The sequence below is a fragment of the Paenibacillus sp. Soil766 genome, from assembly GCF_001428105.1.
Lineage (GTDB): Bacteria > Bacillota > Bacilli > Paenibacillales > NBRC-103111 > Paenibacillus_E.
Map to the genome: position 1 here is coordinate 1 of NZ_LMSJ01000009.1, position 57,671 is coordinate 57,671.

A 57,671-nucleotide genomic window follows, 5' to 3' on the forward strand; every position below is an offset into this window, starting at 1 on the left:
CTTTTGATTGTAACGTTGGCGGAATTCACTCATCTCGGACACCTCGTAATTTGGATAGGTCTATTATCTAACTCCCCAATTCGTTGTGTCCACTACTAAGTCTAAATTCATATGGCTCGCCGCGCGAGGTTACACCTGGACTTTAGCGCCCTAAATAGGCGCTAAAGTTCCCGATGAAGCGAAATCCGCGAGCCTTCGGTCGCCATAAGGCCCCAAAAGGGCCTTATAGCTCGCCGCGCGAGGTTACACCTGGACTTTAGCGCCCTAAATAGGCGCTAAAGTTCCCGAAGAAGCGAAATCCGCGAGCCTTCGGTCGCAATAAGGCCCCAAAAGGGCCTTATGGCTCGCTGCGCGAGGTAGCACGTGAACTTTAGCGCCCAAAACAGGCGCTAAAGTACCCGATGAAGCGAAATCCGCGAGCCTTCGGTCGCAATAAGGCCCCAAAAGGGCCTTATTGCTCGCTGCGCGGGGTTGCACGTGGACTTTAGCGCCAAACCCGAATCGCAATCATTCCAAGAATCGTAAGTAATCTTCGCTCTCACTGACCTCCGATAATCGGAACGCAAGGGGGGATAGTCCCACCATTTTATGGAATACCTTCCCGAAATAGCTCAAACTGGTATAGCCGCATAGAGTTGCAACGTTTGTAATGGACAAGCCATGATCGCGAAGCAGCTCAGCTGCTTTCTCGATTCGTCGGTTCCGGACATATTCCATCGGCGTAATGCGGAAGTAGTGGGGGAACATTTTGCATAAATAATATTTATCCAGCTGTGCAACCTCTGCTAACCGTTCCAGGGTTAGGTCATCAGCCAAATGGTCTTGGATGTAAGCGGCGACTCGCCTGTAGGCGGACGGAATTTCTAAACTTGTTGGCGTGTTTCCATCCAATAAACAACGTTGAAGCGAAAGCATCCATTCATAAATGCGAAGCGATAGATCAAATCGATCATTCAATTGGTTCTCCGCTGTATCAGAGTACAGTTGCCAAAGAAGCTGAATTGGCTCGGTATCAGGATGGAGTTCAAAAACAGGTCCATACGTTTGAAGTAGATCTTGTCGCAACCATTCCTCTTTAAACCCCTCGATACGTATCCAAATAAACTCCCATTGATCGCACAAAGTCGCATCAAATGCGTACTCATGATCGGAAGGGATAGTCACCACGAACGCATGGCCCTTCGGGACGGTGAAATGTTCTTTCCCAATGCGAAGTTTACCTGCCCCTTGTATGGACCATTGAAAGATGACCCCTTGCCCGCCGCGCTTAAGTCCGTTCCATTGGTAGTTCTCGTCAGTAACCGAGCTGTGCCCAATCGATAGTAGCTTAAGTAGATGTCGATTCTCACTGTCCGTGTATCTAAAACCATAAGATTTATGCACAATATTTTACCACCATTCTTCAAAATGTTACTATTTTATCTAATCTTCCAAGGATATATAATGTGCGTAATAAATAATATATTACCATATTGGAGGTTGCGGAAGATATGCTGCATAAAGAATGGTTGGATTGTTATGTGCGTGTTGAAGGGACTTCGCTTCGAGTGGGGAATGCCAAGATTGAAAGGTGCTGGTCTTTCGCGAGCGGCCGTGCAGTTAATGTCTCAATTTTGGATAAAAATAAAGGTGAGGAATGGCTCGCGCAGGAATCTAACTCCCCGATGTTTCAACTACCAGGATTGTCTGATGACCAGCAGCCACATGCCATATTCATTTCGGCACTCGTGGAAAATGATTACGGCATTTCTCGGCCCTATTTACAAACGAATATAGACATGCACCTTGAAGCGATCTCTACTATGTATCGATTGACATTGAAGATCTATCCAGATGCACCATTCATTCGACATGAGATAACCGTGATGCCAGTTAGTCATTTCAGAAGTAAGGATAGCCTGACTGACAAAGAGCCAAACCTCGCATGGACCAAAGCTGATTTCAAAGCGAATAGAACGCTTTCCACTACAGCACTACAATTAGATACGAATAATAAGCAACATAACGTTGAATCGTCTGATTATTGTGAACATATGACACTTCGGGATCTGCATTCCCGATGGACATCTGTTCAATTCCTTGATCAGACGGATACAAACAATAACCTCGTGAGTCAAGAGACAGGTTTGTTATATGTAAGGGAAAAGCGAAATTTGCGAGGAAATCTCCTGTTTCTTACAAAAACACTTCATGAGTGCGGTTTATTGATTATCAAAGAAGGTCCAACTGAACTAGGGATATTTGGTAAATCAGGAGTGGAATTTCAATTTCATGGGAAGAGTTTGAGTCTGCTGGGGACGGGGATCAGCGAAGGGGATCTGCGCCATAACGAAGAAATTACTTCATATGGCGTAACCGTCGGTGTTTATGATGGGACTTCACTTGGTGGTTATCACTTGCTACAGACATATCATCGTAGTCTTCGTGCGCACGTTGCGGTTAGGGATAGCTTCATCATGAGCAACACATGGGGGGATCGGTCCAAAGATGGTGCCATAAGCGGGGCGTTTCTACGCAAAGAATTGTACGCAGCAGCAGCGCTCGGGTTGAGCATCATGCAAATCGACGATGGCTGGCAGAAGGGGGCAACGGTCAATTCCGTTCATGCAGCGACGAAGTCGAATGGAGGACTGTGGAGCGATTATTACAGTGGGGATGGCGATTTCTGGGAGGTACATCCGGACAGGTTTCCAGGCGGGCTCACTCCTATCGTTTCGCTTGCTGCTGAACTTGGGGTTGCCTTAGGTTTGTGGTTCTCGCCAGACTCTGTTCGTGACTATATCAACTGGGAAAAGGACATTGCTACCTTAATACATCTTCATCGATATTACAATATTCGTGCATTTAAATTAGATGGGATTGAAATACATTCGAAGCTCGGGGAGATTCGGTTGTTGAATATGATGCGATATGTTCAGAAAGCGACCAACGGACAAGTTGATTTCAATATCGATACGACTGCTCAGAAGAGACTAGGCTACTTTGGGCAAACCCAATATGGCAGCATCTTCCTTGAAAATCGTTACACCGATTGGACAAATTATTATCCGCATTGGACGCTTCGCAATCTTTGGATGCTAGCTCCTTATTTACCTTCTTCAAGACTGCAAATGGAATTCTTGAATGTAAATCGCAACAAGGATAACTATGCGGAAGATCCTTTGGCCCCTAACTCATGCGGGCAAGTCTATGCTTTCGCAGCAACGGCTTTCTCGAATCCATTAGCATGGATGGAGTTAACGAAATTGACGGATCAACAAATGAATGGATTGACTACAGTTATTCAGGCGTTTAAGCCTTACCATGCTGAAATCTTAGCTGGACGAGTGTTACCTATAGGTGAAGAACCGACGGGTGCTAGCTGGACAGGTATGCAAAGTATTTGCAGCCCAACGCATGGGTATGTCCTGATCTTCCGCGAGTTGCACGAATCTAACACCGCAGCTATGAAACTTTGGGGCGTGAATGGTGAAATAAACGTGACTGAGATACTGAGAATGGATGTAAAAGATGAAGTAATAATTCCTCAAGCGCCGCTTCAAATGATTTGGGACGCAACACCGCAAGGCGAATATGTAGTCACCAGGCCAGAGCCATTTACTTTCATTATGTATAGGTATGACATTTCATCGATTTCCTAATCATTTGATTATAGGACGAACAACAAAGAAGAGGTTGGCCCATTGTCTTCAACGACATAGGGCCAATCTCTTTTGTTAACTTAGTTACACGAGTGCTTTTTCATATAGATATACATGGAAACCATCAATGGTAGCTGGTCCTTTTTGTTGGTATCCATTTTTCACAAATAACTTTTGAGCACCGAGTTGATTGGAAAGTGTATCAAGTATTAGATGGTTGATACCGAGCTCTCTAGCTTTTTCTTCTAATTGCGAGAGGATCTGTTGACCATAACCCTTCTTCTGGTGACTGGGATGAACACGAAGACGCTTAATTTCGGCTTTGCCTTCCTGCAGCAGCTTTAAGCCGCCCATGGCTAACACATTACCATCTGCTCCAGTGCCTACCAGAAATTCACCGCCATCTTTCAAATACTGTTCAGGTATATGCAAAATATCATGGTAATGCTGATGAGTAGGTTCTACTTTTGCCTCCGAAATGACTAATAAATGAATCCTCCATAAATCATCGGTATCCAACGTTGAGTATCGCCGCGTTTTGATCATAAAGTGTTCCTCCTCTTTCCATAAATCTCATATTAGGTATATATGTAATATAAACTAACGTAAATCTGAGTACAAATAATCTTTTCTTATAGAATATCATAATTATTCAAATAATTCCTTTGAATTTTGTATTAAAGCTAACATGAAATTGCAGTTGTTTGTGATTTTTAACGAAATAAATGCAAAGCTGTTTAGGTGATGTATAAAGATTAGAGTGAATTTGGTGCAGGGTTGGATGGATGAACAATGATGATGAATGATTCATTCGTAAATTTTGTTAAGTAACATAACATGGTTATGAGTTATAAGTTAAATTTATATATGTTTAAATAGTGGATGAGATGGAGTGAAAGCGGAATCATTTAATAATTAGCGTACGAAAAACAGGATTTTATATGATAATGTTCGCGTTTTTAAGGTGTCATGTACAAAATTACAACGAATTGGCAAATTTTTGTTGAAAAATACGATGGAACAGCGTATATTAATAACAAGAAACAAATGTTAGATTATTTTACATTAAAAATTGATTATCTTTCTTATAACTCAATGGAGATATAACATTACTCATTATGTTAGTTTATTTTAAATGGGAGCGTGACATAGGATGAAGAAAAAAATTGTTTTAGTTGGAAATGGTATGGCTGGTGTTAATTGTATAGAGCAATTGCTAAAACTTGCACCTAACTCATACGAAATCACGATCTTTGGGAAAGAACCACATCCAAACTATAACCGTATCCTGCTCTCATCTGTTTTGGCTGGAGATGCGGATATGAAGGATATCGTCATTAATGATTGGTCTTGGTACTCGGACAACAATATTACCTTGCACACGGGTCATACCGTTAACAAGATAGATACAGAACGTAAGCTTGTTAGTACAGATCTTGGAATCACGGTTGCCTATGATGAATTGATTCTGGCAACTGGATCATTACCGTTCATGCTTCCGCTTCCGGGTGCAGACAAAGAAGGTGTGATTGCTTTTCGAGATATTGGGGATTGCAAGACGATGATGGATGCGGCCAAAAATTATAAAAAAGCGGTTGTTATCGGAGGCGGTCTACTCGGGCTAGAAGCTGCACGCGGTTTATTAAACCTCAATATGGAAGTTTCCGTCGTGCACATCAATGAATACTTAATGAATCTTCAACTCGACAGAACGGCATCCTTGATGCTTCAACAAGAATTAGAGCAACAAGGAATGAAGTTCCTACTCAAGAAAAATAGTGAAACGATTCTAGGCAAGAAACGGGTAACGGGACTTCGTTTTACGGATGGTTCAGAGGTAGAGGCTGATCTTATCGTGATGGCTGTTGGGATTAGACCTAATATGGCACTTGCGAAGAACAGTGGAATTGACATCAATCGAGGTATTGTGGTCAATGATTACCTAGAAACAAGTGTTCCCAATATTTACTCCATTGGTGAATGTACAGAGCATCGCGGTGTTGCTTACGGTCTAGTGGCACCGCTATATGAGCAAGGAGCGGTACTTGCGAAGCGATTAGCAGGTGTTGGTACGGATGGCTATCAGGGTTCCGTTGTATCCACGAAACTCAAAGTATCTGGTGTTGATGTGTTCTCAGCAGGCGAATATGCAGATAAACCAGGTACTCGCGCTGTTCGTGTACAAGATGATTTCGAAGGCATTTATAAGAAGGTTGTCATTCAACAAGGGAAAGTTATTGGGGCCGTCTTGTTCGGTGACATCAGCGATGGCTCCAGATTGTTCGCGATGATCCGCAATGGCGAAGATGTAACAGGCAAAGAAAAGACCGTCCTCCTTGGCGATGGTGGCGGCAAGACGAAGTCTGGTGTTGATTTAGTAGCTGGCATGAGCGCAGATGAAATCGTATGTGGCTGTAATGGTGTTTCCAAAGGGGCCATCGTCCACGCGATTCAAGAGAAGGGCTGCTCCAGCGTTAATGATATCAAAGCATGTACCAAAGCATCCGCTTCTTGCGGAGGGTGTAAGCCGCTTGTAGCTGATGTTCTCACGTATGTCCTTGGGGCAGACGGAGTGAAAACAGTCAAAGAAGGTATTTGCGGTTGTACAACACTCGGGCGTGACGAAGTTGTTGAAGCGATTCGCACGATGCAACTTACGACTACGAAAGAAGTTATGAATGTTCTCGAATGGTCTAATACAGAAGGGTGCTCCAAGTGTCGTCCAGCTTTGAATTACTATTTGGGTATGGTGTGGCCAGAAGAGCATGAGGACGAAAGAGAGTCTCGTTTCGTGAACGAACGGAATCATGCGAACATTCAAAAGGATGGCACATACTCAGTCGTTCCGCGTATGTACGGTGGCGTAACGACACCGAAGGACTTGAAGAAAATTGCTGAGATCGCTGAGAAATATGAAGTGCCCCTTGTGAAAGTGACAGGCGGACAACGTATCGATTTGCTTGGTGTGAAGAAAGAAGACCTGCCAGGGATGTGGGCTGATTTAGATATGCCTTCAGGTTATGCGTACGGTAAATCACTTCGGACGGTAAAGACATGCGTAGGCTCCACGTTCTGCCGCTTTGGTACACAAGATGCTATTGGCATGGGGATTCAGCTTGAGAAGAAGTTCGAGCGCCTATATACACCGGCAAAAGTGAAAATGGCTGTCTCGGGTTGCCCGCGAAACTGTGCGGAAGCGACTATCAAAGATTTTGGCGTTGTTGCCATTGATGGCGGTTGGGAGCTCCATGTTGGCGGTAACGGAGGAACGAAACTGCGTGGAACGGATCTTTTATGCAAAGTGAAGACGGAAGAGGAAGTACTCGAATGGTCTGGCGCATACTTGCAGTACTATCGGGAAACCGGTAAGTACAATGAACGCACATCGGAGTGGTTGGAGCGTGTAGGTCTAGAGACAATTAAAGAGACATTGGCGTCAAGTGAAGATCGCGCTGCCTTTAATGACCGCATTAATAAAGCATTATCACTGATGAAAGATCCGTGGAAAGAAATTATTGAACAAAAGGCATTGCGCCAAACATTTTCACCTATTGAAGAACAATCGGCAGCGTCGATTTTGAAATAGAAGGGATGATGCATATGAAACGGTTACACATTGGCCATATTTCGGAAATTGCAGTAAAAAGATCGCGAGTTGTACGTATCGGTGACTTAGAAATTGCTGTGTTCAAGCTCTCAGACGGAGTCATTAAAGCTATTGAAAATCGCTGCCCGCACAAAGCGGGTAAGCTTTCTGAAGGTATTGTGTGTGATCATCATGTATTTTGTCCCTTGCATGATTGGAAGATAGATCTGCACAACGGACTTGTTCAGGCACCGGATGATGGTTGTGTTACCAAGTTCGAAGTTGAGATTGAGGACAATACCGGAGAGATGTATTTGCATATTTCAGAGGAAAGTATCTTAGCATCCTAGCAGGGGGAGTACAGAATCATGCGACATAATGGATCAGCACTTGCTTTAGGATTATCCACGTTAGCCATGATGGCATCCTTCGTGATCTGGAGCGTTTTTGCACCGATTGCTGGGCAAATTCAAGAATTGTTTCAGTTAAGCACGATTCAAAAAAGTCTGCTAATCGCAACACCCGTACTGCTCGGTTCGATACTGCGAATCCCGATGGGGATTTATACCGATCGGTTCGGTGGTAAACGCGTATTTGCAATCACGATGCTTTTTCTAACAATTCCGCTTCTGATCGCTGGATACGTGCATACGTACTGGATGTTGCTGCTTTGCGCGTTGTTTATTGGGATGGCAGGGACGACCTTTGCCATTTCCCTTACTTATGTATCGAGATGGTTTCCAGCTGAGAGACAGGGTCTTGTTCTTGGGTTAGCTGGACTTGGTAATCTAGGCGGTGCTGCAGCGAGCTTCTCATTGCCCTTCGTCTTTAATCAGTATGGTTTCCAATGGGTGTTCTGGAGTTTAGCCATCATGATCGTGATTGTTACAGCTATCTTTTGGATCGGAACCAAGGATTTACCTTCACCAGCTCAAAAGAAGACTTTCAAGCAATCGATGATTGTGCTGAAGGATCAATCAACCTGGTATTTATCGTTTTTTTACTTTTTAACTTTCGGTGGTTTTGTTGCATTCAGCGTATACTTACCAACATTTCTGAAAGATTTATTTCAATTATCTGCAACAGATGCAGGACTGAAAACTGCAGGATTTGTTCTGATTGCTACGCTCATTCGTCCATTAGGCGGTTATTTGGCCGATCGCATAGGGTCTCGGCGTGTGCTCGTGGTTGTATTCACAGGCATGATTATCACGTCGATCGCCTTGTCAGCGTCGTTACACCAATTCATATCCTTTAGCGTGTGTTGTCTGGTGGCCGCTGCTTTGTTAGGCGTTGGAAACGGAGCCGTATTCAAAATGGTTCCAGAAGTTTCCTCTGGAAATACGGGTGCAGTCACGGGAATCGTAGGTGCAGCAGGCGGTTTAGGCGGTTTTTTTCCACCTATCGTATTAGGCATTGTGAAAGATTTGTCAGGTGCATATACGTTGGGCTTCGTCTTGCTTATGGTATTCGCCTGCACTTGTCTGTGGATGAATTTAACTTCGAGACGCATGGTAATTAACAAACAAAGCACAATGGCATAAATCAGCGAGGCGTGTGACGAATACGAACAACGGAACACTTCAGCATGGGAATGTGGAGGTAAATCAGTTATGGGGAAACAAAAACTCGTCTTAATAGGAAACGGAATGGCAGGCGTTCGCTGTGTGGAAGAAATTCTTGCACTTGCGCCAGATCGGTTTGAAATCACAATATTCGGCAGTGAACCGCATCCCAATTATAATCGCATTATGTTATCGAAGGTGCTTCAGGGAAGTACAACAGTGAACGATATTACCATAAATGATTGGCAATGGTATCAAGATAAAGGAATTACACTCTATACGGGGGACTCCGTGATCAGCATCGATACCGCTAAACGCAAAGTAGTGAGTGAAAAAGGGCGGACCGTGGAGTACGACCAATTGATCCTTGCCACGGGTTCGTTGCCATTCATGCTGCCTTTGCCGGGAGCAGATAAACCAGGCGTGACAGCTTTTCGCGACATTAACGATTGCAATACAATGCTGGAGGCTTCCAAATCTTATAAGAAAGCTGTTGTTATTGGCGGCGGTTTACTTGGCTTAGAAGCGGCTCGCGGTTTGCTTAATCTAGGGATGGACGTCCATGTCGTTCATATTTTCAACTATTTGATGGAGCGCCAGCTCACGCCAACTTCAGCAGGAATGCTGCGTAAAGAGTTGGAGAATCAAGGGATGAAATTTCTACTCGAAAAGCAAACTGAGAAAATTTATGGTAAAAAGCGAGTAGAAGGACTTCTATTTAAAGATGGAAGCAAAGTAGAAGCAGATCTGATCGTCATCGCAGTCGGTGTACGCCCAAACATTAAGTTAGCGGCGGATAGCGGCATCGAGACGAATCGAGCTATCATGGTCAATGATTATTTGGAAACGAACGTGCCAGGGGTCTATGCGGTCGGAGAGTGTGCCGAGCATCGCAATATGGTTTACGGTCTTGTAGCACCTCTCTATGAGCAAGGTAAAGTGCTGGCGAAGAAGATTTGCGGTGTAGAGACTGAAGGCTATCCTGGATCAATTCTGTATTCGCAATTAAAAGTATCTGGTGTAGAAGTATTCTCGGCGGGAGAAATTCGTGATTCCGAAATTAATACTTCACTGAAAGTGATTGATGGTGTCAAAAACACGTATAAGAAGATCGCTATCCGTAATAACAAAATCGTAGGAGCCGTCCTCTATGGAGATAGCAGCGAGGGTAATAAGCTGCTCGGCTATATTAAACAACAAGCGGATGTGTCCGTGTTGGAGGAAGCGTCGGCGGTAGGTGGCGGCGCAGATGAAGCCTATGCGGCATCGCTGTCACCAACGGCAACCGTATGCTCTTGCAACGGTGTAACGAAGGGCGGCATTCTCGATGCGGTACGTGACAACGGATGCGCGACTGTCGAAGATATTCGCGCTTGCACACGGGCATCGAGCACTTGCGGTGGCTGCAAGCCGCTCGTTTCGGCGATGCTGCAGCTGGCGCTGCAGAGCCAGGACGCACCGGCTGCGCCAAAGGAAACGGTGTGCGCATGCACATCGCACAGCCACGACGAGCTGCGCGTTGCTGTGCGCAGCGCAGGCTTCGAGACCGCGCATGAAGCTATGCATGCGCTTGGTTGGAACAAGGCGGACGGGTGCCCGATATGCCGTCCAGCTGTGCAGTACTATATCGGCCAGACACGTGGAGCTGCTGCCGATAAGCCGGAATCGTTGTCGCTGGATTCAGCAGCGAGCTTGCTCGCCGATGGCACGTATGCCATCACGCCGCGTATGTATGGCGGCGTCACGAACGCTGAGCAATTGAGGCTTCTTGCCGACATAATCGAGAAGTATGACGTGCCGTTAGTGAAGTTGACAGGCGGTGCCCATCTGGATCTACTCGGTATCACAGAGGATCAAGTCAACGCCATCGGTGCTGAAATTGGTCACCAGGCATCCACGGCTCCATCCTATGGTAGTAGCATCACATCTGTTGCAACATGCTCAGGGAAAGATTACGACCGAAGTGCCCTTCAAGATTCCATAAGAATGGGCATCCTTCTTGAACATCGCTTGGAGGGCTTGCAAATGCCAACAGGAGTAAGTGTTGCGGTTTCTGCTAGTCCTTTGCACAGAGCAGGTACACTATCCAAGGATCTAGGACTTGTAGGTGTCCCAGGAGGCTGGGAAATTTATGTTGGAGGCAGCGGAGGTACGAAGCTTCGTCAAGCCGAGTTGTTCTGTATGGAAGCAAGCGAGGAGACAGTGCTAGATCTAGCTATTGCTTATTTCCAATGGTACCGGGAAGAAGCGAGTTTCGGAGAAACGACGGGGCAATGGGTTGAACGTATAGGGATTACACAACTTCGCGAACGATTATTCAATCACTCCATACGTATGGAGTTAATAAGTAGATGGCAGTTAGAATGTAAGTTGATGGAACAACAGCAAGTAAATTCGCAGCTGACAGCTGCAGTGGCAAGGTGAGCTTATGAGTCTATTCGCCCAGCAAGAACAAGTCGTTTCTGACCCTTTACATGTGATGGATACGCAGTGCCCATTTTGCAGTGTGCAGTGCAAAATGCAAGTGATTGAAGATCGCAGCGCCTCTGATGGACAGTCCATTTATTCTATTGTGCCAAAGCCAAATCAAGCATCGGAAGGTCGTCTATGCATCAAAGGAATGAATGCTTATCAGCATGTGCTTACTGGAGAACGACTGTTATACCCGATGGTGAAGCGGAATGGTCGTTTCGAGCAAATTTCTTGGAATGATGCTTATGAGTTAATCGCAAGTAAATTTACCCAGCTCCGCGAAACGTATGGCAACCACACGGTAGGTTTATATGGGGGTGGTTCGCTCACGAATGAATCTTCCTATTTATTAGGGAAATTCGCGCGTGTTGCGCTGCAAACGAAGTATATTGATTATAACGGCAGGTTTTGTATGTCGGCCGCGGCATCAGCAGGTGTGAAAGTGTTCGGGATTGACCGTGGGATAACGAACCAACTATCGGACATTGAATTAGCCGAGTGTATCATATTGGCGGGAACGAACATTGCGGAATGTCAACCGACGTTGATGCCTTATTTCACAAGAGCCAAAGAGAAAGGTGCCATCATCATAGCCATCGATCCGCGTGAAACCGGTACAACGCGAATCGCCGATATTCATTTACGTGTGAAGCCTGGCATGGATGCTACTTTGGCCAATGGGATGCTCAAAATTCTCTTTGAGGAAGGTTGCTTGGATGAAGAGTTCGTAGCTAATCGGACTACTGGCTTTACGGAACTGAAAGCGCATCTCGATTCGCTTGAAATGGAAGAGATCGCCAACCTAACTGGAGTGCCGAAGCAGTTGATTCGTAAAGCTGCATTGAGTTACGGCAACGCACAGACTGGCATGGTGTTTACAGCAAGAGGTGTGGAACAACAAACAGATGGTCACATGGCGGTTCGAAACTTCCTGAATCTCGTGCTTCTTACTGGGAAAATTGGCAAACCTGGCTGCGGCTATGGCGCTGTCACAGGTCAAGGGAACGGTCAGGGCGGAAGAGAGCATGGTCAAAAGGCAGATCAGCTCCCTGGCTATCGCCTTATTGAAAATCCAGAAGATCGCGCTTATATCGCGGATGTGTGGGGCATTGAACCGAGTGAGCTTCCTGGCAAGGGAGTTTCAGCTTATGAAATGATGGAGAAGGTTCATGAACAGGAGATTCGGGCTTTATTCGTGATGGGCTCGAATCCACTCGTCTCCAACCCAAACGCGAATTTCGTAGAAGAAGGGTTGAAGAAGCTTGATTTCCTTGTCGTTGCGGACTTCCTTATCTCCGAAACAGCTCAGCTTGCTGATCTAATTTTACCCGTAACGGCCTATTTAGAGAATGCCGGGACGTTAACTAACCTGGAGGGACGCGTGCTTCTGAGAGAAGCTGGTCGTCCAGCACCAGGTGAAGCTAAGCATGATTGGCAGGTTCTTAGTGAGCTTGCCGAGAAGCTTGGGAGAGGTCAATTCTTTCAATTTGGCCAGGTGGAAGATGTATTTAACGAGCTTCGACTAGCAAGTCGCGGTGGAACTGCAGACTATTATGGCATTACCTATGAGCGATTGCGGAAGGAAGAAGGCATCTATTGGCCTTGTCCGGAAGAGGGGCATCCAGGTGCCAAACGCTTATTCGAATCCTCGTTCCCACTTCCAGCGGGAAGAGCACTTCTCACTACCGTGGAGAATCATCTGCCCAAGGAGCAGACCAGTGAGGATTTCCCGCTGTATTTGACCACTGGCCGAGTTCTCGTACATTATCTAACAGGTGTGCAAACCCGCAAAAGTCCATCATTAGCCGCGAGAGATGTGGAGTCTTTCATGGAAATCCATCCCCGAACGGCGAAAAAGCACCATATCGAAGATGGGACACTTGTGAAGCTGATGTCCAAACGCGGTGAAATATACGTGCGTAGTCGCTTTAGTGATGCGATTCGCGAAGACACCGTATTCGTACCTATGCATTGGGGCGATACGCAAAACGTCAACAAGTTGACGAATGATGCGCTCGATCCAACCTGCAAAATGCCAGGTTTTAAAGTATGTGCGGTACAAGTGAGTCCGCTAGTATCGGAATATGCGTAAAATGAAAAGACCGAACTCATCGATCTCGCAGCGATGAGTTCGGTCTTTTCATTTTTGAGTAAGATAATAAGCATATTCCATAGGTCTACGATACAGATCCTTATGTTTAAAATCCTTAAGATCTTCGTATATATTTTTTTGGGGCTTTCCATTAAGTTCAATAATCCATAATTTACTTTGTTTGTCCAAAACAAAATCCACACTCAGTTCTCCCAAAGATCCCATAAGAGTTTCTGCTTCTTGAGCGGCCATTACACTTACTTGGTTCAGAGACTGTAGGATTTCAGTTGCTTTTTCAGGCGAAAGTATTCGTTTGAGAATTTCTGCTGCATCATAAACGTGGTCACACATACTTGTGTTAAAGTAACGCTCGTATGCCACTCTACAAGTGATGTTGTATATCATCCACTGACCAACATACCCCTTTTGAACAAGAACACGGATGTCAAAATATTGACGATCGAGTTGACTCATTTGAATCCCTTGTTGGACCAAGTAGTTCTTTCGTCCGAGGAGAACATCTAACTTTTCCTGAATGCTTTCATTTTTCCTACAAATAACTCTTGGAGCTAGACTGTGTAAGGAAATATGAATATCGTCATTATTCGTACGTTCAATTCGATAGACAGATGCCCCTTTAGATCCATAAATTGGTTTTATAAAGAGTAGATTATTTTTGTCTAATAGTTCTGTTATGTTCACTTCATTATATTGAAATGTGTCGGGTACATATTGCGATAGACTCGATTGATGTAGCTGGTTATAGAGGTCCCATTTATTGAATTGATTGATCGTATTGAAACACTTAAACTTACCTATTACTTTCTCTAGGAGTTGAATGGTCATTGAGTCTTTGTTATAACAGCGGTTATAGACGACGAGAGGGAAAGGGAACATACGTTGTGTCCATTTGCCATTTTTCAGGCTAAGTCCAATAATACGTCGCTTATTCCACCGTATATCTGCTGGAGTGAAAGCATAAATTCTCAGGTTTTGATTTTGATATCCGCGGCAGAGATCCAAAATTCTTTTTCTTCTATTTCGGTTAGCAACCATAATACCTATTAATGGGCGCTTGTCCAATCTTATCACTCCCTAGCTTGAACCATCATAATTAAATAATGCTAGCGCGGTCACTTTGGTATGGGACAAACACATAAATGTACTGATATTTATTAATAGATTAGATTTTATTTTCCATTTCACAAATTTGGTAGGCATTTACTGTGTCTATCTTTTTAGGCTTTTAATATGATGATATACGTTTGAAAATAAGGAGATGAGATTAGTATGGGGAAAAGTAATTGTCCCCCAGGACCTCCAGGGCCAGAAGGGCCACGTGGGCCCCAAGGAGCTACGGGGACATCAGGGGCAGCAGGTCCAGCGGGATCAATAGGACCAGCAGGAACAACCGGAGCAACGGGACCAGAGGGACCGAGAGGTGACAAAGGGAAAGAAGGGCCAGAAGGGCCTCGAGGACACAAAGGGCCAGAGGGACCAGCAGGACCACGAGGTCTCCAAGGCCCAGAAGGCCCAGAAGGACCCGCCGGACTAGCAGGGGCGACGGGTCCTATGGGACCAATGGGGCCAGCAGGGCCGACAGGAACAGCGGGTGCAGCGGGAGCAATGGGACCAATGGGGCCAGCAGGGCCAACGGGAACAGCGGGTGCAGCGGGACCAATGGGGCCAGCAGGGCCAACAGGAACAGCTGGTGCAGTGGGATCAATGGGACCTGTGGGACCTATGGGACCAACGGGAACAGCGGGATCAGTGGGTGCAACAGGGGCTACCGGAGCATCAGGAGCTCCGGGGGCAACAGGACCAGCCGGAGCAGTGGGTGCAACAGGAGCTACAGGTGTAGGAAGTACGGGGGCTGTAGGAGCTACGGGAGCAACAGGACCAGCAGGACCAGCGGGTGGTCCACCGGGGCCAACAGGAGCAACGGGAGCAGCTGGGCCAACAGGATCAGCAGGAGCAGTGGGTGCAACAGGAGCTACAGGTGCAGGAGCTACGGGAGCTGTAGGAGCTACGGGGCCAACAGGACCAGCGGGTGGTCCACCGGGACCAACAGGAGCAGCAGGGCCAACAGGAGCACAGGGGGCTGCGGGAGAAATAGGGCCAACCGGAGCAACGGGTACAGCAGGTGCAGTAGGGCCAACTGGATCACCGGGGACAGCGGGAGCAGCAGGTGCAACCGGAGCAACGGGTACAGCAGGTGCAGTAGGGCCAACTGGATCACCGGGGACAGCAGGAGCAGCAGGGCCAACCGGAGCTACAGGCCCAGCAGGACCAGCAAGTGCTGGAGGATTAATTCCATTTTCAACAGGTATCATCCTCAGTGGCGCTACAGTTGTTTCAGCTGCACCAATTTTAATGGGTTTTGGTAATCGTGCAGTTGAAGTTATTAACGGTGCAGGAGAATCAACTATGCCACCAGAAGCAGGTGGTTTTGCCTTCCCAATTCCCTTTAATGGGACCGTTCGAAACTTGCAAATAAGCGCAGATTTGTTGGTTGCTTCAGTGGCTTCTATTAATGTGACACCTCTTATATATGATTTTACAGTTTTCAGAGCACCTTCAGCCCCTAATAATGGGATTAGTCATAATTCTTCACTTTACTTGACAACTCCGCTGACTAGCTCGCTTACTTTTGGAGGTCCTGGTAATACAGTTATTGCTGGTACTTTCTATACAGCAACCAATATTAATCTAGGAACATTAAATGTCGTAGCTGGAGATCGTATTGGTATTCGTATAAGAACGAATGTAGCGTCTAATCCCTCAGCAGCTGATATTACCCAACTTTCATTTAGCGCTAGTCTATCTTATACTCCTAGTTAAAAACAACGTAGCCGAAATCACGTTAGATTCTGTTAGGTTTATGAACAACCTTAGTGGTTTTGGGGTAAGGGAATCTTACCCCTTATTTTTATTTTATGGCGATTGGGCTTGTATTTGTACTGGCTACCGCAGTTGTATTAGGACTTCCTGTAGCTGTTGGAAGTGAATGAAAGCGTAGAGAGTTATCGCATGTGAGAAAAATGAAAATTTAAGATGATTGAAATAGTTATAGATGCTAGTAAATAGGGGATCATAAGTTTTCTTGCTTTTATATTTGTTGACAAATAAACCCAAAATTTGGGGCGCCTAATTAACGTGAAGGAAATGATCGTTAAACAATCATTTTGAGAAAAGTGGGGGAGTTCGATTTGTTGTCCCACGGACATGCCAGAGACTAGGAGGAAGCTATGGGTATACCTGACTATGGTCGATGCATTCCCTTTGTTTGGTTATGATTTGAAAGACTATGAAGTACTTTTTGAAGAAAAACTGGAATTATTATTAAAACTAAGAGACTCGGAAAAGGTAACCTGGAAAGGTGGACATAGACCAGCCTTTACGAATCTTGGCGTGTATCCGCGTCCGGTTCAGGACCCATTACCGGTATGGCTTGGCAGTGGGGGGAATTCCGAATCGGTCATAAGAGCTGGGGTGCTTGGGCTACCTCTTGTTTTGGCAATTATCGGCGGGAGTTCACTGCAATTTGCTCCACTTGTACCCCTCTATAAGAAAGCAGCAACACATGCAGGACATGATTCTTCTAAATTAAAGATAGCCGTACACTCCCTAGGGTTCGTTGCGGAAAGTACATTACTTGCTGTAGACAAGTATTTCCCTCCTACACAAGCATCGTTTAATTATTTTGGGAAAGAGCGGGGTTGGGGACATTACAGCCGGGCAAACTTCGATGCTGCAATCAGCTTAGAAGGGGCATTATACGTAGGTGATCCTGAAACGGTAGCCAACAAAATCATTCAAATGTATAAGCATTTAGGCTTCTCACGATTTTTTCTTCATTTGCCTGTCGGCACCATGCCGCACGAAGATGTTATGAAAGCCATTGAACTCTTGGGAACGGAAGTCGCACCTCGAGTTCGGGAAGAAGTTGCGAGGTTAGATGCTGAAGAAAGAAATATCATAAACACGTAACAGTTGACAATACTTGATCGGTTAGGGAAGGGGCTATTTCAAAAGTCTATATAGACTTTTGGAGAAGGCCTCTTTTCGGTTAATGACCAATGAGTAATAAATATGCTTCTCGCAATCGGCACTGGGACAGCCCCTTTGTACTAGTCATTGATTCAGATCCCGAATAATAATGAGGTGAAATTAACCAGAACCTTTTTGTCACACTTAGAGGACGCCAATTGTCTTATACATGTCAAACAAATTGAGGTACTCAATTACACATCGCTAGCCCATATAAAGGGCTATAAACTAGGAGGAATTCATATGAAAATTGTAGTTATTGGTGGTAGTGGACTTATTGGATCTAAAGTTGTGCAGAACCTTCGTGAGCTTGGGCATGAAGTTGTCCCGGCATCACCTTCCTTAGGCGTTAATACGATTACTGGTGAAGGGCTAGCTGATGCACTACACGGTGCACAGATTGTCGTAGACGTGACGAACTCGCCTTCGTTTGAAGACGAGGCTGTTATGGCGTTCTTCGTGACGTCGAACAAGAATCTTCTAGCTGCTGAAGCAGCGGCAGGTGTGAGTCATCACGTTGCACTGTCGGTTGTAGGTACTGAACGTCTTCTCCAAAGTGGCTATTTCAAGGCGAAAATGGCCCAAGAAGAGCTGATCAAGGCTTCTCCAATTCCTTATACCATTGTCCGCGCAACGCAGTTCTTCGAATTCATCGGGAGCATCGCCTATGTGGCTACGGAAGGGGATACGGTACGGTTGCCTTCCGCTCTTACGCAGCCTATTGTATCGGATGATGTCGCGGCTGTGGTGGCTGAGTTCACCCTTGGTGCACCTGTGAATGGCATTGTTGATGTGGCTGGTCCTGATCAAATTGGCCTTGACGAACTTGTTCGACAATTCTTGGCTGCCAATCAAGATGCACGTCAAGTGATCACAGATGACAATGCAACCTACTTCGGTTCAGTGGAAGTGAATGATCAATCTCTCGTTCCGAATGATAGTAGTTCACGAATCACTACAATCACTACAACTCGGTTCCATGATTGGCTCAATCGGACTGTAAACCAAGTATAATTAGGCAACATGTTCCGATGGTGTCACTACCAACATTGCAAACACCAAACCACTCTGTGATCTCACAGGGTGGTTTTATTTATCTCGAAGTAGTTTAAAGGAATGGAATGGGAGAATGTTCTTGTCATTGATGTTTCTTGATTTGGGATAATAGCAGTGATTGTGTCAAACCAGGAGGATCTTTCATGAGATGGTTTATACAAGGGGAATCCCAAAAAAAACGATAATCTTCATACGATGAAAACCATAAGCCTGGAAGAAGAAGAGAATAACCATGTGTTTTCAACGGATATGGATCACAATGAAAAGTTGATTAAAGAAGCGTTCCAGGATTGTTTCGATCTGGTATACCGCAAAATAGAAGTTAAGCATAACACGAAATGGCTCATTGTTTATATTGATAACTTAATTGATACGAATATGCTTGAAGAGCAAGTCATTAAACCTCTGCTAACAAGTGCAACAAGGGATAGGGTTTCGACGAATTCAGGAGATCTTAAAGATGTGTTGGTCTCCATAGGTGCCACAACCAGTTCTGACAAAGTATCAGATGTTATTCAAAACGTCCTCGAGGGGCATGCGGCTATTCTCATGACAGGCAGAAGTAATGTAATGACAGTATCTATTCCGGGCACATCCAAAAGAAGTATTGATGAAGCATCATCCGAGCCTGTCATTCGCGGCCCAAGAGACGGCTTCATCGAGCAGATTTCTACAAACATTAGTTTGATACGATCCAGACTCAAAACTTCGAAATTAAAAGTAGCGTATGTCACGTTAGGCGAGCATACCTAACCTTGTGCTGAGTATTGCAGCCTCAAGAGAAGCTGTTCCCTTTCCTGCGATGTTTGAAGCTTTAATCATGGAAATCATATTTGAAGCCCTGCGGGAAGCTGGTATTCGACTGCCGAAACAGATTGCCGCTTTTACGATTGCTCGATATAGCTTTGCAAATGGCATCCGTTTAGGTTTCCCATGTTGTTCTTAGCAGGGAGCTTAGGCCTCTACGGTATTGTTTTAGGATTTCTCGGCATTATGTTACATGTGACCTCACTTCGATCATTTGGGGTGCTCTACTTTTCTCCAATCGCTCCATTCAAGCTTGCGGCATGGAAGGATGTTTTGACTCGAATACCGGTTTGGGCGAAACGTTCGTGGGGGAACAATTGAAAACGCTTAAATATATCATGCTTCTCCTCGTAATTGTCCTCATTAGCGGGTGTTGGGATCGTACGGAAATTTTCCGAAGAGTTTTCCTAGTATTTGGGAACTGTATTGGATGTTGGAGAGCCCTGGACAGCGGTTCGATAAAACGATCATAATCCATAATTGTAAGGCTCCGATCAGAAAAGCAGGGAAAATCGTCATCCACGCATCTTGATGGGATATTTTCTCCATAAGCGAAGGTACTACAAGAATGAGTGTGGGAGCTATAAAGGAAAAAACTAATAAACATAACTGATTCCCCGATATTTTTTCAGTGGACTCCATTCATGTTCTCCTTCTGATTAGATTCTCTCCAAGTATTCCCTCCATGACATCATGTATGCAGTTAGAAGACATCTGGGCAGATCCGCAGGACTCAGCGAACTTTGGTTTCTTTACCGAATAATAGAAGTATCCCTGTACCTAACAAAATAACAATTGCAAACATCCCGAATATGGATGCGTATCCAATGTCCTTTTGTGCCATTGCGCCTACTAAAAATGGTGCAATTACACTGCCTATTCTGCCAAAGCTAGCCGCAAATCCTGTACCCACTCCTCTGATTGCTGTCGGGTAATTCTCAGGCGTGTACGCGTACAGCGCTCCCCAGGCACCTAAATTAAAGAAGGAAAGTAACGAGCCAAACCATACAAGCATGGACATACTTTGGCTTAATCCGAAACCCATTGCCATTACCCCGGATAGCACTAGGAAAAGAGATAAAGTCGGTTTACGGCCCCATTTCTCAACTAAGTAAGCCGCTGCAAAGTAACCGGGAAGTTGGGCTAATGTCATTAGCAGTACATAACGAAAGCTTTGAATCATGGAGAACCCTTTATCGACCAAAACAGAAGGCAGCCAAAGAAACATCCCATAATAGGAAAAGGCTATGGCAAACCACACTGCCCATAGGGCAATGGTCTCTCTTTTATAAGCAGTGAACAACTGCCTAAATTTAATCGGTTGTCCACGATGAATACTGAACTGTGGAGACTCCTGGATCGCTCGCCGGACCCAGAAAGCAAACAAAACGGGGATTGCGCCAACGATTACAGCTGTTCGCCATCCGAATGGAGGGATGACAAAGTAAGCGAGGGCAGCAGCTATAATCCAGCCTGCTGCCCAGAAACTTTCCAACAGCACAACAATTCGTCCTTTTTTATCAGGCGGTGCGAATTCATTCACAAGTGTAGAAGCTACAGGAAGCTCAGCACCGAGTCCGAGTCCCATGAAGAAGCGCAGTATGAGCATACTACCTAATCCGCTCGCAAATCCGCTGCCAAAACTGAATACACCAAAACAGACTAGCGTCAATAAAAATATGGGACGACGTCCAAACTTATCCGCAAGATATCCGCCGAAAGCTGCTCCAATCGCCATGCCAATCAGATTGACCGAACCGAGAAGCCCCGCCTCTTGGGCCGTGAGCGCCCACTCTTTACGAAGTGCAACAAGGATAAAAGATAACAAACCGACATCCATGGCATCAAATAACCAGCCAAACCCAGCAGCCCAAAAAACGTGACGAAAGACGAGTTTGGGATCTTTATTGTCGCTTACTTTGGTTATATAGCTTCCTCCTTACGTGCAAGTCGAGTTTACCTTTACATCAATTCGTATATATTTTCCATCTCATGCCTAGAAGATACAGTACGGTTATAAGCTGTTTTTGTTTGAATCGGTTATAATAGGAATGAATTGTAAGCGACAGCATGTTTAGTTGTGTGAGGAGCGCGATAAGGATGAAACGAATAACGATATTAATCGCAGATGATGAGGCGGAGATCGCTGATTTGGTAGCGTTACATTTGGAAAAAGAGGGCTATCATCTCATTAAAGTATCTGATGGGAAAGAGGCTATTCAAGCGATTGAGACACATGCCATCGATCTAGCGATTCTAGATATTATGATGCCTAAGATGGATGGCTATGAAGTGACGCGGCAAATACGTGAGAAATATCCCTTACCGATCATATTTTTAAGTGCCAAATCTTCTGATTTGGATAAAATTACGGGGTTAGTGATGGGTGCGGTCGATTATATGACGAAACCTTTCAACCCCATGGAGTTGGTGGCTCGGGTGAATGCTCAGTTGCGGCGAACGATTCAGTTGAGTCAACCGACAGCAGCGAACAGCCCTGTATTGGACGTGGGAGGCGTGACGATCGATGCGGATCAAAGGTCCGTTCTTCTCTATGGGGAGAAAGTTGAGCTTACGCCGAAAGAATTTGATATTCTGTATTTGTTAGCGAGTCACCCGAAGAAAGTGTTTAGTGCCGAACATATTTTTGGACATGTATGGGGGGAAACTTATTATGAAAGTGGTAACACAGTCATGGTACATATTCGAACATTGCGTAAAAAACTTGGTGAAGATATCAACAAAAATAAAATAATCAAAACCGTATGGGGTGTGGGTTATACATTCAATGGCTAATCTATTGCGCAGTTTTCGATCCAAAATGATCGGTTTATTAGGACTCAGTATGCTGATGTCAGGTACTTTTACCTTTATTCTTTATCGCGTATTGAAGCTTTATTACTCAGGCGTACGAAGGGAAGATCCTGTAGCTAAATTACGTCATTTTGTTAACACGATTGGGGATTTAAACTTTTTCTTGATGGTGTTTGTACCGCTTTCTATTTTGTGTTTCTTCTTCCTAACGAAGCGCTATGCTACCTATTTTAATGAGATCTCGACGGGTATTCATCTCCTTGCTGGAGGCGACTTTCATAGCCGCATTCATATTGATTCGAATGACGAATTCAAAGATATCGCGGAAGATATTAATATGGCCAGTGAGAAACTGCGACAAGCAGTTGAACGAGGGGATTTTGCAGAAAACAGTAAGGATCAGCTCGTGTTGAACTTAGCTCATGATTTACGTACGCCGCTTACTTCTGTGATAGGTTATTTGGATTTTATTCTCCAGGACGAGCAGCTATCCAGAGAGCAAATGATCCATTATACCACTATTGCTTTTAACAAATCGCAACGTTTAGAGAAGCTTATTGATGAACTTTTTGAAATTACGCGGATGAAATATGGCATGTTGACCATTGAAAAGAAGCAAATTAATTTAAGTGAGCTGCTCATTCAACTCAATGAGGAATTGTACCCCGTTTTTGAAAAAAGTAAGTTAATAAGCAGGTTGGATGTTTCTCCACATTTGGAAATCTCGGGGGATGGGGAGCTGCTTGCACGCGTGTTTGAGAATCTACTGACGAATGCTAATCGGTATGGGAAAGATGGTCAATTTGTGGATATTAACGGTCATCAAGAAGGGGAAGAAGCAGTTGTTCAAGTCATCAATTATGGCAATTGTATATCCCCTGATGAACTTCCTCATCTCTTTGAAATGTTTTATACAGGTGACCAAGCAAGATCCCATCAAGGGGGAAGCACGGGACTCGGTTTATTCATAGCGAAGAATATTGTAGAGCAACACAAAGGGATGATTACGGTCCAAAGTAATGTGATTCGTACACTTTTCGAGGTAAGATTGCCACTTTCCTGATTGGATTTAAGAAAAATTTTATATTTGTCCCACTTCTAATTTAAACAGTTTTCTTTATTCTAAATGCAAGCAAGGTTTAGGAGGGAAACGAGTTATGAAGAAGTGGGTTTTTTGGTTTGTCATCGTCGTACTGCTTGGTTATGAGGCCATACAGCAGCATTCAGCAACTGGTAAAAAAGTTAACCAATTAGAGGTAGAGGAAAGTGCTTATGTGGTGTCTTCCCCTGGCAAGGAGAATCTTACGACGATAAAAGTGACGAAAGATCAGATATATCAAGGAAATCTTGTTTTAATTAATCAAGATTATCCAGTGCATCAAATAGGCATGCAGACGGATATTCTAAACCTTTTTCAGCATAAAGAGCTTGTTAAAGGATTTGGTTTATTAGATAACACGATTCGGCTATCTCAAAGCGTCATCCAAGCTTTTACAACGATGATCAGTGCTGCTGACAAAGACGGGATACGCCATTTCCTGATTAACAGTGGCTACAGAGATAATAAAGAACAAAGTCAATTGTACAAGGATATGGGGGCTATGTATGCTTTACCAGCGGGACATAGTGAACATAACTTAGGTTTAGCTCTTGATATTGGGTCTACACAAGCTGACATGAATCAGGCGCCAGAGGGTGAATGGTTGATCCGAAATGCCGCAGACTATGGGTTTATTTTACGGTATCCCAAGGACAAAACAGCCATCACGGGCATCCAATATGAACCATGGCATTTTCGCTATGTTGGTTTACCTCACAGTAAAGTTATGCAGCAGATGAACTTGTCGCTGGAAGAATATTTGGCGTATTTGAAACAACAAAAGAACATCACAACGAAGGTAAAAGGGAAGATTTACGAGATTTCTTATCATCCGATTACCCGGAATAGTACGATTCAAGTACCAAATAATCGTTCCTATACCCTTTCGGGCAACAATATGGATGGCATCATCGTAACTGTGCTTCCATAAGGTGTAACTAATTAATTGAGGAGAGTGAGTATGCGGTATGAAACAAATGAAAGTATGGAATGAAATGCTGCTGTCGGCTTTATTCGCCTTCTATATGTATGTCCTGTTCAAGGTCATTCTATTTAAATTCAGTTCCATTGACTTACCTTTTCTGTGGCAACTTCTTCAGCGGAATATAGAGAATCCTGAGCATATCCAAAATCGATTGGAATTTGCGAACTTCAAGCCTTTCGTTTCGATAACGAATAATATTCAAAGCTTATCTCAGCATGATCTCGTAAATTTATTTGGGAATATCGCGATATTCCTGCCGTACGGCATGTTTCTAGTCCTGATTTCGCGGCATAAAAAAATGTCACTGTTCGGAGCGCTCCTGCGATCTGTGGGGTTAAGTTTATGTTTAGAAGGTTTACAACTTGTGCTTTCTATGGGGAGTTTTGATGTGGATGATCTCATTCTAAATGGGCTGGGTGGTATTGTCGGGTATTCTGTTATTAAGCTGTCCATTGCAGGTAAGACAAGTTTGTTACGTATGATTGAATCTCAACACATGACGTTTTCAAAGAAAGGAAACATAACCTAAGGTGATGAAATACGAGAATAGGCCGTCCTTCAAGTGAATAATCGACTTGAGGACAGCCTATTTGCATTCAGCACCTATTATTTTTCAATATGGCCTGTATCCATAACCTCAAAATCACTCCCTTTGAGCTTAGCCAGCTTGTGCAAGTCATTATCGTTCCATTTCGGATCAGGTGCTCCGCTCACATAGAGATCACTGCCGTTGTCGGCAACGATAATCCCGAAAATAAACGTCTATACCAATTGAATCGGCCGCAGCGTAGGAGAGCCCTGAGAAAAACAAGGCGCCACACACGAATCCAACGGTTCCTGATTTCCATTTACCCACTTGTTACCACGCTCCATTGTCTCTAGTTGGCATTCTTCGAAATTTGTCCTATCATAAAGATGTTCGTAGGTAATAGTGGGATTTATGTCCTGAGCGACGAAAGATGTTCTTTCATATGTTTATTTATGATAAATATACAATTACGGAGGTCTTACAATGAGTCAACGCTATCGGATTACGAGGGCTTTTCAGCAACATGAAGGAACCGACCCAACCATTTCATTAGAAGAGTGTAAACAATACTTTTCCACACAACCGGATTTCACTTATACATCCGTATTTACAGTGACTGGTGCCACCAGCATGTCCATCGAGGGGGATTTCTTCATGTGGAGCTATGGCGAAATCAAGATTCCTTTCCGGCATTATCAAGGGGATATTTATGTTTCGGGCACGAATGAAGCCGTCATTCCAAGGATGTTAGAAATTGCAAGTGAATTAGGAGCAGACGTGGCAGAGGGTTAAATTCGTGAAATGTTCAAACTGATTCAACATACTCTCTACATACTTTTCCTATATTGTAGTAGTTGAACTAAGCCAAGTAGCTATAGTATATTCTAGATTAGCATTCGAGCGAATTCGTGATTCTCGGGTGTTTAGGAGGGTTCAACTTTGCATACACATCCATTCATTCACATATTAAAAACGGAACTCGTTGTCGCGCTTGGCTGTACGGAGCCGGTTGCGATCGCATTGGCTGCCGCCAAAGCAAGAAGCTATGTGAAAGGTCCTATTGAGAAAGTAACCGTTCATGCCAGCGCTGGGATCATCAAGAATGCTCTGGCCGTTGGGATTCCAGGTACGAATTTAACCGGGATCGACTTTGTCGCGGCTTTAGGAGCTATTGCAGGGAATGCGGACAAGCAACTAGAAGTGCTTGCTGATATTCAGCCTAGTGATGTTACAATGGCGCAGGGCATGGTAGAGCAGGGCTTATCGGTGGTTCATCTAGCTGATACGACTAGAAAATTGTATATTGAGGTCGTCGTTCACACAGAGCAAAGTTATGCAAAGGTTGTCATTACGGATAATCATACGAATATCACATTAGTTGAGGTAAATGGAAAGGTCGTTGAATCGGGAGGCTGTGCCAACGCGAGCTTCAAGAGCTCTAAAGAGGAGCGTGGCGAGCTTTCGATCGATGGTATTGTAGATTTCGTAAATACAGTTGATCTAGCAGAGCTCCAATTGGTCAAGCAAAGCATTGAGTTGAACCGCAAAGCTGGATTAGACGGATTAGCGAATGACTATGGTCTCCAAGTCGGAAAGACGATCAAAGAAAATGTGCAGAGAGGCATTTTGTCTAATGATCTCATCTCACATGCGATGGCCTTGCTTCCGCGGGGTCAGATGGTCGTATGGCTGGATCAAGCATGCCTGTAATGGCGAATTCGGGCAGCGGGAATCAAGGGATTGCTGCGACGAATCCTGTTATTGCGGCAGCAGAGAAACTTGGCTCATCGGAAGAACAACTTATTCGTGCTGTGACTTTAAGTCATTTAGTGACGATTCATATCAAATCCAAATTTGGTCGGTTGTCCGCTTTATGCGGTGTCACTGTATCTGGGACAGGTGCTAGCTGCGGGATTACCTATCTGCTCGGCGGTGGGAAGAACGAGATTAAAGCCGCGATTCAAAACATGCTCGGTAATGTAACGGGGATGATGTGTGATGGCGCCAAAGGCGGCTGTGCGATGAAAGTTGCCACCTGTACGAGTGCGGCGGTTCAATCTGCGCTTCTCGCTTCGAAGGGGATGACCATATCCTCGACGAATGGTTTTATTGAAAATAACGCGGAGAAAACGATCGACAATTTCTGTCGGATCGGCAATGAAGCTACTTCGGATATTGACAAGCTAGTCCTCGAAATGATGTTAAATAAAATTAAATAATGCATTTTCCAAAATTTATTGTTTACGTAACTCCCGTAATTTGATAATATTATCGCAATAACAAATGCGTTGAAGAGATGAGTAAATAAATGCAATCTTTTACAGAGAGCTCCGTCCGCTGAAAAGGAGTAAAGAGAACTTTATTGAACAAAGCCTCAGAGCAGCACATCGGAACTCATCGTGGGGGATGGTGTGACAGGAGCTCCTGTTATAGAGCTAAAGTATACGCAAGGCTTCGGCCTGTCGTACTTGAAGAGGCTGATATGGCGACATATTAGTGAAACTGGGTGGTACCACGAGGATATTAATCTCGTCCCTAAGACTGGCAATAGTCTTGGGGGTGGGATTTTTTTGTTATTGCGTAAGAAATATTGCACACTTACTATAATAATAAGCACACAGTAACAGGCAGTTTGAATTTACTATTGAGATGCTTATCATCAGTATCATACGAATGTGAAAGGATTTGAATATAGAATGTCGAGAAAATTAAAAGCAGGTATTGTCGGAGGAACTGGCATGGTTGGCCAGAGATTCGTTGAATTGCTGGATCAACACCCATGGTTTGAAGTGACTGCCATTGCAGCAAGCAGCAGCTCAGCAGGTAAAACGTATGAAGAATCTGTTCAAAGCAGATGGAAATTAGCTACACCGATCCCTGAAAATGTGAAACAGATTATCGTGCAAGATGCATCGAAAGTGGAGGAAGTTGCCTCTGGGGTTGATTTTATTTTCTGTGCAGTGGATATGAAAAAGGATGAAATTAAAGCGTTAGAGGAAGCCTACGCCAAAACAGGTACTCCTGTTATCTCTAATAACTCAGCTCACCGCTGGACGCCAGATATTCCGATGGTCATCCCAGAAGTAAATCCAGGTCATATCGAGATTATTGCTGCGCAAAGAAAACGTCTTGGTACATCAACTGGCTTTATCGCAGTAAAACCGAATTGCTCGATCCAAAGCTACGTGCCAGCCCTGAACGCTTTGTTAGATTTTAAACCAACGAATGTGGTTGCTTCGACATATCAAGCGATCTCAGGCGCAGGTAAAAACTTCACAGATTGGCCAGAGATGCTGGATAACGTTATTCCTTACATCGGCGGGGAAGAAGAGAAAAGTGAGCAAGAGCCGCTGCGTATCTGGGGCAATATCGTTAATAATGAAATCGTAAAAGCAAGTTCTCCTCTTATTACGACGCAATGTATCCGCGTTCCAGTAACAGACGGACATTTGGCAACGGTGTTTGCATCTTTCGAGAATAAACCTTCGAAAGAAGAAATTCTTGCTCGTTGGTTGAACTACAAAGGTCGTCCGCAAGAGTTGAATCTGCCAAGTGCGCCGAAACAGTTCATTACTTACTTCGAAGAAGAAAATAGACCGCAAACGAAGCTGGATCGTGAGATTGAGCGCGGTATGGGCGTTTCCGTTGGACGTTTGCGTGAGGATTCCATGTTCCAATATAAATTCGTTGGATTGTCGCATAACACATTGCGCGGTGCAGCAGGTGGTGCGGTTCTAATCGCTGAGTTATTGAAAGCGGAAGGTTATATTCAAGTGAAATAACAGGTAAACAGCAAGCATCTGGGATGCTTGCTGTTTTTTATTTTTATTGACTCGGGTAGCGTTCCTGCAGGAATGTGACGGATTGGCTGATTAGAGCTTTTAAAATATCAACGTTGATATCTCCTACTTTATTGATATAGACACACGCTTTGGCAGCCTCATGCTTACCAAGCTGATTTAATAACTCCTCTCGATCGGTATCGCCGGTTGCAAAATACAAGCTGATTTTGGCTTTACGCGGTGAGAAACCAACTAAAGGGGCATCGCCTTCATGACCGGAGGCATATTTGTAATGATAAGTGCCAAAACCAATAATGCTTGGACCCCACATTTTGGGTTCATAACCGGTCACTTTTGTGAAAATATCTAATAATTGATAAGCGTCCTCACGCTTTTTAGCACTTTCCACATTTTCGATAAACTCAAGGACACTGCTATCTGTTTCTTTCGTTTTGGCTTCGTATGCCATAGAAAACACTCCTTATGAATGATACCGATGTGATGGCGAGTCAAGCTCATTTTACCAAAGTATGGCTTGAAATAGAAACATTTATCAGAGAACGATCGTCTAATACAAACGACTGGAATTGCGTATTATCACGTGGAAGAGGGGTGGGGATTATTACATGTGGACAAAAGCATATTGGTACTCAATCGCTCTATGTACGATTCTTATTGTTGTCCTGATGACGGGTTGCGGTGATCGCAAGAAAGTAGAAGCGCAAGTCGAAGTAAATGGGAAAATCACGGCAATCAATGAAAAAGGTAGTTTTCTGGTCGTTTCAACTGATAAATTCATTGATCAAGATAAGAAAATGCCAGATGCAGCTTGGTATAGCATATCAGACCATGCAGTTATAAAGTTTAAAGGGGAAAAGCTGCAATTGAATGAGGTTCAGATTGGATCTACAGTCAAAGTATGGACGGACGGTATGATGCTGACGAGTTACCCTGGTCAAGCTGCAGGGTTAGGTTTTGAAATCATAGCACTGGATAATGGTGCCGGTGATGCAAGCGGTATAGTTACAGGATTAGTCTCAACTGGTGAAGGTGTTAATGTGGAACGTTTCATTGAAATCGATGGTGTGAAACATAGACTTCTTCCGTTTGCGCAACTAAGAAATGGAAGCGAACCAGCACAATTCTCCGATATAATTGTTGGTAAGCAGGTGAAAATTTGGTTTGCTGGCTATGATTTTGGAACCGAGAAGTTTGTGACTAAAGTCGTCATAGCTCGTTAAGATGCAGGGACATCAATTTCGTTGAGTGGTTAGAGAGTAGAGTAGAGTTGGAAAGAGAGTAGAAATTGATTAGCTGGAGAAACTCCATCTATTTTGTCACATTGGAATGAAATTTAGAGAATAGATGGAAAAATTACGTCTAATTCTCCCGACTTTGTTGATTTCGGCGGTTTAGGTTAAAAATAGCTGTACTTTTTACAGTTATTTCTAGTATTGCTTAGAATGACATCATATTAGCTGTATATTTTCCATCTATTCAAAAGGAGGTGTGCGAATGAGCCAATCGAAAGAGTTAGAAATTGACTTAAACCTCGTGGAACAACTGGTCCGTTCCCAATTCCCTCAGTGGGCAGAGCTGCGTCTCCGACCTGTAGATTCAGCTGGAACTGACAATGTCATCTATCGGCTTGGTGATGATATGGCGGTTCGGCTGCCTCGAGCGGAATGGGCCATAGGACAAGTTGAAAAAGAGCAGCGTTGGTTACCCAAGCTAGCCGCGATGATCCCGCTATCCATTCCAGTACCCTTAGCACAGGGCGTTCCAACGGATGATTACCCATGGTTCTGGTCTGTGTACCGCTGGTTAGATGGCGAGAATGCGACAGTTGGTCAACTGGACAGTTACAACCAGGCGGCAACAGCTCTTGCGCAATTCATCAACACCATTCAGACAATCGAACCAACTGATGGTCCTGGTCCAGGTACACACAATTCTGGCAGGGGTGAACCTTTGGCCAGGCGAGATGCGGCTGTTCGAGAAGCCGTCGCAAACTTGAACACCATTATTGACACGGATGTGGCTTTGGCTGTATGGGATTCAGCACTTCAAGCACCTGTATGGCAGGGACAAGGCGTTTGGATCCATGGAGATTTACATCCGGGGAACCTTCTCATTGCACAGGGACAACTTAGTGCCGTGATCGATTTCGGTACGTTAGGTGTAGGGGATCCTGCTTGCGACCTCATGGTTGCATGGACGTTTCTCACGATAGAGAGCCGAGAGGAATTCCGCTCTTTGCTTACAGTCGATGAAGCAACATGGTTGCGAGGACGCGGGTGGGCGCTTTCGTTCGGATTAATTGCTTATGCTTACTACATAGACAAGAACCCAGGATTAGCCGCTATATCCCGACGAACGATTGATGAGGTTCTTCATGAACACGTGAATATGTGAAGCGTTGAGAATAAAGAGATTTATGTTTACGATGATTTGTAGATAGGAGAAATACATCATGCTTACTGCCATCTTCCAAGGAATTCTTTTATCAGCAGGTCTGATCTTGCCGTTAGGTGTTCAAAATGTATTTGTTTTTAATCAGGGTGTGACACAACCGCGTTTAGCAAAGGCATTACCTGTCGTTCTTACAGCATCTCTGTGTGATACGGCACTCATTACTCTAGCTATTCTAGGCATATCCGTCGTTATAGTCACTATACCTGCTATTAAGCTCGTACTATTCATACTCGGTATACTGTTCCTAATTTATATGGGGATTGTTACTTGGACAAGTAAACCTGCCACCATGTCATCTAATGAGAAAGCATTATCACCTAAAAAGCAGATCGCATTTGCCGCATCGGTTTCACTTTTAAATCCTCATGCTATATTGGATACGATTGGAGTCATTGGCACCAGTTCTATCCACTATGTTGGATCAGAAAAATGGGTATTTGCAATCGCTTGTATACTGGTCTCTTGGATTTGGTTTTTTGCTCTTGCCGTCGTGGGAAGACAGGTTGGGAAATTAGATAAATCTAACACATTTATGATGGTTCTCAATAAAGTTTCGGCATTCATCATGTGGGTGACTGCGGCATTGTTATTGAAGCAATTATTCTAAAAGTAAGGAAGGGAAATTTTCGGATTTTCACTTGATTTCCACTGATTTTCCCGACTATAATAAAGGTGATATTTGGTATGTGTAACTGGCGAAACGTAGATCACTACGGGGGAGCACATATTCCATAACAGCCGTTCGCCTGGGCAAAGTATTTGATCAATTGATCAAATACTTTTTTTAATTCGAGGAGGAGAAGGCAATGGAACGAGCTAGAAATGTGGCGGTCCTCGTGTATGAAAAGGTAGATCTATTGGATATTGCAGGCGCATTTGATGTGTTTGCGGTATCGGGTAACTGGGGCAAAGATTTCAAAGTTTACACGGTAGGCGATAATCAAAGACCTGTGAATACAGTCAGTGGACTTACGATTCAACCCAAATACAGCTTAGAGAATTGCCCATTGCCAGACATTTTAATCGTACCCGGTGGTCTAGGTTCACGCACTGAAATGAACAACGCAACGACTACACATTGGATTAACCAAACTGCTGCTCGTGCTGAAATCGTATTGTCAGTGTGCACAGGTGCGCTCTTGTTGGCGAAAGCAAACTTACTAGATGGATTACGAGTAACAACTAATCGCAATGCATTTGATTTATTACGCGAAATTGCACCACCTAGTGCTACGATTGTCGAAGATGTAAGGTATGTTGATAACGGTAAGATTGTGATGTCCGCAGGGGTTACCGCGGGATTCGATGCTGCGCTTTACGTCATTGCTAGACTATTTGGCGAAGAGAGAGCTCTCGCTACCGCGTCTAAGATTGAGTATCATTGGCACAAAGATGTGACAACGGCTGCGCTGCAGCAGAACGATGTATTTCTCATAAGGAAAGCACTAATAGAAGATTAGACACTGAATGACTATGATCGGAGCCTTGGATTCATTCATCGTGGGAGGTATGATGGCCTTGGCTGGAGTGCTCATTTATATGAACGTGAAATTGAATAACGAATGTAATCGCAAATCTCATATAGCTGTCCGACAAGTAGAGTTATCTATTTGAGGGCAGCTTTTGTATGTTAAATAGCTTAAATGAATCGAATCGATATTTTTGGAGAAAAATCAATAAATCGTTCTATGAAGTAGCGGATTTTGTTTCTTGTAGGGGTGTAGGGAAGTTCTTAGAATGAGAGGGGGCTTCCACCGGTTTGTTCTCATCCCAGAGCTCTTTATGATAGACTAAGAAAATATTTGACAATGAACAGCTGAAGCGAGGGATATTCACGTGCCATTACTAAACTGGTTTTCATCGTTAACCTTAAAATATCGCCTTTTTCTGGCTTTCATCGTACTTATTCTTCTGCCATTCTCCGTCTTGGATATTTATAATTTTCAAAAGGTGAAGCTCAACTTACAACGAAAAACGAGTGAACAAAGCCTTGTGCAAATGAACAAAATGAATGAATCACTTGAAAGTCTGCTCGCTACGACGTTCAAGACAATTACGATGTTCGAGCAGGATTCATCCGTCATTACGGTGTTAAAACAGCCGGAAGCCGTCGATCAAATCATGAATCAGCGTAAAATCGAAGAACGATTTCGCTCAGTAACGAACAGTCTGTTCATCTCCAGCCCACCCGTTTTCTATACAATTGTTGATTTACTCGGTAATGTGTATACCTCTTTCCCGCCAGCAAAGCGATTAGATTATGAAGCGTTACAGGCAAAACCATGGTTCCAAACTGCTTTAACGGCCTCAGCACCGTACCAATGGCAATTGGAAAGCAATGAAGTGCTGTTTGATGTAAACAAAAGCCCGCAGCTTGTTGCTATTTCAACACCCTTAAGGGATGCAGACAGCACCATTCGAGCGATCATCCACATAGCAGTGGACTATGAGAGTTGGTTTAAATCAGCTACTAACGGTAGTCCAACATCGGATAAGTACTATTTGATTGATCAAAAAGGAAACGAGATTGTACATGAGGGGACAGATAAATCGCCTATGCCACTTGCGGCACCAATCATCGATCGCTTGCTTAGAGGCGGCTCAAGTAACGGCTTTTTCACACAAGAAAGTACGTTTATTAACTATACAATCGTCCCATCCTTTCATGCGTATTTAATCAAAACCGTACCATCCAACGTACTCTTTGCAGAGCTACGATCGATTCAGAACGCCTATATGGGCACACTTATTTTTTTCACAATAGCCTTCATGATTATCACGTTTCTTATCTCATCCGCGGTCACGCGACCACTTCGACTCATTCAAGCTAAGATGCTCGATGTCGTTCGTAAAGAGCTGAAAGTACGACTCCCTGATCAAAAGTATGGCGGGGACATCCAGCCGATTGTACAAGCGTTCAATCAAATGATTGTCGATATGAACGGTCTCGTACAGCGCTTAAAAGTAGAGGAACGGCAGAAGGAAGCCAGTCGATTTCAAATGCTGCTTTCGCAGATGAACCCTCATTTCTTGCTGAATACATTGAACACAATTCGCTGGTTGGCATTGGAAAAAGGGGACAACGCGATTCCAAAGATTTGTGTGTCGCTTGGAAGATTGACAGAGGCAGGACTTAAGCTCGATGTAGATCTCATCCATTTGGAACAAGAGCTAGAACTTGTCCGAGGATATGTCTATATCCAACAATTCCGATATGATCAACAATTTCAAGTTGACTATGTGTATGCCGATGACTTGAAATATGCACTCGTTCCGAAACTTAGTCTTCAACCGATTGTTGAAAATGCCATTTATCACGGAATATCGCAGATCCAAGAGAAAGGACACATTTCGATTCATGTATATCCGGAAGATACTCACCTTATCCTGGAGGTGGTCGATAATGGTGTCGGTCTCGCACACAGTGAAGGTTTGTCCAAAGAGGATCATAATGGCATTGCCTTACAAAATTTGAGGGAGCGTTTAGCCCTTCTGTTCAAGAAAGAAGCGAGCTTTGAATTCATGCCTGTTTCACACGGTTGCAAGGTTCGTATCCAGCTACCGCTCTTAATGTCCACACCCTATCAGAAAGGAAATGATTCTCATGTGGACCGTACTACTCGTTGAGGATGAGGTTTTCGTTCGAAGAAAAGTGAAAGAAACGATGCCTTGGAAGGAAATGGGCTTCACCATCATTGGAGAAGCAGGTAATGGCTTAGAGGCGATGGGGAAAATCCGGGAATGCCAACCTGACGTTGTCATCACAGATATTGTGATGCCGCTGATGAATGGTGTGGACTTATTGAAACAAGCTCGAAGGGAAGGCTTCACAAGCCGTTTTGTCATGTTGACTGTTATGAGTGATTTCGAGAATGTTCAGCAAGCGCTGGAGTTCGGAGCAACTAGTTATATGCTCAAGCTCTACATGGACCATGTGACTTTAGCGGAGACGATGAGTAAGGTAGAGAAAGAGCTTATTGAACGTAGAAATTCTGAAATGCGAGAAGCTGATAGGGTGTATCATAAATTATGGAAATTAATGATAGGTGGAGCTGAATCCACGGATGGAATGGGAAGCGAGATTGTTGTTCCTGGTGTTCATGGACGTGAATTGCGCATCATCGCGGTACAACACGGACGTTCAGCATACACACTTGACGATTTCTTGGGACATAACTTGATGGGAACAGATATGGCATCTGCAGCTGTCTGGCATATGTTGACCATCGAAGGTGTTAGCTACTTATTCATGTGGCTGCCAGCTTCTTTTCAATTCAGTATGCTTACGGAGTATACCTTACCCTATAGCGTGATCTATACCGAATTAACCCCAGCTGTAAAGCTTATAGAAGCTTGGCAGAGCGTCCTTGTAGCATTAAATATAGAGTGGTACAATCCTGCTTTCCGTGCGAAACTATGCACTGCTATAGGCTCTCCTTTGCATGAAACTGCGGATACATGGGGGTTGGAGCATGAAATCTGGCACAACGTAGAGCAGCTAAGATGGGATGCCGTTGTTGGAGCTGTGAATGAACTGTGGGAGAAATTCGAAGTTCAGCATGCTCCGCAGCAGCAAGTGAAGCAGGCAGCCGCGAGAATTGTCCATTTGTGCGCGAGAATATCTCAACTTCCTACTTCTGACGAAGAGGTGCTGCTCGCACCCGACCATTTACGTCTTAAATCAGCGTTCTTGGCTCGGTTGGAAGCCCATTTCAAACATTTGAGCGCTTCGCGTATTCCTATATCTGATCATCCGGAGATTAACAAGATCATCTCCTATTTGCATGAACATTATGCAGAAGAGATTACTTTAGACACATTGGCAAAGTTAGTTTGCATGGATGATAAATATGTTAGCAGTTTATTTAAGAAGAAGTTGGGACTTAGCATTATTCACTATTTGCATCAGATTCGAATTGAGCTTGCCCAAAGATTGCTGCGCGAAACGGATCGAACGATTAGTGAAATAGGTGAACGAGTCGGGTTCGCGAATGATAATTATTTCATTAAGATTTTTAAACGTTCCACTGGCGTGACGCCTGCTAGCTTCAGAAACCGGACGTAACCCATTTCGCGATTTTTCGACAATGTGACTTTTGTTCTATAGATTCAAGGATTCTGTTTCTTATTCGCATTCGCAATGGGTGATAAAGTAGGTACTGTAAGTAATCAATTGCAGGAGGTCAATCCAAATGACAAAGAGAAAGAACACAATGATGCTTGGTGCACTAGCTCTTACTTTAGGTCTTACAGCATGTGGGAATACGTCTGGTGACTCAGCCTCCAGCAGCACCAGTACTACTAGTCCTAGTACTACAGCAGCTGCTGGTAAGGTCGTAAAGCTGAAAATGTGGGGTGGTGTTCCACCTGAGTCCGGTCCTCAAGCGGTGGTTGATAATTGGAATGCGAAAAACCCAGACATTCAAGTGGAGTACGAACGCTATGTAAATGACGATGCAGGTAATCTGAAATTAGATACGGCACTACTCACGGGTCAAAGTGTTGATTTATTCGTGAACTATACGGGCACAGCATTGAAGAAGCGTGTGGATGCGGGTGTAGCGTTGGATTTGAGCAGCTATTCGGATTATAACATTGAGCAGAAGATGGGTTCGACGACGAAGGATTGGCAAGTTAATGGTAAGTATTACGGTATTCCAACCGTAAAGAGTACGTTCTTCGTGTGGTTTAACAAAGAGATGCTCGATCAAGCTGGTCTCAAAGTGCCTACGTCCTGGACATGGAAGGATATGCAGGATTATGCAAGCAAATTGAAGGCTGATAAGCGCTTTGGGCTTGTCCAGCATCTAGAATCTTTCCCTGATTCCTTAGATTCCGCATTGACGCACGATGGTTACACGAAGAAAGATGGCAGCTCCAATCTTGATAATCCATTGATTGGCACTTGGTTAGATACACTGAATACCATGATGAAGGACAAGAGTACGCCAATGCTTGGCGAACAGCTGACAACCAAAATGCCTGTAGAAACGATGTTTCTTAAAGGTGAAAGCGCCATGCTGAATGCTGGTTCATGGATATTCCGGAATTCCAATAACCTGAAAGATAATCCAAGGACGTTCAAAATCGCTTTCGCACCGGTTCCGAGACTAGACAGCAATGAGCAAAATGCTATTGGCCGCGGTGGGTTAGGAGATTTCGTTTCGATCAATGCGAAGACGGCTAATAAAGATGCAGCATGGAAATTCTTGAAATGGTATGCAGACGGAGGTTTACTGCCGCTGGCTTCTGGCGGACGAATTCCTGCTTCCAAAGACGCGAATGTTGAGGATGCTTTAAAGCTGTTATTAGGTGAAAACGAGAGTACGTATGATATTCCTTCTTTGAAATATGTCCTGTTCGAGAACAAGACGCCTACGTTTACACGTAACCTGCCTCAACAAGTCATGGATCTGCGCAGAGAGGAATATGAGAAGTTTTTCTTAGGCAAGCAAGATACAGGGACGACTTTAGCTGCGATGGTTAAACGCCATAATGAATATATGAAAACAACGAAATAATTAGGAAAGCAGGGGGATTGGCTTCGGCTGGTTCCCCTGTATGCCTACTAAGGGAGGTTATCGGATGTGAAGAAAAACTGGATGGCTAGACAAAGTTTTACCGGCTATTTATTTATTGCACCTAACATGATAGGCGTTATCCTCTTTTTTATAATACCGGCGATATTCTCATTCGGCCTCATTTTCACTAATTATCAATTCGCCAATCCTAATTATCATTTCGTAGGCATTGATAACTTCAAGCGTCTAATCCATGATGATCTATTCTATGTTTCGCTTCGAAATACAGGCTGGTATCTGCTATCGGTACCTATTTCCATTATTCTTGCGTTTCTTGTAGCGCTTATATTGAATAAGCATGTGTATGCCAAAGGATTGCTGCGTGCCATGTATTTCCTTCCTTACATTACAAGTGGTGTGGCTGTAGCTTTCGTATGGATGCTACTGTTTCAACCTTCAGAAGGCCCGATCAATCAACTGTTAAAAGCAATAGGCATAACAAATCCACCAGGGTGGCTTTCTACAACGGAAACGTCCATGATGGCCATTGATATTATCTGGATCTGGTTCATGCTCGGCTATAATATGATTATTTATTTGGCAGCCTTACAGGAAATTTCACCCGAACTGCTTGAAGCTGCTAAAGTGGATGGCGCGAGCGGGTGGGTGAAGATCAAGTCAATTATTTTTCCAATCGTTAGTCCGACGACGTTCTTGCTTCTCATTACCGGCTTAATTATGACGATCAAATCCTTTGGTTTGATTCAAGCGATTACACAAGGCGGTCCAGGGAACAGTACAACAATATTGTCTCTATTCGTCTATAAAAATGCGTTCGGCTATTATGAGATGGGCTACGCATCCACGATTTCTTGGGTACTATTCTTAATTATCGCGGCGATTACGTTCGTCCAATGGTTTGGCCAAAAGAAATGGGTTCATTATTAAGATAAGTAGACAACGTAACGAACATAGCCGATCCTTCGGCGAATAATTGAGTAGGAGGTAACCTCTATGGCTACTGTGCAATCAGACATTAGGGCGGCAGGTGCAAAAGCTCGAACCAAGAGGCGATTTCCGCTCCCAACCCTAATAAAAGCAGGAACGACGCTTGTAATGTTCATTCTCGGTCTTGCAATGATAATGCCATTCATCTGGATGATTAGTACATCATTTAAATCACCGGCTGAAGTATTTGAATATCCCATCCGCTGGATTCCTTCCCATTTTAATATGGAGCATCATATCCGAGTTTGGACGGGGAGCATGGGCTTTGGTACGTATTATATGAATTCAATAAAAGTAGCGGTTGTTTGTACAATTGGTGCAACTTTACTTTCGTCATTGGCAGCGTATAGCTTCGCCAGAATTACGTTCAAAGGTAGAGATACTATGTTTCTTATCTACTTATCGATGATGATGATTCCACCTCAGGTATTGTTCGTTCCCAAATTCATTATGTTTGAATGGGTGGGCATCTATAATACGCTTTGGGCACTTATTCTGCCTGGTATGATCTCTATTTTCGGCGTGTTTTTAATGAGACAGTTCTTCATTCGGATTCCATCCGAAATCTCAGAATCAGCCTTTATGGATGGAGCTGGTCATTATCGCATTTTTCTTCAACTGATGCTTCCTTTAGCAAAGCCTGCAATGGCTACGTTAGCCATCATAGATTTCTCTTGGCATTGGAACGATTATGAGAATGCACTTGTGTTCCTGACAGATCGCAAATTATATACCATTCCATTGGGGTTGCAAAATTTCATTATGGAATTTAATGTGGATTACAACGGAATGATGGCTGCAGCGAGTGCAGCGATTCTACCGATGATTCTTGTTTTCATGCTGGGTCAGAAGTTCATTATTCAAGGGATTTCCAATACAGCTGTGAAAGGGTAATCAGATAAAAGTCTAGAAAAGAATTAAGCCAGTAGACGCAATAAGCGTTTATCTGGCTTTTTCCTGCAATAAATTGACATCAATCGCTAGGGGAGATATGATTTTAGTGGGTATCACGATGGAACAGGGGTGTGGAGGATTCATGCAAAAGCAATTCAAAGTCGCAGCGGGCATCTCTCTAACAGGATATGTCGTCAGTCTTATTACATCTAATTTCTTACCTGAAGCTGTTAATTTATTAGTGCCAGCAACATTGACACTTGGAACTATCCTCGTACTTCAACGTTCGTCCAAAGCCTTAAAGGGTACAACGACGACTTCGACTCCCGTCCCTATAAGCGAGCCTACTCCGGCTAGGACGCCTGGTACGCCTGTACCGAGTGCCATATCTTCTAGCGAAGATGAAAGTAAAGCTGAAAATGATCCCTTCTGGGGACCGATCGCCGAGTATATCCATGTGATTGAAGAGACGATGATTTCGGAAGGGCAGAAGAACACCTTAGATGATGAAATCGTGGAAAAGACACTTAGCTTACTCTCCCGTGTAGGTCGGTTAATTCCGCAATTGAAAGATCTTAATGATGCAAATATGAATCATAACATACAACGATTAATTTTTAAGGATTTGAATGGCGCGATTAACCCATTTCTGAAGTTAGGCGGGGAAGCGAAACGATTGAATCGTCGACTGCTTCTCACGGGTATCAAAGATATCAACTCCAAGCTTACAGATTATGTGGAAACGATTGAACAAAAGGATTTAATCGAATTGCAAACACGTATGGAGCTCATCCAACAACGTTATCGTTCAACAGACTAAGGAGGCCTGAATCTTGACAACCCAATTGGTGCAATTAAAATCGACCGATCTGCAGAAAGTAGAGCAAGAAGCCAAACAATTACTCGAGAAAGTTTCGGCGACCGATACGATGGAATTAGAAACCTTAATGGATTCGATTGGACGCATGGGATCCAAAACGATGGAACAGGCGGGACAATCTCTAGCGATGTTAGAACGCCCTGTGAATGAATTGATGTCGGGCAAGCGTTCAGAGGTACAAAACAACATTTTGAAGCTGCGCGGGGAAATTGATTCATTGAGCAAGAGCAAGCAGCTTGGCTTTTTTGAGAAAATGATGAAGAAGACGCCGCTTAAGAACTACATTTACAAGTATCAGTCTGTGAAAACAAACGTGAATGCCATTGTTCAATCCCTTCGTAATGGGAAAGAAACGCTAGAAGAGAATATGGCGTATATGAAGACGCTGAAGAAAAATTCCATTGAGTCTGTATACAATTTGCAAATGCGCATTGCGATGGGAGAGAATTTAAAGCAGCTTTTCGAAGTTGAAATAGCCAAACCCGAGAATGAGCATCGTAAAACTCATTTGGAGAGAGGACTTCGTAAGGTAGTGACGCGGATTCAGTCCTTTCAAGAGATGGTCATTCTGTATCAACAAGCGATTGCGGGAACAGATATCATCAACGACAATAACGATAAGCTTATTGATGCCGTAGATGCGACCATTGATAAAACTCAGAATCTATTAACGGTTTCTGCGATGATCTCGATGGCGATTGAAGATCAAGTTCAAACGATTGAAGCGGTCAATTCTGCGAACTCGACCTTGAATAAAATGTTTGAGGACAACTCGCGATTATTGAAAGAAACGACGCAACGAACGAATGAGCTGCTTGGGAAACCAGGCTTGCAAATGGATTCAATCGAGCGAGGGATGACAGATTTATTCGCAGCGCTGGATTTATTTGAACAGTCTAATCGAACAATCATCCAATCAGCAACGGAGCACACACAGCGGCTGGGTAATATTAGTCAGCAAATGACACAGCGACTTGGCTTGACGCCTGGAACTAAAACGAGTGCAGAAATCAAAGCGTCCGAACTTAGCGGACTATTGGAATAAATAGGATAAGTCAGTCGATACAGCTACCAGAGATTTCATCTTTGGTGGCTTTTTTGTGCTTGCATCATGCCTCTTAACCCATACCATTTCAATCTCCTAACATAAGATAATTCATATGTTTGAATAATGGAGATGACGACATGTACATGCAAATTAAAGAGGAGATTAGCAATACACCCAAAATTGATGTACTTATCCCAGCGATTGAGAAGGATCTAGGGACTCTCCCTCTTGTCATTGACGCGGTAAGAAAATATGTCAAGCATCCGATTGGTGAAATCATCATTGTGGCTCCGTGGAAACAACGGATAATCGATCTATGTGAGCGAAAAGGATGCCGATTCGTTGATGAGGATACCGTTCTCCCTATCACAAAAAAGGACATCCATTACCAATCCAAAACGTGGGATCGGACTGGATGGCTGTATCAGCAGTTGCTTAAGTTGAATGGAGATACCTTGTGCAAGTCCAACTTTTATATGGTTATTGATGCAGATACCGTACTAATTCGACCACATGTTTTCAAAGTAGGTGATAAGACGGTGTTTTATTGTCGGAACTGGAGTCAGGCCGAATATTTCAATACGTATAGAAAATTGATGGGTAGAAATCGATCAGCTCGATTGTCTTTCGTTACCCATTACATGCTGTTCGAGAAAGCTAAAGTCAAGCAGTTGAAACAAACCATTGAGTCCAAACATAAGAGTTCCTGGTATACCGCAATTATGAAAAGCATGAATAGATCCAAGCAGTTTGCTTTTTCGGAGTTTGAAACGTACGGAAACTTTCTTTATTCGTCATCTGCGAACAAGATGATTTTGAAGCCTGCGCTGAATAAGAGCTTACTTCTGAGCGATTCTCAAATTACACAAGCTAGGATGTCCTCCTTGGCCTATAGATACCGATCCATTTCTCTGCATAAACGCAAATGATATGTTAAAAAGGGCAAGTTGGTGACCCGATGAAGCCTTATGTTGTGGTCTGGAAGGGCCCTGTCCACAAAGCGAGTGGACTGGGTCATGCAAGTAGAACATATGCTGCTTCCCTGAGACGCAAGGGCGTTGATGTAAGGCTTGGCCATTTGAAAGTTGGTAAAAGATCTTCCTTAGGCAAAAGAGTGCTGATCTATCACGATGTTCCTAGCCGCATACAGTGGCATAGTGAGCGAAGTTTATATGATCACATCATTCTAAATACCGTCTGGGAAACTAGCAAAACGCCGAAGGAATGGCTTTCTCATATGAACAAATTTGATGCAGTATGCGTACCAACGCGACATAATAAGCGGGCATTACGAAACAGCGGGGTTACCGTCCCGATCTATATTGTTCCTCATGGTGTAGATACGAAGGCATTTCATCCGAATAATAAGAAATTTGTTTTGCCGCGTGCGTCAGGCAAGTTCACTTTCGTGTCTGTATTTGGCTTTCAGCATCGTAAAAACCCAGAAGGTCTGCTGCGTGCGTACTGGGAAGAGTTTTCCTCCAAAGATAACGTTATTCTTGTGATCAAGACAAACGGCTATGAGTCTTATGAGACTGAAAAATGGATTCAGCGTCAAATCTGGCAATACAAAAAGAGATTGGGTATTTACAAGGATACGGCTCCTGTCGTCATTATAGGCAGTCGACTTAGCGATAGGCAGCTGAAAGGTTTATATACACTAGGAGATGCCTTCGTTCTTCCGACGCGAGGCGAGGGGGTCGGACTCCCATTTCTAGAAGCGCTAGCCAGCGGTATCCCTGTCATCACGACTGCCTGGGGTGGACAAATGGATTTCCTTACACACAATAACTCGTTTCTCATTTCCTATCAACTGAAGAACCCATCCATTAGCATGCAAAGTCCACATGCTATTTCGCGCTCATTTAGCTATCTGTTTGCTGAGAAGGGACAACTGTGGGCTGAACCTAATCATCACAGTTTGCGAATGAATATGAGGAAGGCTTACGAGAATCCCGATTTATGTAAGCGGAAGGGAAGTCAGGGAAGATTAGATGTCCTTCATTTGACGTGGTCACGTGCAGGGAAGTTGATGAAGAATGTGGTTGAGAAGAACATTCAATCCAAGAAATAAGGGGGATGGGATGCGTTAGGTCCCCCAGGAAAGGAGTATTAAGCTTGCGAATTGTACTTTTGTGCGGGGGATCGGGTAAAAGGCTGTGGCCTTTATCCAATGAAATTCGCTCCAAGGTGTTTCTCAAACTCTTGAAATCCGATACTGGAGTTAGAGAATCAATGATTGAGCGAATATGCAGACAATTGGATGAAGTCGGCCTACTTCAATCCACATGTATTGTCACGCATCACAGTCAAGTAGAGATAACACGTACGTATGTTGGCGAACACATCCCGATCATAAGTGAACCATTTAAAAGAGGTACTTATGCAGCCGTCGCTTTAGCTGTGACATATTTGAAGGAGAAAATCCTAGTTGATTCGAATGAAACGATTTGTATTCTCCCAGTAGACACTTATGTAGATTCCGCATTCTTCCAGTTAATTCATCGCTTTCCCGAGGTCATTTCACGATCCAAGGCTGATCTCGCTCTTCTCGGAACGAACCCCGTGTTGCCCTCCGATCAATTCGGCTATATTGTTCCGGTAATACCCAAAGAATCAGAAGAATTTGCTTTCATTCATCACTTCATCGAAAAGCCGAATGAGAAAACTGCGGCACAATTAATTGAGCAACATGCTTTATGGAACTGTGGTGTATTCGCCTTTCCCTTAGGGTTCATGCTGACATATTTGAAGGACAAGGGAGCGCCTGATCTAGTTGAGACATGGCTGACTAAGTACGATCTACTTGCCAATACAAGCTTTGATCGTGAAGTCGTTGAGCTCAATCCAAACACTGTGGTTGTACGGTATGAAGGTTTATGGCAAGATGTGGGCACATGGAAGGCGCTGACCCCTTACTGTGAGCATAGCGTTATTGGTCCAGGAAGAATCTCTGATGATTCCGTCAATACACATCTCATTAACGAACTTCCGTATCCCATAGAAGTCATTGGTGTATCCGATCTCATTGTCGCGGCAAATCCAGACGGTATCTTGATTGCGAACAAGGAGAAAGCCCATCTGATTAAGGAAAGTCTCGCACAAGTTACTAAGATTCCGATGTATGTGGAGAAAAGATGGGGCTCTTATCATATTTTGCAATACTGGAAAGTTGATGACCAGGGGAAAGAAGGCATGATTAAAATTGTGAAGCTTGTCACTGGGGAGATGACCAGTTATCATCTGCATGGCAATCGGCAAGAAAGCCTAACCATTCTATCAGGTATCGCGGAAATTCGCATAGGGGACAAACTGTATAGACGGCTGGCAGGGGATGTTTTGCGTATTCCCGCTGGTATAAAGCATGGCATCAAGGCTGTCACTCCTCTTGAATTCATGGAAGTCTTGTTAGGGAAGGAACTGTCAGAAGAAGATATCACTCGTTTTACACAAACATGGTAATGAAAAGCGAGATAGTCGATTATTTCGACTATCTCACCGCCAAAGGCGCCGGTTTCCCTCGAGATAGTCGATTATTTCGACTATCTCACCGCCAAAGGCGCCGGTTTCCCTCGAGATAGTCGATTATTTCGACTATCTCACCGCCAAGGCGCCGGTTTCCCTCGAGATAGTCGATTATTTCGACTATCTCAGCCAAAAATAAGGGGTAAGCTTATCTACCCCAAAACCCAAAACAAAACATATTAATTCTGGTGTGTTAATACAGACCAGTCACGTAAACGTGGCCGGTCTATTTTCGTTTCACCTTCTTATTGCTTTACTATAAAATCGGCTTCGGTGATCCAAGCTCCATTCGCAAAATCTCGCCCCCGAATATGAATGCGATCCTCGTATACATCAACAACCAACCCTTCTGAACGATTTCCTTGGATTAATTGGTCGTTACTATCGTAGGGGTAACTCACTGAAGAGCTATTGACCATTGTGAATACATCGCAGATCAATGTAGAGGTTAATCGCAATTCCCAATGGGTATGTCCTGTGAAAAAAAACACTTCCGGGTATTGAGATAGCATCTGCTTCAATTCATTATGCTGTACAATACCCCGTGGTAGACTGCCGGATACTGTCCCTTGCAGAGGCTGATGCAGAAACACGAACAACGGCTTATGTTGGATGAAGTTCTCTTGTAACTTGCTTTGCAACCAACTTAATTGCGTGGAGGACAACCAGGCATCTTCCTGAACAGCAGGATCGGATTGTCTATATCGCTCGGAACCTAAAAAAATAAAATGATAGCCTTGAATCCAACGATCGTAAAAGACGCTAGGCATTTGTGTAAAAGCTAGAAAGCGTTCCAAAGAGGCACTGTCAGTTTCGCCATTGGGGAATGTCGTTGGAGACCAATCTCCTGCAGCATTGTAATAGGCTTTGTAGTAATCGTGATTGCCAATCGTATAGCAGATTTGCTTCGGAAGCGAATACTTCTGCAGAATGGACGTCAACATCGCATAGTCATTGGTACGTCCATCGCCGAGGTCTCCGTTAATTACTAAAGCATCAAGGTTCGGGATCGATTGATTTAGATCGTCTAACGCAGCACCTAGTTTACTCTGAGCTTGCGTATCCCAGTTTTGAATGTGAATATCACTAACAACGGAAAAACGTAGTAAAGGGGTAATACCAGCTGCTTTTCTAAGTTCCTCAGCAAGTCGGTGAATTTCATCCTTGTCCTCTTGTGAGGTGACGAAATACCACATCGGACTCAGAAAGGTCTCAATAATTGTATTTGCATCTTCTGGGCTTAACACGTGCATCGCCTCCCGCAATCTGCTTGTCCAACTAGTACTAGCATATGTAGGATACAGCTTCAATGAAATGAGGAAGGCATACATTTTTATAGAGAAGAGTTGGGGAAAGCTTGGGCAGATTATGTTATGATTGAATTGCAAAAGTATGAGAAAAACGCAAGCCTTAGTTAGATTAGGTTTGCGTTGTTTTTTGTTTTATCTACTAGCTATTTTCCTACGTGGAGCAAGAATTTTCTGCAGTCGTTTCGCACATTGTTCGGCCGACTCCATACCTTCCCAATATAACATCATCTCCTGATTAACTTCTTGCATCATTTGCGTGTCCGAGATGGTTTCGTGTTGATAGAAGGCGTTATGTAGTTGACCATCCGAAATATGGAGTGACGCCAGATCAAGCGGATCCCACATCATCTTATTAATCTCGTGCAGGACAGAGAGGAAGCGCGATTCACTGATTTTGGCTTGAACATCTGGATGACATGCAGTTTGTAGAAATTGGATCGCCAGTTCACGTTCTGTACTTGCAGAATGAACCATCAATGCATTCGCGATGAGCAACGTATTCGGTGAATCACCGAATGGCATGGGTGCGAATTTGGGCTCGAAGGGCAGTTTGTCGCCAAATCCAGCAAGCTCAATGGTTGTCGTCAACATCATGGCGACTTGCTCACTTTGGAAAGCAACGCGATGCAATTGCATATGAGAAACGAGTGCGCTTCTTTTTCGATAGATCATATCGTGCATAAAAGTTAGCGTGTCTAGAAGTGCTTTCTTATTCGGTTTGTGAAAGTCAAAACCATGCTGCATAGCGATTACGTTCCAACGATTAAGTGTCGAAGGGAGTGAAAAACCATAATTATCGATGATACCGTCATCATTCGTGTCAAAGGTCAATCGCCCAGCTGTCTCGATAAACGCTTCTTTATCCCATCCTTGATGTGGCGCTTCAACGTTGTATTTGTTGAACATGCGCGGATTATAGGCGAGGCATATGCCTGAAAATGTGACAGGTAACGCTTTGACGATGCCATCTTTGCGAAATCCGTCGAGTAGCTTAGGGTACATCAGATTCAGCTCATCCTCCATAATCCTGTCTAAACTAACGAAATCCTCCATCGATTTGAGCTCTTGGAAGATAGTGTCCGTAATGATACAAATATCGGGTTGAATACCCATTTCGATACACTTATGAAGGGATTCCCAGAATTGTGAAATAGGAAAGCTCAGTAATTTAATGTCTACGTCGAGGTGCTGCTGTTCGAACGTTTCGCAGATGAAAGGTAAGCAGTGATCAACAAAGTAAGAGGGCGTAATTGTCAAAATGCGCAGTACTTTTCGCTTTGATTTCCGCACAGTGACGTTTGGAGAGACGAAGGTACCAAGTCCGGCTTTTTTGACAACGAGCCCTTCCTTCAACAGGAGGTCAAGCGATTTGCGAACGGAGCTGCGGCTGAGCTCGTAATATTTACTTAATTCATTTTCAGACATAAGGAACTCATCCTTCTTAATAAACCCCGAAAGAATTTGCTCACGCAGGATATCGGTCAAAGAAGAATAGCAATATTGATCCTTTTTTCTCATTATCAGATCGCCACCTATTTGCGCAGTTGTATGTATTCTAAACAAAAATTGGTAAATATTCAACAGGAAAATAGTGAGGACAAGCAAGGGTTTTAGTCGATTTAAAGACATGTTTTAAACATGTATAGCACTTGTATTTTTTTGTTGTTATAATTTATAATGGGATTGTAAAAGGGGGGTGACCACATGGCTTCCATCGTCAGTGCCAAGTCAAATCGAGTTATTCGAAAAGTATATCGATATCGATGGTTCTATCTGTTAATGGCCCCAGGCCTATTGTACTTCCTCATCTTTCGCTACATTCCGATGGCTGGCTTACTCGTCGCATTCAAGGATTACAGTGTCACTAAAGGCATCTGGGATAGTCCCTGGGTAGGTTGGCGCAATTTCGAAATCATCTTTGAATCACCTGATTTTCTCCGACTTATGTCAAACACACTCCTCATCAGCGTATACCGACTCGTCTTTAATCTACTTCCTGATTTAATTCTCGCCTTACTACTCAATGAAATCCGTGTCACTTGGTTTAAGAAGATCGTACAAACGATCACTTACGGACCTTATTTTTTATCTTGGGTCATCGTATATGGTTTGGTTTATTCATTTTTCTCTCCTGGCACAGGGCTTGTCACAACGTTCTATCAAAATATGGGATGGGGTGAATTGAACGTCCTGGCAAACTCTGATTTCTTCCGGCCGCTCATTATTTTAACCGATGTTTGGAGAAATACAGGGTTTGGAGCTATTTTCTTCCTAGCAGCCTTAGCAACAATCAATCCAGAGCTGTATGAAGCTGCGGTTGTGGATGGGGCAGGTCGATGGAAGCAAATTTGGCATATTACGCTGCCTGGTGTCCGCGAGGTGTTCATTTTATTGTTAATTCTACGGCTAGGGACAATTCTCGATGCCGGCTTTGATCAAATTTATGTATTCCTCAATGCGCGAGTGACGAATGTCGGAGATATACTGGATACTTGGATATTCCGCCGTATTATCGAACAAAGTGATTTCAGTATTCCGGCCGCAATGGGCGTATTTAAATCCGTCATTGGATTTGTGCTTGTCATCGCTGCTAACCGAATCGCGAAAAAATTAGGTGGTTCTGGAATCTATTAAGAGGCGGTGGAACCTGTGTCCTATGCGGTACATATGACCAAATCAGATCGAATTATCGATGTAGTCATCTATGTCTTCCTTACGCTCTGTTGTTTATCTGCCCTGTTTCCATTGTACTTCGTATTCATCGAATCAATAACACCTTATAAAGAGCTGATCCGTAACGGAGGTTTCGTCCTATTCCCAGAGCAAGTTACGCTGCAGGCGTACCGAGCAATCTTCGGCAGCAAGCTTGTGCCAGATGCGCTTAAGATTTCCGTTCTGATTACGGTAATTGGCACCTTTTTAAGTCTGCTGGTCACGATATGTTTAGCTTATCCGCTTTCGAAGAAGGATGTACCCGGAGGAAGGTTTTTTCTACTAGCGATTGTGTTCACTATGCTCTTTAGTGGTGGCATAGTACCAACCTATCTAGTCGTGAAGGGCTTGGGTTTGATCAATTCTATATGGTCACTCATTATCCCTACACTCGTTTCACCGTTCTACATGTTTATTATGCGCACCTACTTTATCAATTTCCCAACAGAAATAGAAGAGTCGGCGAGAGTGGATGGATGTGGAGATGTTAGAACGTTATTCCAACTTGTTATCCCCTTATCGATGCCGATTATCGTCACGATTGGCTTATTCTACGGCGTAATTCAATGGAATTCCTATTTCAATGCCATCTTGTATCTGTCAGATCGAGCTCTGTACCCGATTCAGGTCATTCTGCGCAATATGATTGTTACGTCTAGTGTGAGCCAAGAGCTGAACACGAATCCATCCGTTATTCAAACACTTCCGCCAGACACAATTCGAATGGCAACGGTTGTAGTGACAACATTGCCGCTATTGGCCATCTATCCATTTATACAGAAATATTTCATCAAAGGTATGCTTGTTGGTTCCATCAAAGGGTAACGCTGTTTGACCAACAGCCTTGAAGGGAGTGATGCCTTGTTTTGCTTCGTTTCAGTCATACAGGCAACCAGAGTAGACTTGAGAATGAATTCGAGTACAAATGGGAGGTCGTTTGCATGAAATTGCGTAAACAGGTAGCATGCGGTGTAATTGCCAGCTTGGTTGTGTTAAGCGGTTGTTCGAAAGACGATTCTACTGCTACACCATCCGCATCAACATCCACCTCAGCCGCGCCTGAAACAGCGGCAGCGACGAAATCACCGCCAATAACCCTGAACTGGTTAACGTTCGTTCCGACGAACGATGTAACATTGCCTTCGCCAGATAAGGACTATATTCGCCAAGCCATTGAGCAGAAGTTTAACGTCAAACTAAACATGGAATACGGCGTCCCAGGTGAAGATCATAAGACCAAAATTAATTTGAAAATTTCATCTGGTGCAACCCCTGATATGTTCCAAGCCGACGGTGCGCAAACGAATCAATTTATTATTGATAAAGCTGTCGCCGATCTGACCCCCTACGTAAACCCGCAAACGATGCCCAACTATTACAAGTGGGTAACTCCTGAAATTATCTCACGCTATCAAGTGCAAGAAGTCTTTATGCGCGCACCTGTCCCTTATGAAAAGCAACTTTATCAATCCTATTATGTGCGCAAAGACTGGCTCGATAAGCTTGGCTTAAAGGTGCCAACGAACTATGACGAAATGATTAATGTGATGAAAGCTTTCACTTTTAACGACCCGGACGGCAATGGAAAGAATGACACTTACGGTTTCACTACATTCGGAAATGGCATCGGCATTTCGAAACAGTTTCCAGAATGGTACAAAAATGGACTAGGGGTTGATCTTTGGTACGATCAAGCGAACGGTGAATACGTTGACCCGCAATCCGATATTCGGGCAGGGAAAGTGCTCGATGATATTCGTGCCACAATCGCTATGAAAATCGTGGACCCGGACTGGTTTTTAGCTAAACCAGGGCAAGAGCTCGAGAAAATAGAAGCAGGGAAAGCGGGGATTTTCCAAAGCCTGCTGCGTACGGCTGCATTTGATAACGTAGCTACGAGCGTGAAGAAGAAGACGATTGATATCAGCGGGGTGAAAACGGCGGATTTCGTACCGTTCCACATTGTACCGAATGCCGTTAACTATGCCGCATTGCCTGGTGTTCCATTCTTGTTCGGCGCCAAGACACCTCCTGAAAAAATCAAGAAAAGTATTGAAATTATGGATTGGTTGGCTAGCCCTGAAGGCTATTTGCTTTCGCACTTTGGAAAAGAGGGCGCTAATTATACAAAAAGCGGTAACACCATTACCTTAATTCCTGATGCAATAACCAAAGATAATCAAGCTAACGGTAATTTCTTCGATGTGTATAGCTCGATTTTCGCTTATGGGGTTCAAGATCCGAGCCCGATAGGTCTGACAATTATCGATCCTCGCGAAACCGACCATGACCGAGCAATCATTGAGAAGCTGAAAACTTACAAGTACCCAGTACTTGGCACGAATGTCGCTCCGCCTCCAGGCTATGATATCGGTGCATTCCGTACACAAATGCGTGCGTATATGGTGAAGATTCTCTTTGAAGAGAAGGACGCAAGCAACTGGCCAAAATATCGGAAAGAACTGATGACCACCTATCATGGGAAAGAAATATTCGATAACTATGCGAAGACCATCTCGCAGGTGTTTAAAACGCCGGTTGTTTTTAAGTCGGAAAACCCTTAAGCCATAGGTACTGTAAGTTAATAGTCCTTTGAACACTTTTGTAGCATTCCGCACGACGCCCGTGTATTCATAATGAAGCACGGGTGGCGTGTTGTGAAAATATTTCTTATTATTCCTATTGAAATAATATAAATAAATCCTAAATCAACACGAGAGAGGGTTTGGCATGATGAAAGAACAGTTAGCCATTCTCGGCGGATCCAGAATCAAAACAACACCTTATGGTACTGGCAAGCGATTTGGGGAGGAAGAAGTTAAGGAACTTGTTGAAGCGCTTGAGCAAAATACACTGTTTTATCATTCTGGCCGCAAGGTGAAACAGTTTCTGAAACGATTTAATGCGTTATATGGTGTAACGTACAGTGTTGCAACTTCATCGGGCACAGCAGCCCTTCATGTTGCGATTGGTTCATCTGGCATAAGCGTAGGGGACGAAGTCATTACAAGTCCGATTACGGATGCGGGCTCTATTATTGGCATTTTGTATCAAAATGCGATTCCTGTGTTTGCGGATTTGGATCCACATACGTACAACATGACGGCTGAAACGATTCAAGCACGTATAACACCGAAGACCAAAGCCATCATTGTCGTCCATTTGGCTGGCAACCCAGCAGATATGGATCCCATTATGGAGCTTGCTCATGAGTACGGATTAATCGTCATTGAAGACTGCGCGCAAAGCTATTTGACCTATTATAAAGGTCGCTTGGTTGGGACAATAGGGCATTACGGGTGCTTTAGTACTAATGATTACAAGCATATTTCAACTGGAGATGGCGGTATCGTTACCGTAAACTCACAATCAGAGGAAGATTATCAACGGACGCATGCATTTGCAGATAAAAATTACGGTCGTTTCGGCAATCTGGTGCAAAGGGAGATGCGTTTACTCGCTCCGAATTACAGAATGACAGAGCTTCAGGGGGCTGTTGGGATAGCCCAACTGTCGAAATTAACATGGATATGTAATCAGCGCAGCCAATATGGTGACCGGTTAACTTCCGGTATCGCTGACTTGCCAGGGATCATACCGCATCAAGTGACGACAAACGGGCGATGCACGTATTGGTTTTATATGTTTACGATTGAACCTACGGTTCTAACGTGCACGAGGGATGAGTTCGCTGAGGCGCTTCAAGCCGAAGGCATCGACTGCACAGCGGGATATATTCCTCAACCGGTCTATATGCAGCCGATGTTTCAGAAACGGGAAGCGTATACAGGCAGTCATTTTCCATTTGATCTCACAGATATCTCATATGGTGAAGGGCTATGCCCTATGGCTGAACATATTTTGAAGCAAGCCATCCGGGTGCCAATCAACGAGTTTTATAGTGAACAAGATATTGATGATATGATAGCCGGCATACGCAAGGTGGCTGCTCATTACTGTGAGTCAGGCTTGGAAGTCGTGTAGGCGAGACGCGGATGGAGGAATAGAAATGAAGATGGCCAAAGTCGGTGTGCTCGTTGAACATGAAGCAGCTGCACGCAAATGGAAATATGGACTTAATGTATTCGAGAAATATGTGGAAGAAATATTGCAGCATGTTGGCATTTCCTATACACCTGTTTCAAAGTTAGATGCAGTGAGCCTACAGGAGTACGACATTCTCATCGTAGCTTGTTCGCAAGAAAGCGGAGAGAAGTCTGCTATCTTGTGGTCGTATGTGGAGCAAGGCGGCACCCTTATTTCATATGCGGGTATTAACGCAATGGCTCTCCGACTTGGATACATTCAGACGGGAGATACGGGCGTAGGTTATGCGGAGATAGAGCCAACTCGCTCAGCGCAACCTGACTTGCTGAGATTCCTGTCCGCCAACCCTTGGATAGAAGCTGGTGAAACCGATGTCCGAGCTGCTTGCCGCACTGTAGGTACGATCAAACAATGGCGGCCAGACGGTCCAGAAGTAGGCCCAGCACTTCAATCTTTTGATGTCGAACAAGGAAGCATACATCGCTGGTCTATCAATATCCCGCTAACTATTGTGCACATGCAGCAAGGCACAGGACCTATTCTGGATGACGGCATTCCAGCCGCTGATGGCAGCGCGAACGTCAACGAGGATATTTTAAAAGCAGATGATCGTATTGCCTTGGATTGGCATTTCGATCGAGTAGAAACGGACACTGGCATTCCTTATTTTCCTTGGCCCTATGCCGATTATTGGAGAGAAGCATTAGTCAGACATGTGCTGCAGTGCGCGATTGATAAGGGGATGACATTGCCATTCACGGGGTATTGGCCAGAGGGGATCAGTCAAATCGTGACCATTTCCCATGATAGTGATTCTAATCAAGATGAGCATGCTATTGCGACATTAGCACTGTTAGCGGAATGCCAAATTCAGACAACTTGGTGCATGATTGAGCCTGGCTATGGTGCTCATATCTATGAGCAAGTGAAGCAGGCAGGACATGAGCTTGCCTTCCACTATAACTCATTAGAGAAGGACAATGGCTTCTGGGACGGAGCGGAGTTTGACCGTCAGGTTAGCTGGTTGAAGCAGGCAACGGGCTTGGAACACATAACAACTAACAAAAACCATTACACCCGTGTGGAAGGTTGGGGCGAATTGTTCCAATGGTTGGAGAACAATGAAATTTCAAGTGATCAAACAAGAGGTCCGAGTAAAAAGGGGAATGTCGGATTTTTATTCGGCACCTGTCATCCGTATTTTCCAATAGCTTTGTTTGATGAACAGAATCGCCTATATCGGGTCTTAGAGATCGGATTCTTGACGCAGGATCTGGATTTGGGTCATCTCGCAGACAACAAGGTGATTGAGCCATTTCTGCAGCAAGCGAAGGAAGTCAATGGTGTAGCTCATTTCCTATTCCATCAAATACACATTTGTACGAGAGAAGAAGTGCGGAATGCCATTCGGATGCTTGTAGCAAGAGCAAGAGCGATGGGTTTCACATTCTGGAAGTCAGAGCAAATTCAAGAGTGGACGCGTTTAAGGAGAGCCGTTCGTATCCTAGGATGCGAAGACAACGGAAGTATTCTTTTGGAGGCAAACGAAGCCGTGGATGGGCTTGTTATATGGGTACCTATGGCAACAACAGAGGATTATAAACCTGAAGAGGGGCATGAGAAGCAATTCGGGATACCGTGCCGCAAAATTGTCGTAGATTCGAAAGTAGGATTAAAAGTTAGAAATGGGTGAGGTGAGAATATGGAGAAGTTAACACTTGCTGTAGAAGGTGGGGCCCCCGTTCGAACGGAGGGATTCCCGGCTTGGCCGATTTTCGGGCAATTGGAAGAACAACTCATTCTTGACGTTATTCGTTCGGGCAAATGGGGAGGTACGGGCACTGTACATTCGCCCGAGTATACCCCAAAGCTTCCTGAGATGGAGCATCGCTTTGCGGCATTGCACGATGCGGCACACGCGATCAGCGTCGTAAACGGGACCGTTGCCATAACGGTAGCGCTGCAAGCAGCCGGGGTTAAACCTGGCGATGAGGTCATTGTACCGCCATATACATTTATTGCAACAGCAGCAGCTGCACTAGCCTTTGGAGCTATACCAGTGTTCGTTGACATTGAAGAAGATACGCTTCTGCTCGATCCAGATCAGGTTGCTGGCGCCATCACATCCCGAACGAAGGCAATCATTCCTGTTCATTTAGCCGGAGCTCCGGCGAACATGAGCCGTATCAACGAGGTAGCTGCTTCACATAAGCTTCGAGTGATCGAAGATGCGGCTCAAGCTGTGGGTGCAAGCTGGGAAGGACGCAGTGTTGGGGCGATTGGTGATCTCGGAACGTTCAGCTTGCAATCCAGCAAAAACCTGAATAGCGGTGAGGGGGGCATCATTCTCACTAATAATCCGGAGCTGGCAGAAATCGCCTGGTCGCTGTGCAATGTCGGCCGCTCGCGAACAGGCGCGTGGTACCAGCATGATCGCATTGGTCAGAATTATCGCATGACGGAGCTGCAAGCGGCCATCGCTCTTGCCCAAATGAGCCGATTGGAAGAGCAGATGCTCCTGCGAGAATCCAATGCCAAGCTGCTCACGGAGTTGCTTGCCCAAATAGAAGGAGTCCGCGTGATGAAGTCCGATCCACGCGTCACACGGCATGCACATCACCTATACATGTTCAAGCTGGAGTCTGCTGTTACTGATCGGATTGATAAGAATGACTTCATTCGCAAAGTTAACGCCGAAGGCATTCCGATTAGTTTTGGGTATGTACCACTCAATCGGAACGAAGCGATTGTGAACGCCACACGAGCATTGACAGGCGAAGACAGGTTGTATAACTGTCCAGTAAGTGAACGGTTAAGTGACAAGGAAGTACTATGGCTTTCGCAAAATGTGCTGCTCGCTGATGAGCAAGCCATGCATGACATTGCCGCTGCCATTCGCAAAGTAATTGCCTCATATTAATATGACGACTATTCGACTTGGAGTTAGTAAGGTGGATATTACGCCCGAGAAACCAATACCACTCGCTGGTTTTGCAGTTCGCAGCGAGCTCGGCGCATTCGAAGGTGTGTCGCATCGATTATTTGCTCGAATTTTTGTGTTTGTGACAGGTGAAGTAAAAGCTGTGCTTATCTCTGCGGATTTGCTTTGGTGGGGGAGCGATCGCGTACCTGCGCTTAAGCAAAGAATTCATGAACGTTACGGCATTGCTGAAGCTGCTATTCTCTTGCATAGCACCCATACGCATTCTGGTCCACAAACAAGCAGCTTGTTCACCTCATACTTAGGTGTCATGGATGAGAATTATGTAGCATCGATGGAAAATATTGTGATCGAAGGCATCAACGCGGCGTTGCTGAGTGCCGAGTCTGTTCGAATCGAACAAGGTAGCGGTTATTCACCTCTTGGTATAAATCGGCGCGGCGTGGTGAAATCGCCTCCGGACATAGGTCCTGTCGATCATGAACTGCGTGTCATTCGTTTTGTCAAAGTAGACGGGAGCACGAAGGGACTGCTTGTTCACTATGCTTGTCATCCTGTCATAACGCGAGAAAATCTAGTGTCATCAGAATATATTGGTGTCGCTATGGCATCTGTGGAGCAAATAGTGGGAGGAGGCACAGTGGCAGCCTTCCTACAGGGGACCTGCGGTGACATTAATCCTGGTGACGGGGAGCAGGTTATTCGAGGAAATAATGAAGTGGTTAAGCAAGTCGGTACAGATTTTGCAAAGTGCATATTGGAAACGATAGTTAGACCGATGCGGCATTTAACGCCTTGCCATCTGCAATGGCGTAAGACATCGGTTGATCTGCCGCTAAAGTCGCTGCCAGAGCGCAGTCAGCTTGAGATAACAGCCCGGTCGCCAGGCGTTCTTGGCGAGTGGAGCAGCCTCATGCTAGCAAGATTGGAAAGGCTGCCGCCTAGTATTCCGTTAGAACTAACAGAACTGAAACTAGGGGAAGAGCTATCGTTACTCGGTATGAATGCCGAAGTTGTGGTCGATTACGGGCTGTATATCAAGCAGATCACGAAAGGAACTGTGCTCCCGATTGGGTATACGAATGGCATGTTTGGCTACATTCCGACCTCGCAGCAGTTAATGGAAGGTGGCTATGAGCCTTACGAATCTACTTTGTATTTTGCAATGGCTTCGAGCTTCGACAGCACTGTTGAAGCTACGGTGAAAGAAGCATTGTTAAAGTTTTTGAGTTAAAAAACGGGTGCTCCTTCTTATGGTGGAACCGCATAAACATTGAAGGCTGCCGAGAGCTATGATTCGGCAGCCTTTTCAACGAATGTGCTGTCTTTCAAATCGTCCATTTCTTTGTAGAGAATTTTTCTATACCAAACGTTCTACCGCAATAAATGGCGTATAATGGTAAGCGATGGAATTAGATCTATGTGTCAGCAAAGATAAGTCCGAAAGAAGGAAGTGTCTCAGGTGCAAACAGATGTGATCTCCGCTCTACTGGAAACTGCTGATTTAAACATTCTCAAATTTGATAGCCATAACCGAGTGGAGATGAACTATCGCAATCGGATTTTGGAATATTTTTACATGATGACGTATATAAGAAAAGGTTCTGCCAAGTTAAAAGTAGAGGACAAAGTCTACCATCTGAAACCGGGAACGGTTATTTTCATCCCGCCTCATCTCAAGCATGATCAGTATAAAGATAGTGATGAGGAAACAGAATTCCTATGGTGGCACTTTACGTATACCATTCATCATGTGGTGGATGTTCTACCTTTTCTTCAGATCCCCTACACGTATTCACTTAAAAACCATATCAAATTTGAGGAAGTTTTTG

The 57,671-nt window shown here is 44.3% G+C and carries 47 protein-coding genes, 2 pseudogenes, 1 riboswitch and 1 other annotated feature (1 of these 51 running past the window's edge); of the genes and pseudogenes, 41 read left to right on the forward strand and 8 right to left on the reverse strand.

The features are described from left to right. Positions 1-507: 507 nt before the first annotated feature. On the reverse strand, positions 508-1,383 hold the full coding sequence (locus ASG89_RS07585) for a helix-turn-helix transcriptional regulator (protein ID WP_057309996.1): 876 nt from the start codon (positions 1,381-1,383) through the stop codon (positions 508-510). Positions 1,384-1,490: 107 nt separating this feature from the next. Here ASG89_RS07585 and ASG89_RS07590 point away from each other — a divergent pair, with 107 nt between their 5' ends. Continuing rightward, positions 1,491-3,641, forward strand: a complete 2,151-nt coding sequence (locus ASG89_RS07590) for an alpha-galactosidase (RefSeq protein WP_057309997.1) — start codon at positions 1,491-1,493, stop codon at positions 3,639-3,641. 84 nt (positions 3,642-3,725) lie between these two features. Here the strand turns inward: ASG89_RS07590 and ASG89_RS07595 are convergent, their stop codons facing one another. Continuing rightward, positions 3,726-4,187 (reverse strand): GNAT family N-acetyltransferase, encoded by a 462-nt coding sequence (locus tag ASG89_RS07595; protein ID WP_057309998.1) that lies wholly within the window; start codon positions 4,185-4,187, stop codon positions 3,726-3,728. 607 nt (positions 4,188-4,794) lie between these two features. On the opposite strand from ASG89_RS07595, the gene nirB (ASG89_RS07600) reads away from it, so the two are divergent. The 5 genes from nirB (ASG89_RS07600) to nasC all read left to right on the forward strand — a co-directional run bounded on the left by nirB (ASG89_RS07600) (position 4,795) and on the right by nasC (position 13,356). Next, entirely contained in the window at positions 4,795-7,227 is a 2,433-nt protein-coding gene (gene nirB / locus ASG89_RS07600; RefSeq protein ID WP_057309999.1) for a nitrite reductase large subunit NirB, read from the forward strand. 14 nt (positions 7,228-7,241) lie between these two features. Continuing rightward, positions 7,242-7,577, forward strand: coding sequence for a nitrite reductase small subunit NirD (gene nirD / locus ASG89_RS07605; RefSeq protein WP_057310000.1), 336 nt, complete (start codon positions 7,242-7,244; stop codon positions 7,575-7,577). A gap of 18 nt (positions 7,578-7,595) precedes the next feature. Beyond that, positions 7,596-8,771, forward strand: coding sequence for an MFS transporter (locus tag ASG89_RS07610; protein ID WP_057310001.1), 1,176 nt, complete (start codon positions 7,596-7,598; stop codon positions 8,769-8,771). A 69-nt stretch (positions 8,772-8,840) separates the two neighbouring features. Further along, on the forward strand, positions 8,841-11,216 hold the full coding sequence (gene nirB / locus ASG89_RS07615) for a nitrite reductase large subunit NirB (protein ID WP_057310002.1): 2,376 nt from the start codon (positions 8,841-8,843) through the stop codon (positions 11,214-11,216). Positions 11,217-11,220: 4 nt separating this feature from the next. After that, entirely contained in the window at positions 11,221-13,356 is a 2,136-nt protein-coding gene (nasC, locus tag ASG89_RS07620) for an assimilatory nitrate reductase catalytic subunit NasC (RefSeq protein WP_057310003.1), read from the forward strand. Positions 13,357-13,404: 48 nt separating this feature from the next. Here nasC and ASG89_RS07625 read toward each other — a convergent pair whose 3' ends face one another. Continuing rightward, positions 13,405-14,439 (reverse strand): YheC/YheD family protein, encoded by a 1,035-nt coding sequence (locus ASG89_RS07625; protein ID WP_057310004.1) that lies wholly within the window; start codon positions 14,437-14,439, stop codon positions 13,405-13,407. 207 nt (positions 14,440-14,646) lie between these two features. Between ASG89_RS07625 and ASG89_RS07630 the strand changes: the two genes are divergently transcribed. The 6 genes and pseudogenes from ASG89_RS07630 to ASG89_RS37510 all read left to right on the forward strand — a co-directional run bounded on the left by ASG89_RS07630 (position 14,647) and on the right by ASG89_RS37510 (position 19,590). Then, complete coding sequence (locus tag ASG89_RS07630) at positions 14,647-16,197, forward strand: collagen-like protein (RefSeq protein WP_057310005.1); 1,551 nt, start codon at positions 14,647-14,649, stop codon at positions 16,195-16,197. A gap of 432 nt (positions 16,198-16,629) precedes the next feature. Next, positions 16,630-17,346: pseudogene (locus tag ASG89_RS07635) on the forward strand (LLM class flavin-dependent oxidoreductase); the annotation flags it as partial. A 303-nt stretch (positions 17,347-17,649) separates the two neighbouring features. Further along, on the forward strand, positions 17,650-18,420 hold the full coding sequence (locus tag ASG89_RS07640) for an SDR family oxidoreductase (RefSeq protein WP_057310006.1): 771 nt from the start codon (positions 17,650-17,652) through the stop codon (positions 18,418-18,420). 237 nt (positions 18,421-18,657) lie between these two features. Continuing rightward, the gene (locus ASG89_RS07645; protein ID WP_057310007.1) at positions 18,658-19,215 is read left to right on the forward strand and encodes a spore germination protein; all 558 of its coding nucleotides are present in this window, start codon (positions 18,658-18,660) and stop codon (positions 19,213-19,215) included. Positions 19,216-19,219: 4 nt separating this feature from the next. Beyond that, on the forward strand, positions 19,220-19,408 hold the full coding sequence (locus ASG89_RS37505; RefSeq protein ID WP_057310008.1) for a spore germination protein: 189 nt from the start codon (positions 19,220-19,222) through the stop codon (positions 19,406-19,408). Further along, positions 19,396-19,590 carry a spore germination protein gene (locus ASG89_RS37510; RefSeq protein WP_235549656.1) on the forward strand — a complete coding sequence of 65 codons (195 nt, stop codon included), beginning with the start codon at positions 19,396-19,398 and terminating at the stop codon, positions 19,588-19,590. The genes ASG89_RS37505 and ASG89_RS37510 overlap by 13 nt, the downstream gene beginning before the upstream one ends. Positions 19,591-19,632: 42 nt before the next feature. Here the strand turns inward: ASG89_RS37510 and ASG89_RS38595 are convergent, their stop codons facing one another. Then, positions 19,633-19,911 carry a GerAB/ArcD/ProY family transporter gene (locus ASG89_RS38595; protein ID WP_057310009.1) on the reverse strand — a complete coding sequence of 93 codons (279 nt, stop codon included), beginning with the start codon at positions 19,909-19,911 and terminating at the stop codon, positions 19,633-19,635. Between the two features lie 91 nt (positions 19,912-20,002). Beyond that, positions 20,003-21,196: an MFS transporter gene (locus tag ASG89_RS07660; protein WP_057310010.1), complete on the reverse strand. Its 1,194-nt coding sequence runs from the start codon at positions 21,194-21,196 to the stop codon at positions 20,003-20,005. A gap of 173 nt (positions 21,197-21,369) precedes the next feature. Between ASG89_RS07660 and ASG89_RS07665 the strand changes: the two genes are divergently transcribed. From ASG89_RS07665 to asd, 7 genes and pseudogenes are all read left to right on the forward strand, one after another. After that, on the forward strand, positions 21,370-22,065 hold the full coding sequence (locus tag ASG89_RS07665) for a response regulator transcription factor (protein ID WP_057310011.1): 696 nt from the start codon (positions 21,370-21,372) through the stop codon (positions 22,063-22,065). Beyond that, on the forward strand, positions 22,058-23,146 hold the full coding sequence (locus ASG89_RS07670; RefSeq protein ID WP_057310012.1) for a sensor histidine kinase: 1,089 nt from the start codon (positions 22,058-22,060) through the stop codon (positions 23,144-23,146). The genes ASG89_RS07665 and ASG89_RS07670 overlap by 8 nt, the downstream gene beginning before the upstream one ends. A gap of 94 nt (positions 23,147-23,240) precedes the next feature. Continuing rightward, entirely contained in the window at positions 23,241-24,113 is an 873-nt protein-coding gene (locus ASG89_RS07675; RefSeq protein WP_057310013.1) for a D-alanyl-D-alanine carboxypeptidase family protein, read from the forward strand. A 37-nt stretch (positions 24,114-24,150) separates the two neighbouring features. After that, positions 24,151-24,696 (forward strand): VanZ family protein, encoded by a 546-nt coding sequence (locus ASG89_RS07680; protein WP_057310014.1) that lies wholly within the window; start codon positions 24,151-24,153, stop codon positions 24,694-24,696. 483 nt (positions 24,697-25,179) lie between these two features. Next, positions 25,180-25,488, forward strand: a complete 309-nt coding sequence (locus ASG89_RS07685; RefSeq protein WP_057310015.1) for a hypothetical protein — start codon at positions 25,180-25,182, stop codon at positions 25,486-25,488. Between the two features lie 147 nt (positions 25,489-25,635). Next, a pseudogene (locus ASG89_RS38435) lies at positions 25,636-26,915 on the forward strand (serine dehydratase subunit alpha family protein). Between the two features lie 60 nt (positions 26,916-26,975). Beyond that, positions 26,976-27,236 (forward strand) — a binding site (T-box leader). 156 nt (positions 27,237-27,392) lie between these two features. Further along, on the forward strand, positions 27,393-28,478 hold the full coding sequence (gene asd, locus ASG89_RS07700) for an aspartate-semialdehyde dehydrogenase (RefSeq protein ID WP_082592855.1): 1,086 nt from the start codon (positions 27,393-27,395) through the stop codon (positions 28,476-28,478). Positions 28,479-28,521: 43 nt separating this feature from the next. Here asd and ASG89_RS07705 read toward each other — a convergent pair whose 3' ends face one another. Next, a complete protein-coding gene (locus ASG89_RS07705) occupies positions 28,522-28,947 on the reverse strand; it encodes a DUF1801 domain-containing protein (RefSeq protein ID WP_057310018.1) in 426 nt (141 codons plus the stop codon). A 157-nt stretch (positions 28,948-29,104) separates the two neighbouring features. On the opposite strand from ASG89_RS07705, the gene ASG89_RS07710 reads away from it, so the two are divergent. The 14 genes from ASG89_RS07710 (at position 29,105) to ASG89_RS07775 (ending at position 44,766) form a co-directional block, all read left to right on the forward strand. Further along, positions 29,105-29,719, forward strand: coding sequence for a DUF3221 domain-containing protein (locus tag ASG89_RS07710; RefSeq protein WP_057310019.1), 615 nt, complete (start codon positions 29,105-29,107; stop codon positions 29,717-29,719). Positions 29,720-29,993: 274 nt separating this feature from the next. Beyond that, entirely contained in the window at positions 29,994-30,893 is a 900-nt protein-coding gene (locus ASG89_RS07715; protein ID WP_057310020.1) for an aminoglycoside phosphotransferase family protein, read from the forward strand. 58 nt (positions 30,894-30,951) lie between these two features. Next, a complete protein-coding gene (locus ASG89_RS07720) occupies positions 30,952-31,560 on the forward strand; it encodes a LysE/ArgO family amino acid transporter (protein ID WP_057310021.1) in 609 nt (202 codons plus the stop codon). Between the two features lie 71 nt (positions 31,561-31,631). Next, positions 31,632-31,712, forward strand: a riboswitch (ZMP/ZTP riboswitch). Between the two features lie 47 nt (positions 31,713-31,759). After that, the gene (locus ASG89_RS07725) at positions 31,760-32,413 is read left to right on the forward strand and encodes a DJ-1/PfpI family protein (RefSeq protein ID WP_057310022.1); all 654 of its coding nucleotides are present in this window, start codon (positions 31,760-31,762) and stop codon (positions 32,411-32,413) included. A gap of 490 nt (positions 32,414-32,903) precedes the next feature. Then, the gene (locus ASG89_RS07730; protein WP_414813253.1) at positions 32,904-34,580 is read left to right on the forward strand and encodes a cache domain-containing sensor histidine kinase; all 1,677 of its coding nucleotides are present in this window, start codon (positions 32,904-32,906) and stop codon (positions 34,578-34,580) included. Continuing rightward, the gene (locus ASG89_RS07735) at positions 34,558-36,018 is read left to right on the forward strand and encodes a helix-turn-helix domain-containing protein (RefSeq protein WP_057310024.1); all 1,461 of its coding nucleotides are present in this window, start codon (positions 34,558-34,560) and stop codon (positions 36,016-36,018) included. The genes ASG89_RS07730 and ASG89_RS07735 overlap by 23 nt, the downstream gene beginning before the upstream one ends. Positions 36,019-36,145: 127 nt before the next feature. After that, a complete protein-coding gene (locus ASG89_RS07740) occupies positions 36,146-37,474 on the forward strand; it encodes an ABC transporter substrate-binding protein (RefSeq protein ID WP_057310025.1) in 1,329 nt (442 codons plus the stop codon). A gap of 66 nt (positions 37,475-37,540) precedes the next feature. Next, a complete protein-coding gene (locus tag ASG89_RS07745; RefSeq protein WP_057310026.1) occupies positions 37,541-38,422 on the forward strand; it encodes a carbohydrate ABC transporter permease in 882 nt (293 codons plus the stop codon). 168 nt (positions 38,423-38,590) lie between these two features. Continuing rightward, positions 38,591-39,376 carry a carbohydrate ABC transporter permease gene (locus ASG89_RS07750; RefSeq protein ID WP_057310112.1) on the forward strand — a complete coding sequence of 262 codons (786 nt, stop codon included), beginning with the start codon at positions 38,591-38,593 and terminating at the stop codon, positions 39,374-39,376. A gap of 142 nt (positions 39,377-39,518) precedes the next feature. Then, positions 39,519-40,196, forward strand: a complete 678-nt coding sequence (locus tag ASG89_RS07755; RefSeq protein ID WP_057310027.1) for a hypothetical protein — start codon at positions 39,519-39,521, stop codon at positions 40,194-40,196. A gap of 13 nt (positions 40,197-40,209) precedes the next feature. Next, the gene (locus ASG89_RS07760; RefSeq protein ID WP_235549660.1) at positions 40,210-41,301 is read left to right on the forward strand and encodes a toxic anion resistance protein; all 1,092 of its coding nucleotides are present in this window, start codon (positions 40,210-40,212) and stop codon (positions 41,299-41,301) included. 140 nt (positions 41,302-41,441) lie between these two features. After that, positions 41,442-42,233, forward strand: a complete 792-nt coding sequence (locus tag ASG89_RS07765) for a DUF6492 family protein (protein WP_057310029.1) — start codon at positions 41,442-41,444, stop codon at positions 42,231-42,233. Between the two features lie 29 nt (positions 42,234-42,262). Continuing rightward, complete coding sequence (locus ASG89_RS07770; protein WP_057310030.1) at positions 42,263-43,378, forward strand: glycosyltransferase family 4 protein; 1,116 nt, start codon at positions 42,263-42,265, stop codon at positions 43,376-43,378. A gap of 44 nt (positions 43,379-43,422) precedes the next feature. After that, on the forward strand, positions 43,423-44,766 hold the full coding sequence (locus tag ASG89_RS07775; RefSeq protein WP_057310031.1) for a sugar phosphate nucleotidyltransferase: 1,344 nt from the start codon (positions 43,423-43,425) through the stop codon (positions 44,764-44,766). Between the two features lie 308 nt (positions 44,767-45,074). Here ASG89_RS07775 and ASG89_RS07780 read toward each other — a convergent pair whose 3' ends face one another. After that, complete coding sequence (locus ASG89_RS07780) at positions 45,075-46,076, reverse strand: metallophosphoesterase (RefSeq protein WP_057310032.1); 1,002 nt, start codon at positions 46,074-46,076, stop codon at positions 45,075-45,077. A gap of 195 nt (positions 46,077-46,271) precedes the next feature. After that, the gene (locus ASG89_RS07785; RefSeq protein WP_057310033.1) at positions 46,272-47,657 is read right to left on the reverse strand and encodes an extracellular solute-binding protein; all 1,386 of its coding nucleotides are present in this window, start codon (positions 47,655-47,657) and stop codon (positions 46,272-46,274) included. Between the two features lie 186 nt (positions 47,658-47,843). On the opposite strand from ASG89_RS07785, the gene ASG89_RS07790 reads away from it, so the two are divergent. The 8 genes from ASG89_RS07790 to ASG89_RS07825 all read left to right on the forward strand — a co-directional run. Beyond that, positions 47,844-48,773, forward strand: a complete 930-nt coding sequence (locus ASG89_RS07790; protein ID WP_057310034.1) for an ABC transporter permease — start codon at positions 47,844-47,846, stop codon at positions 48,771-48,773. A gap of 15 nt (positions 48,774-48,788) precedes the next feature. Next, complete coding sequence (locus ASG89_RS07795) at positions 48,789-49,676, forward strand: carbohydrate ABC transporter permease (protein ID WP_057310035.1); 888 nt, start codon at positions 48,789-48,791, stop codon at positions 49,674-49,676. Positions 49,677-49,792: 116 nt separating this feature from the next. Next, on the forward strand, positions 49,793-51,415 hold the full coding sequence (locus ASG89_RS07800; protein ID WP_057310036.1) for an extracellular solute-binding protein: 1,623 nt from the start codon (positions 49,793-49,795) through the stop codon (positions 51,413-51,415). 166 nt (positions 51,416-51,581) lie between these two features. Then, positions 51,582-52,835 (forward strand): DegT/DnrJ/EryC1/StrS family aminotransferase, encoded by a 1,254-nt coding sequence (locus tag ASG89_RS07805; RefSeq protein ID WP_321166482.1) that lies wholly within the window; start codon positions 51,582-51,584, stop codon positions 52,833-52,835. Positions 52,836-52,860: 25 nt separating this feature from the next. Then, positions 52,861-54,591: a hypothetical protein gene (locus tag ASG89_RS07810; RefSeq protein ID WP_057310037.1), complete on the forward strand. Its 1,731-nt coding sequence runs from the start codon at positions 52,861-52,863 to the stop codon at positions 54,589-54,591. A gap of 9 nt (positions 54,592-54,600) precedes the next feature. Beyond that, entirely contained in the window at positions 54,601-55,818 is a 1,218-nt protein-coding gene (locus ASG89_RS07815; RefSeq protein ID WP_057310038.1) for a DegT/DnrJ/EryC1/StrS family aminotransferase, read from the forward strand. Between the two features lies 1 nt (position 55,819). Continuing rightward, positions 55,820-57,073 (forward strand): neutral/alkaline non-lysosomal ceramidase N-terminal domain-containing protein, encoded by a 1,254-nt coding sequence (locus tag ASG89_RS07820; protein WP_082592867.1) that lies wholly within the window; start codon positions 55,820-55,822, stop codon positions 57,071-57,073. Between the two features lie 228 nt (positions 57,074-57,301). Continuing rightward, a protein-coding gene (locus tag ASG89_RS07825) for a helix-turn-helix domain-containing protein (RefSeq protein WP_057310040.1) crosses the window boundary here: on the forward strand, positions 57,302-57,671 show its 5' end (the start). Its footprint extends 464 nt past the window's final position; 370 of the gene's 834 nt are visible here — the first part of the coding sequence; the start codon lies at positions 57,302-57,304; its stop codon lies beyond the right edge, outside the window.

Coding starts and splice junctions, on each gene's coding strand:
- ASG89_RS07590 (WP_057309997.1), top strand. CDS start 1,491: ATGCTGCATAAAGAATGGTTGGATTGTTATGTGCGTGTTGAAGGGACT.
- ASG89_RS07595 (WP_057309998.1), bottom strand. CDS start 4,187: ATGATCAAAACGCGGCGATACTCAACGTTGGATACCGATGATTTATGG.
- nirB (WP_057309999.1), top strand. CDS start 4,795: ATGAAGAAAAAAATTGTTTTAGTTGGAAATGGTATGGCTGGTGTTAAT.
- nirD (WP_057310000.1), top strand. CDS start 7,242: ATGAAACGGTTACACATTGGCCATATTTCGGAAATTGCAGTAAAAAGA.
- ASG89_RS07610 (WP_057310001.1), top strand. CDS start 7,596: ATGCGACATAATGGATCAGCACTTGCTTTAGGATTATCCACGTTAGCC.
- nirB (WP_057310002.1), top strand. CDS start 8,841: ATGGGGAAACAAAAACTCGTCTTAATAGGAAACGGAATGGCAGGCGTT.
- nasC (WP_057310003.1), top strand. CDS start 11,221: ATGAGTCTATTCGCCCAGCAAGAACAAGTCGTTTCTGACCCTTTACAT.
- ASG89_RS07630 (WP_057310005.1), top strand. CDS start 14,647: ATGGGGAAAAGTAATTGTCCCCCAGGACCTCCAGGGCCAGAAGGGCCA.
- ASG89_RS07640 (WP_057310006.1), top strand. CDS start 17,650: ATGAAAATTGTAGTTATTGGTGGTAGTGGACTTATTGGATCTAAAGTT.
- ASG89_RS07645 (WP_057310007.1), top strand. CDS start 18,658: ATGAAAACCATAAGCCTGGAAGAAGAAGAGAATAACCATGTGTTTTCA.
- ASG89_RS37510 (WP_235549656.1), top strand. CDS start 19,396: ATGTTGTTCTTAGCAGGGAGCTTAGGCCTCTACGGTATTGTTTTAGGA.
- ASG89_RS38595 (WP_057310009.1), bottom strand. CDS start 19,911: ATGGAGTCCACTGAAAAAATATCGGGGAATCAGTTATGTTTATTAGTT.
- ASG89_RS07665 (WP_057310011.1), top strand. CDS start 21,370: ATGAAACGAATAACGATATTAATCGCAGATGATGAGGCGGAGATCGCT.
- ASG89_RS07670 (WP_057310012.1), top strand. CDS start 22,058: ATGGCTAATCTATTGCGCAGTTTTCGATCCAAAATGATCGGTTTATTA.
- ASG89_RS07675 (WP_057310013.1), top strand. CDS start 23,241: ATGAAGAAGTGGGTTTTTTGGTTTGTCATCGTCGTACTGCTTGGTTAT.
- ASG89_RS07680 (WP_057310014.1), top strand. CDS start 24,151: ATGAAACAAATGAAAGTATGGAATGAAATGCTGCTGTCGGCTTTATTC.
- ASG89_RS07685 (WP_057310015.1), top strand. CDS start 25,180: ATGAGTCAACGCTATCGGATTACGAGGGCTTTTCAGCAACATGAAGGA.
- asd (WP_082592855.1), top strand. CDS start 27,393: ATGTCGAGAAAATTAAAAGCAGGTATTGTCGGAGGAACTGGCATGGTT.
- ASG89_RS07705 (WP_057310018.1), bottom strand. CDS start 28,947: ATGGCATACGAAGCCAAAACGAAAGAAACAGATAGCAGTGTCCTTGAG.
- ASG89_RS07710 (WP_057310019.1), top strand. CDS start 29,105: ATGTGGACAAAAGCATATTGGTACTCAATCGCTCTATGTACGATTCTT.
- ASG89_RS07715 (WP_057310020.1), top strand. CDS start 29,994: ATGAGCCAATCGAAAGAGTTAGAAATTGACTTAAACCTCGTGGAACAA.
- ASG89_RS07720 (WP_057310021.1), top strand. CDS start 30,952: ATGCTTACTGCCATCTTCCAAGGAATTCTTTTATCAGCAGGTCTGATC.
- ASG89_RS07725 (WP_057310022.1), top strand. CDS start 31,760: ATGGAACGAGCTAGAAATGTGGCGGTCCTCGTGTATGAAAAGGTAGAT.
- ASG89_RS07735 (WP_057310024.1), top strand. CDS start 34,558: ATGTGGACCGTACTACTCGTTGAGGATGAGGTTTTCGTTCGAAGAAAA.
- ASG89_RS07740 (WP_057310025.1), top strand. CDS start 36,146: ATGACAAAGAGAAAGAACACAATGATGCTTGGTGCACTAGCTCTTACT.
- ASG89_RS07750 (WP_057310112.1), top strand. CDS start 38,591: ATGTTCATTCTCGGTCTTGCAATGATAATGCCATTCATCTGGATGATT.
- ASG89_RS07755 (WP_057310027.1), top strand. CDS start 39,519: ATGCAAAAGCAATTCAAAGTCGCAGCGGGCATCTCTCTAACAGGATAT.
- ASG89_RS07765 (WP_057310029.1), top strand. CDS start 41,442: ATGTACATGCAAATTAAAGAGGAGATTAGCAATACACCCAAAATTGAT.
- ASG89_RS07770 (WP_057310030.1), top strand. CDS start 42,263: ATGAAGCCTTATGTTGTGGTCTGGAAGGGCCCTGTCCACAAAGCGAGT.
- ASG89_RS07785 (WP_057310033.1), bottom strand. CDS start 47,657: ATGAGAAAAAAGGATCAATATTGCTATTCTTCTTTGACCGATATCCTG.
- ASG89_RS07790 (WP_057310034.1), top strand. CDS start 47,844: ATGGCTTCCATCGTCAGTGCCAAGTCAAATCGAGTTATTCGAAAAGTA.
- ASG89_RS07800 (WP_057310036.1), top strand. CDS start 49,793: ATGAAATTGCGTAAACAGGTAGCATGCGGTGTAATTGCCAGCTTGGTT.
- ASG89_RS07805 (WP_321166482.1), top strand. CDS start 51,582: ATGATGAAAGAACAGTTAGCCATTCTCGGCGGATCCAGAATCAAAACA.
- ASG89_RS07810 (WP_057310037.1), top strand. CDS start 52,861: ATGAAGATGGCCAAAGTCGGTGTGCTCGTTGAACATGAAGCAGCTGCA.
- ASG89_RS07815 (WP_057310038.1), top strand. CDS start 54,601: ATGGAGAAGTTAACACTTGCTGTAGAAGGTGGGGCCCCCGTTCGAACG.
- ASG89_RS07820 (WP_082592867.1), top strand. CDS start 55,820: ATGACGACTATTCGACTTGGAGTTAGTAAGGTGGATATTACGCCCGAG.